The organism is Chelativorans sp. AA-79 (assembly GCF_029457495.1).
Lineage (GTDB): Bacteria > Pseudomonadota > Alphaproteobacteria > Rhizobiales > Rhizobiaceae > Chelativorans.
Genome location: NZ_CP120361.1, coordinates 2,065,377 through 2,120,750, shown reverse-complemented (window position 1 = coordinate 2,120,750; position 55,374 = coordinate 2,065,377). Strand labels below are relative to the sequence as shown.

Below are 55,374 nucleotides of genomic sequence, written 5' to 3'. Positions count from 1 at the left end.
AGCTCGGGGTCGGCGGCTGGACGCCCACGCCTAAGAAACTGAAGGCGCTCTCGAGCACCATGGCGCTTCCCAGGCCGGCGCTGACCGCCACGATCAGCGGCCCGACGGAATTGGGTATGAGGTAACGTAGAATGATATGCCTGTTGGGCAGGCCGAGGGCGCGCGCGGCCAGCACGTAAGGCTGGTTGCGCACGCTCAGGATCTGCGCCCGAACCGTGCGGGCGTAGGGCGGCCACATCACCAGTGAGATGGTGCCGAACACCATGACGAAGTCGAAGAGCACGGTGTTGCGGAAGAGCGTGTTGCCGCTCCAAAGATACATGGAGTCCATCCAGCGCCCGAGCGGGGGCTTGAGTGACGTGTTGATGACGATGACGAGCAGCAGGTTGGGCACCGACATGAAGATGTCGGTAAACCACATGATGACCGCATCCACCCGCCCGCCGAAATAGCCGGCGATCGCGCCGAGCGCTGCACCGATGGCGACGGAGATGACCGTGACGACGATGGCCACCAGGAAGGCCGTGCGCGTGCCGTAGATCACGCGGCTCGCAACATCGCGGCCGAGCTCATCCGTGCCCAGCCAGTGGCTCGCCGATGGCGGCAGATTGCGCGCGTCGAGATTCTGGGTAAGGAAATCGTAAGGCGTCAGCCAAGGGCCGAAAATGGCGACAAACGCCATCAGGAGGATGAGCAGGAGACCCACCATGGCGATGCGGTTGGCCTTGAGCCGCGCCCAGGCATCGACCCACAGGCCGGCATGTTCGTGGGTCTGGGAGGTTTCTGCAGCAGTGGTCACGGCCTACCTCCTCTCTGCGGCGCGGGGATCGAGCAGCGGATAGGCGAGATCGACCAGGAGATTGGAGACCATCACCAGCATCGACGCGATGAGCGTTACTGCAAGGATGATGGGGTAGTCGGAGTTGAGGAGTGCCTGTATGGCAAGCCGTCCCAGGCCGGGCAGGCCGAAGACCAGTTCGACGAACACCGCGCCGTTCACCAGCGTGATCATGATCAGCCCGAGTTGGGTGAGGACCGGCGTGAGGATCGGGCGCAGGATGTGCCGCGTCACGATCTTCCGGGCCGGCAGGCCTTTGGCCCTGGCCGTCCGTACGAAATCCTCGCTCAGCACCTCGATCACCGCCGAGCGCGTCTGGCGCACGATGAGCGCTATTGGATGGAACGACAGAACGATCAGCGGGAGGATCACCCGGGCGTCGAACAGTCCGCCCCAGCCATAGGAGATGGTGCCGCCGGGCATGACGAGGATCAAAAGCACCATGAGGATCGGGCCGGCCACATAGGCGGGAATTGCCCAGAGGAACAGCGCCGAGCCAAGAATGGTGTAGTCGATCGCGGTGTTCTGGCGCAGGCCGGCAACGAGACCCAGTGGAATGGCGACGAGCGCCGTCAACAGGATGGCCATTGTACCGAGCTGAATCGACACCGGAGCGGCCGCGGCAATGGTGCGCCCGACCGAGCGGCCGGAGGTCAGCGAATTGCCGAAGTCGCCGTGAAGCACATTCCAGATATAGTTGCCGAATTGCACGAGGAACGGCCGGTCGAGCCCCGCCGCCTCCCGGATCGCCTCCAACCGCACCGGATCGAAGGCAACTCCGCCCGGCTCGCGCAGGAAGATGAGCTTGATCGGGTCTCCTGCCCCATAAAATGCCAGTGCGTAGACCGCCAGCAGGACCAGCAGGACCGAAGGTATCCAAAGAAGCAGCCGCTTGAGGGCATATGCGAGCATGGCTGGGCCTCGTCACCGGGGCCGCGCCAACGGCGCGGCCCCTACGCGATCGTGGGAGGAGACGTCAGGTGATCTCGATGTTCCAGGGAGCGAACACCTGCCAATCGAGGTTCTTTTCCATGCCCTTGATGTTGGGCAGCGCCCAACGGGACATGGCTTCGATGTACCAGGGGATCAATTGATAGTCCTCGCGGAACACACGCTGGGCCTGCTGCGCCAGCTCGTTCCGGCGCGGATCGTCCAAGGGCAGCGGTGCCGCCTCGTCCAGCAGGCGATCGACCTCGGGATTGTTGTAGCCGTTCATCTTCTCCCTCGCCACGCGCGAGCTCGAATGAATGATCGTGCGCAGGAACTCGGTCGCGTCGGGCACGCGCGACCCGGCGTCATCGCGGATGACATGGACGTCGGCCGGCGAGAAATTGTCGAGCGTCGGCTTCAGCTCGACAGCGGTGATGCCGAGATTCTGGCGCCACTGCTCGACGGCGAACTGCGCCGCCGCCTGCTCGGCAGGGGCAATGACGCCGGCAAAGATGATGCGCGGCAGGCGTTCCGGTCCGCCATAGGAGGAAGCGGCGAGCAGGCGCTTCGCCTCTTCCGGATCATAGGGATAGGGGTCCCAATTGGGGTCCACGCCATCGACACCCACCAGGATCTGCTCGGCCTGCTTGTGCGGGCCATTCGGGAACGAGGCCCGCATCATCTGGGCGCGATCGACCGCCAGGATCAGAGCCTTGCGAACATTGATGTCATCGAACGGCGGTGTCTTGGCGTTGAAATAGAAGTGCTGCCCGTTCGGAATCTCTGTCCCCATGCTGAACTCGGGGCCAAGGTCCTGGACGATGGTGGGCGTCACCAGCGCCGTATGTGCATGATACTCGCCCTGCTTCAGGAGCGTGGTGGCCGTCACCGAGTCCTCGATGACGCGCAGCTCGATGCGCGTGAGCTTGGGCTCGGGGCCGAAGAAGTTTTCGTTGGGCTCCCACGCGACGAAGCCATCGTCGAGATTCATTTCGACGAGCTTGAACGGGCCGGAGCTCACCACGCCCATTTCCGGCAGGTACCAATCTTCGATCTGGTTGCCGTCCTCGCCGCGCGCCTGCGAAGCCTTGACGATCGGAACCAGGTGGTTGGCGATGCGCATGTGGAAGATCGGGTCCGGCTGCTTGAGCGTCACCCGGACCGTCTGGTCGTCGACGATCTCGACACCGGGCAGATCCTTGGCCTTGCCGGTCGCAATCTCGTCGTAGCCGACGACGCCCGCGAGCACGAGCGGAACGCGCTGGCTGGCCGTGAGCGGCATCGAGGCCACTTCCCACGACCCTTTCACATCAGCCGCCGTTATCGGCGAGGCATCGGAGAACACCGCCTTGGGGTCGAGCTTGAACGTCCAGACCGTCCGATCCGCGTTTGGCTGCCAGCTTGTGAAGACGTAGGGCTGAATCTCGCCCTTGTCGTTGAAATACATCGGCGACGCCCACCACAGAGAGTGCCAGCGCAGCGCCGCTCCGCCGCCGCGCATGGGCGACCAGTTCATGTCGAACGACGGATGTATGATTTTGAACGTCTGTTCCTGGGCGGCGGCTTTGCCCGAACCCAGCCCGAACGCCGTCATGCTGACGAGCACGCCAGCGCTCCCCCGCAACACGTCACGGCGGGAAATGCCGCCGCGCTCAGTCAATCGATCCACCATTGGAAACCCTCCCGATCTCTTTCCGCCGTCCCTGAGCCAAGCCGCAGCGGTGACGGCGCAGGATCATGTCACACCAAGACGGCATGTCAACATGTATCTTAAATCCGTCTTTCAATTATAGGGAATTCTACACAACATTTTGATTTTCCAAGAAAATTTTTGTGTTTGCCGCAACAGTGAGAGCATGATAATGACTTTACAAGTTAATCAGGAGGGGCTGTGATGTCGTCGATAGCAATAAATCCGGATGGCATAATCCGTCGAAGCGAGGCGGACGACGCGCGCGAGGAGGCCTTTCTGCCCACCCATGTCGCTCAGGCTCATGCGTCTTTCCTCCTGGCGCTCGGCAATGGCGACATCGCCTGCACCTGGTTTGCTGGCACCGAGGAAGGCAAGCCGGACGTGTCCATCTATTTCAGCCGCCTGCCGGCGGGATCGCGGCAATGGACGCCGGAGACGAAAGTCTCCGACGATCCGGAACGTTCCGAGCAGAACCCTGTCCTGTTCGAGACGCCGGAGGGAGCCCTGTGGCTCCTCTACACCGCCCAGGAGTTCGGCAATCAGGATACGGCAATCGTCCGCCGCCGCATCTCCCAGGATGGCGGCAGGAGCTGGGGACCCATCGAGACGCTTTTCGACGAACCCGGCACATTCATCCGCCAGCCCATGCTCGTCCTTTCAAGCGGAGAGTGGATCCTGCCGATCTTCCATTGCCTGCCGGTGCCCGGGGAAACATGGCATGGCCAGAACGACGTCAGCGCGGTGAAAATTTCGGCCGATCAGGGCAGGACCTGGTCGGAATATCCCGTTCCCGAGAGCAGGGGCGCCGTGCACATGAACATCGTCGAGCGGCGCGACGGGACGCTGCTCGCCCTCTTCCGCAGCCGCTATGCCGACAGCATCATGAGCGCGACCTCTGGCGACAAGGGGAGAACTTGGACGACGCCGGTGCCGACCCCGCTGCCGAACAACAATTCGTCCATCCAGTGCCGCGCGCTGGCAGACGGGACGCTCGCCCTGGTTTTCAACAACGTCTCGGCCACGCCCGCCGTGCGCGCCCAGGCGCAGGGGCGGCCGACATGGGGCGTGCCGCGCACTCCTCTCTCCATTGCCCTTTCGTCGGATGAGGGTGAGACTTGGCCGGTCATCCGCGATATCGAGGTTGCGCCAAGCCCGCCGCCGGAGCTTAATGTGGACAAGCAGGATCGGCGCATGCGCGAACTCTCCTACCCCACCGTCACCGGCGACGCGCAAGGCAGGATAAACGTGGCCTTCACCTATTTCCGCAAGGCGATAAAATTCGTCCGCTTCAATCCAGGCTGGGTCGCCGGCGCATGACGCTCGGACGAGAGGAGAACTAATGGCTCGCGCAGCCGAAAAGCCGATCGCCATCACCATGGGAGACCCGGCCGGGGTCGGCCCCGAGGTGATCGTCAAGGCGGCGGGGGAGTTGCCGGAAGAGGTGCGCGAGCAGCTATTGGTGGTTGGTTCGGCCGAGACGCTCGAGCGTGCCATCGCCATCACCGGCGTTTCCCTGAAGCTCGGCGCCCCCGATGCGGCTCCCGCAGCGAACCTGCTGCGCCTCGAACATGTCCCGATGGAAGGCATGCCGGTCCCCTTCGGCAAGCTCAACCCGATCGGCGGCGAGGCGAGCTATCGCTATATCGTGCGGGCGGTCGAACTTGCCCGGTCGGGCGCTGCCGCCGGCATCGTCACGGCGCCCATCAACAAGGAGGCGCTCAATCTCGCCGGCCACCATTTTGATGGCCATACCGGCCTGCTTGCACACCTGACGAACTCGCGCTCGTCCTTCATGCTGCTTGCCTCGGAGCGGCTGAACGTCATCCATGTCTCGACACATGTTTCGCTGCGCGATGCGATCGGCCGCGCGGCGCCGGAACGCATCCTGCAAACAGTGAGAACCGGCCATGCGCACCTGAAGCGGATCGGCATTGCCAGCCCGCGCATTGCGGTCGCCGGCATCAACCCCCATTGCGGGGAGAACGGCCTGTTCGGCCGCGAGGACGATCTCCAGGTTGCGCCGGGAGTGGAAATGGCCCGCGCAGAAGGTATCGACGTCGTCGGCCCGATCTCCGCGGACACGCTCTATTATCGGGCCTATTCAGGGCATTTCGATCTCGTGGTCGCCCAGTATCACGACCAGGGCCACATTCCGATCAAGCTCGTGGCCTTCGATACCGCGGTGAATGTCTCGCTGGGCCTGCCGATCGACCGCACGTCGGTGGATCACGGCACGGCATTCGATCTGGCCGGCACCGGGCGGGCCAAACATGTCAACATGTTGTCTGCCATCGCCTATGCGCGCAAGCTGGCGGCTTCGGCCGCCTGACGACTCTCCACATTCAGATTGAGGTAAAAGGTGTCTACTGTTCGCGGGGTTTTCAGCGCAGCCGCCACGCCGCTCAACGCCAAGCTCGAGCCGGATCATGCGGCGCTGGTCGCGCATTGCCGGCAACTGCTCGTGGACGGCTGCCACGGGATCGCACTTTTGGGATCGACCGGCGAGGCCAACTCCTTCTCGGTTGCCGAGCGCATGGACATGCTTGAAGCCGTGGTTGCCGGCGGCATCCCCGCCGAAGCGCTTCTGCCGGGAACCGGCCTCTGCGCGGCCCCCGAAACCATCGCGCTCACCCGCCATGCGCTCGGGCTCGGGGTGACGAAGGTCGTGATGCTGCCGCCCTTCTACTACAAGGGCGTGAGCGATGCGGGCCTGTTCGATGCCTATAGCCGGATTGTCGAAGACGTGGCGGACGACCGGCTGCGCATCATCCTCTACCATATCCCGCCGATTTCGCAGGTCCCGCTCGGCCATGACCTCATCGCGCGGCTCTGCGAGAAGTTTCCCGGCACGATCGCGGGTGTGAAGGACTCGGGTGGCAAACTCGACAACATGGTGAGCCTGGCCAAATCCTTCCCGCAGCTCTCGATTCTCGCCGGGGCCGATCCGCTGTTGTTACCGCTGCTGCAAGAAGAAGGCGGGGGATGCATCACCGCCACCTCGAACCTGGCGGCCCGGCAGTTGCGCATCGTGTTCGACAAGCACGCCGATCCTGAGGCGAGCGCGGAAGTCAACGCGGCGCAGGCCCGTATCGTGGCGCTGCGCGAGGCAAGCAACCGCTTCGTCCAGATTCCGACCATCAAGGCCATGCTCGCGCGCCGGTATGGCGCGCCCGCCTGGGCAAACGTGCGGCCGCCGCTGGTGCGGCTGACCGAGGAGCAGACCGGCGAGCTCGGCGCGATCCTCGACCAGGTCGATGCGGAGCATCCTGCATGAGCATCGACGAGATGCTCAGGACCGGCCGCCGCGGCCTGCGCACGCGGCCCGGCACGCTGCTGCTCGGCCCGACCGGCGCGCGGCTGTGGGCGGATTTCCTCGAGGACAAGCCCGGTTTCTGCGGCGCGATCGACTTCATCCACAAGATCAATATGCCGCTGCTTTTCACCGTCGAGCACGGTATGTCCCATCCGCCGCTGCCCTCGCGGGTCGAGTGGCGCCCCAGCCATTTGACGGTTCATAGCACCCTCGGCAGGCTGGAGCTGGAGGAAAGAAAGTTCATCACCTGGGAAGACGAAGCGGTCTCCCTGCAGCGCTGGCACAATGCGGGCCGCACGGCCGCAACGTTGCGTCTTCAGGTGGATTCCGAATGGGTTCGTCATGACCGTGGCCGGGCGCGCGGTGAGCGCCGGATCGAGGCGCATGGGTTTTCCTTACGTGTGGAGATCGGGACCGATCGCCCCGAACTCTGGACGGGCTTGACAGTCTTGCCCGGAGAGACCCTCGAGTTCGCCGTCGTCGCAGCGCTGGGTGCCGCTGAAAGCGACGATTGGAACGCCTTGTCCGCACGTGTCGCCGCCCACGCGGCTAAGCCGGCAGCCGAACTGCTCACCGGCCAGACCCATGCTTATCAGAGCTGGTTCGATGCCACGCCGCAGTTTTCGAGCAGCAATCCGGTTCTCGACAGAATCTATGCCTACCGCTGGTTCCTGATGCGCCACAATCTGGCGCGGCCGGGGCTTGCGCCGCTTGACGGCACCATCTTCTACGAGGGTCGCTCGCACAAGATGAGCAAGACCCCTTGGGACCCGGCGGGTTGGGAATTCAGCAAGCTCATTCCGCTCTCGAGCCCGATGCATCTCCTCGAAGCCCGCTGGCATCACGAGGCCGGGCTGGGCGCCGATCTCTTCGAGATCCTTGCGCAAGCCCAGGGCGAGGACGGCCAGCTCCACAGCCGCACGCTCACCAAGCTGATGCACCCCTACGCCAACTTCATGGGCTGGGCGGCCTATCAATATGCACTCGTCAAAGGTCTTGGCGAGCCGGTCGGGGCGGCGCTGCCCATGCTGAAGCGCCAGGTTCTGGGCGAGGCCGAATTCCTGGCGACCGGCGGCGACAACCTGCCGATCCAGCAGCGCCACCAGCTTACGGGCAAGGAATACCAGCCGAGCTACTGGTATTTCCACCAATACCCGGACGATCCCTTCGATCCGGCCACCTACACGCCGCTGAAGCGGGTAGACCGCGCCATCTATCAGTATCTCAACGCGCGCGGTGTCGCGGCCCTGTGCAGGCTGGCGGGGGATCCGGAAGCCCGGAGGTTCGAAGATCTGGCCGGCGCCATTGCCGGCGATGTCCTTGCCAAGCAGTGGGATGAAGAGACCGGCTTCTTCTACGACCTGCACCACCAGACCGACGAGAAAGCCATGGTGCGCAACGTGGTTGGCTTCTATCCCTATTGGGCTCAAATCACCGGCGCGGAGCATCTTGCCGGCATGCTCGCGGCCTTGGGCCCCGATCATTTCGATACGCCCAACCCTCTGCCGTCCGTCTCGCAGGAATGCCCGGTGTTCCAGTCGGGCGGAAGCTGGAAGGGGCAGTTCTTCAAGGGGCGCAACGGCTGCATGTGGGACGGACCCACCTGGCCCTACACCAACAGCGTCGTCATCGATGCGATCGGCAAGGTGAGCCGGGCCAACGGACATGCGCAGGACGGACTCTTCGCCCATTTCTTCTGCAAATATATCCTGTTGCATTTCCAGCAGCGCGACGGCCAAACACCGTATCTCGTTGAGCACTACGACAGCCTCTCCGGCGAGCCGATCAGCGACGAGCCTGACTACAACCATTCCTATCTCATCGACCTGATCATCCGCCATGTGGCGGGACTCGATGTGCATGACGATGGAGCGATTGTCGTGGAGCCCCTCGATATCGGCCTGGCGCATTTTTCGCTCGAGCAGGTTTATGTTCGTGGCCGCGAAATTTCTATCCATTTCAGCAAGGACACGGGACTTAGCTTCTGCGTGGATCGGAAGCAGGTGGCGCATCGGCCAAGCTTGGGCCGCATCGAGTACAAAGCTTGATGGAGGAGCGGCACAAAGTCCGCTCATGGTGCAACTCGACTTGCAGCCTCGCCATTGTGATGCCCGCTCCTGGCGGCCCTGAGCGGAACTGCCGTCGACTGGATCGGAGGCAGCGCGGGCGCGACAAAGCCCACTCGAGGCAGTTTGCATTCAGGCCTTTTCCAGCCTTATCCCCGTATCCGCGTCAAAGCACAGGGTCTGCGCCGGATCATATCCAATCCAGACCGTCGATGGATCGCTCGGCATGTCGTGCCGGCTGACCGTGGCGGTCATTCGACCCAGATCGGTGTCGCAATGCAGGACGACCGTCGCGCCGGTCATTTCAGACAGCGCGATGCGCCCTTCGATAGCGGCTCCCTTTGCCGGTTCCGTCCCGATCGACAGCGCCTCGGGCCGCAGCCCCACCACGCAGCCCTGCGGACCCGTCCAGCCCGGCAGCCGAGCGGCCGGCACGAAATTTGCCGGCGGATGACCGAGGAACCCGGCAACGAAGCGGTTTGCGGGTCGATCGTATATCGCTTCGGGCGCATCGAACTGCAGCAGAACGCCGTCCTTCATCACTGCAATCCGGTCGGCGAGCGTCAATGCTTCGGTCTGGTCATGCGTGACATAGACGATCGTCGCGCCCAACTGCCGATGCAGTTCCTTGATCTCGGTCCGCATCTCGATCCGCAACGCATTGTCGAGATTCGAGAGCGGCTCGTCCATCAGGAAGGTGGAGCTGTCACGCGCCATCGCCCGGCCCATCGCCACCCGCTGCCGCTGCCCGCCCGAAAGCGCGCCGGGCTTGCGGTCGAGATAGGGGTCGAGGCGCAGGTTCTTGGCCACCGCCTCCGCGCGGGCATTGCGTTCGGCTCTGGGCATGCCGCGCAGCTCCAGCCCGAAAGCGATGTTCTCGCGCACCGTCATGTGCGGATAAAGCGCATAGTTCTGGAAGATCATGGCGATGTCGCGGTCCTGTGGCGCCAGCTCGTTGGCGCGCCGGCCGGCGATACGGATCTCGCCCTCTTCGCAGGCCTCGAGCCCGGCGATCAGCCGCAGAAGCGTAGACTTGCCGCAGCCAGAGGGCCCGACGACGACGATGAATTCGCCGTCGCGGATGTTCATCGACACGCCATGCAGCACTTGGGGGCCGCCGGCATAGGACTTCCGGATATCGATCAGCTCGATGGCACTCATGCTGCCGTCTCCACCAGAAGCCGCCTCCGGACGATGGCAAGGCTCGGGCGGTCGGTGGTGAAGACCTTCACCCCCAGATGCAGCGCCTTGTCGATCTGGATCATGCTGTGCGCCCCCCAGACCCCGAAGTCGATCCCGGCGCGCTGTACCATCTCCATCAGCGCCGCATCGGCCATGTCCACATCCACCCCGATCTCGGGGATGGCATGGGAGCGGGCAAGCTCGATCACCGCTGCCGGCCCCAATTGCCGCAAGACCGCCGGGCTCACCAGCCACAGGCGCGGCCGGTCACTGGCCACGGCCAGTTCGTCCAGCGTGGCGATCAGGAAGGAGGAAAAACCCGTCCGGCGCAGCATGTCTTCGCGCTCGAGGGTCTCCACGACACGGGGAACGAAACCGGCATAGGGCAGCCCGTCCGCCCCAGGCTTGATCTCGCAGCGAAGATCAACGCTGCTGTTGCGGAAGATGGCGCACAGGTCGGAGAGGGAAATCGGATGCTCGCCTGCCGCGTAGTCGATTGCAGCGGAGCGGATTTCCGCCTCTGTCAGGGCAGCCAAGGCGCCCGTCCGATCAGTGGTGCGGTCGAGCGTCGCATCGTGATGCACCATGATTGCGCCGTCGGCTGTCGGATGGACGTCGAACTCGACTTCGTCCAGAGGCATGGCGGCGGTGGCGGCAAAGCCCCGCGGCGTCGAATCCCCGAATTCGAGGGTCCCGCCACGGTGCGAAGCGATGCGTGTCATTGGGAGTCTCCTCACTTCACCGCGCCCATGGTAATACCGCGCACGAGATGCCGTTCAATCAGCGCGAAACCCAGAAGCACCGGCAGTATCGTCAGGGTGGAGGCCGCCATGACAAGCGGCCAGTCGATGGCGCCTTCGCCGGGATTGATCTTGTAGAGGCGCGCGAGCCCCACCTGCAGCGTATACAGATCCTGCTTGCCGACGGCGACCAGGGGCCAGATGTAGTTGTTCCACTCGCCGATGAAGATGAAGAGTCCCATCGACAGGATCGCCGGCCGCGCGACCGGCACGATCACCCGCCACAACACCTGCAGGGGCGTGGCACCGTCCATATAGGCCGCTTCGTCCAGCGCGCGCGGAATGCCGCGGATATACTGGCGGAGGAAGAAGGCGGCAAAGCCGTTTGACACGGCGGGTAGGATCAGGCCCGCATAGGTGTCGAGCAGCCCGACCCGCGCGAGGTTCAGGTAATTCGGGATCAGCGTGATATGGCTGGGGATCATCAGCGTCGCCACCGTGGCGCCGAACATCAGGTTGCCGCCCGCGAAGCGGTAACGGGCGAAGGCGAAGGCGGCCATGACCGCGAATGCGAGCCCAGCCGTCGTTACCAGCCCCGAGACGATCAGGCTGTTGAGCAGATAGCGGGCGAAATTGTATTGCCCGATGGCCCGCGCGTAGTTGTCCAGGGTGAAGTCGAACTCGCCCCGGTAGTAGGATTCGGCGGTCTGGAAGGACATCCAGATCGAATAAAGAGCCGGCGAAAGGAACAGCAGCCCCCCTGCAAGCGCCAGCGCGACCAGCAGGCGGTTCCTAAGATCCATAGTGGACCCTCCGCCCGATGACCCTGGCCTTGATCAGCGCCAGAGCGATCAGGAAGACGAAAAGCAGCACCGCAAGCGCCGAGCCGGTGCCGATGTCGAACAGCGTGAAGCCGATGCGGTACAGCATGTTGACCAGCATGTCCGTCGCTCCGGCGGGACCACCGCGCGTCATCACGTCCACGACGGTGAAAACCTGGAACGCTTCGATGACGGAGACCACCAGCAGGAAATAGGTGGTCGGCATCACCAGCGGCACGGTCACCCGGCGGAACACGTGCCGGCGCCGCCCCCCATCCACGGCGGCCGCATCGTAGAGTTCCTGGGGTATCGCCTGAAGGCCGGCGATATAGATGATGACGTCATAGCCCAACTGCTTCCAGGTATTGACGAGGATCAGCACCCACAGCGCCAGCTGCGGATCCTGCATCCACATGACCTTCTGCAGGCCGAGAAGCCCGAATCCGGCATTCACCAGCCCGTAATCGGTGGCGAAGACCCAGGAAAAGACGACGGCGATCACGACGGTCGACGTGACGGAGGGCAGGAACAGCGCACCGCGCAGGAGCCGCGAGGGCAACGTCTCGCGCACCAGATAGCTCGCGATGGCCAACGCCAGGGTCAGCCGTAGCGGCACCGAGATGAGCGTGAACACCGCGGTGACTTTCAGCGAGTTCCAGAAATCATAGGAGCTCAGCAGGATGCGGTAGTTTTCGAAACCGACAAAGGGCTTGGTGGGCGACAGGAAGTCCCATTCCCTGAAGCTGAGATCCAGGCTGACGGCGATAGGAATATAGGTAAAAACCGCTATGAAGCCCATCAGCGGCAGAATGAAGAGATAGGGCGTCGCTTTCCGCGCAAAGGACGCACGGGCAATCTGACGGCGGACCTCGACTGGGCCCGCCGCCACTGTGTCGGTCGGCGCGCTCAATTCAGGCGCATCTCTTCCTGGCGGGTACGCTCGGCGAACTCGGCCAGCGCTTCGCTGACATCGCGCTGCCCCAGCGCCATCGCCTGCCAGGTGGGATATTCGGTCGAGCGCATCCAGGTCACGACCGGAGGACGCGGACGCCCCTTGGCGAAGGGCAGCTGGTCGATGGCGACGCGGATACCGGGCTGGGTTTCCAGCGCCTCGGCCGCGACGGGCTGCTCGGTCGTCTTCTTGTTGATCGGCATATAGCCGGTGGCGGCGAACCACAGGGCGTTCGATTCCGGCGAGGCTGCAAAGCTGATGAACTTGTAGGCTGCGTCCTGAACCTCCTTCTCCGCGGAGGAGAGGATGCCGATGCCGGCTCCGCCGATCGGCACGCGGCAGACCTTGTTGCACGGCATCGGCCGCACTTCGAGGTCGTCGCCCACGGCCGACTTGGTGCTGCCGTAGTCGCCGGTCGAGTTCATCAGGATGGCGGCCTTGCCGGCGTAGAAAGCGTCGCGGCCATTGGACTCTTCGGTCACGCCGTCAGGCGAAGCGACCTTTTGCTCATGAACCAGGGAGGACATCCATTCGTATGCCTCCACGGTGTTCGGCGCGTCGATCAGTATCTCGCCGGAGACCGAGTCGATCAGGTCGCTGTCATTCGACATGACCAGACCCCAGCGGGCGAACTGGCCTGGCGCGGCGATGCCGTAGATGCCCTCGCTGCCCAGCTTCTCGGTCACGGTTTTGGAAACTTCGAGGATATCGTCGAAGGTCTTCAGCGACGGCTCCTCGGTATAGCCGGCGCGCTCCAGGATCGCCTTGTTGAAGTAGAGCACCGGGGTCGAGTTGTTGAACGGGATGATGTAGTTCTTGCCTTTGTACACCCCGACTTCACGGGCGTAGTCGAACAGGTCGTCCTTGAGCGGATCCGCATCGAGATAGGGGGTGAGGTCGATGAGCACTCCGCGTTCGGCGAACAGGCCGTAGCGAGTGACCTCCATGATCACGGCGTCGGGCGCCTGGCCGGCCGGAATGGCGGCCTGCAGCTTGGCGACGATATCGTTGTAGTTGCCGATATGTTCGGCCTGGATGTCGATATCCTGGTTCGCAGCTTCGAACTTTTCGATGATCTGATCCAGCGCCTCTCCAGAAGCACCACTGAAGCTGTGCCAGAATTCGACCGTCGTATCAGCCAACGCCGGCGCGGCGGCGAAGGCCATAATTCCCACCGAAAGGGTGAGCTTACGCAGGGTTCTCATGTGTCATCCCGTTTGTGAGGTTCGGCGCTGAAGCTGCCATCGATGGATGACATCTCCGCAACAGTTTTTCGAAAGTTCGATGACGAGACGACAGCGCCGTCGAACCAGGCGGTGGTCTGCTGCTGCCCAGGGCGGGTTTGGTCGCAAAAATCGGAGCTGAAGAGGCTGAAATCCGCTTCATGGCTCACTCGAGCCGCTGCCATAGGATGCGGTGAGAGGAGCCCGGACGCCGACTTCAAGAGCCGCGCTTCGGTGAGGGCCGGCCAGGCCACGATCGCGAACAGCTCGCATTCCGGTACGATTCGGCAGGATCCGCGCAACAGTTGCGCAATTTGCATCAAAACGTCCGATCTTTGCAATTTTATTCACCTGCACACCTGTCCCATACTGGCCACGCCCACAAGGGAGGAAAACATGCAGCAACTTCGTATGCGCGATCTTTGCGCCGCGAGCGCCATTGTGCTGGCCGTCGCGATCGGTCCGGCCCAGGCCGGCAAGAATGACGACACGCTTCGGGTGGCCATGGCCGAGGAGATCTTGAACCTCGACTACAACTACACGACCAAGCGCGAATACATCATCCTTGCCCAGCTCACGGACGCGACGCTGTTCAACATCGATCCTGATACGGCCGAGATCGAGCCGTCCGTGGCGACGAGCTATGAATTCATCGACGACACCACGCTCGACGTGACGCTGCGCGACGACGTCAGGTTTCACGACGGTTCGAAGCTCACCCCTGAGGACGTCGCCTACACCTACAACTGGATCAACAATCCGCAGAGCGAATCGAACGCCTCGGGCGTCGTGGAGCGCTGGCTGGACCACGCGGAAGTCACCGGCCCGAACACGGTGCGCTTTCACCTGACCTCGGTCTATCCGCTGGTGCTGCGCGACATGGGCGCCCGCATCATGCTGCGCAAGGCCGGCACCTATGATGCAGGCGGCACCGTCGACCGCGATGCGATGGCCAATCGCCTGATCGGCACGGGCCCATACAAGGTCGTGTCGTTCGAGCCTGGCACGGAACTCGTTCTCGAGCGCTTCGACGGGTATTTCGGCGAGAAGCCCGCGATCTCCAAGATCGTCGTGCGCAACATTCCCGACATCGGCACCCAGCAGGCAGAACTGATGTCGGGCGGTGTCGACTGGATGTTCAAGGTTCCCCTCGATCTCGCCGAGAGCCTTGGGGCGACACCGATGGCCGAGCATCTGAGCGGCCCCGACCTGCGCATCGGCTTCCTGGTTCTGGATGCCGCCGGCTATACCGACAAGGATGGGCCGCTGACCAACGTGCTCGTCCGCCGTGCGATCAATCATGCGCTCAACACTCCGGAGATGGCGAAGTTTCTTGTCGGCGGCTCCGCCGAGGCCATCCACACGGCCTGCCACCCGGCCCAGTTCGGCTGCGACCAGTCGGTCACCGCCTATCAGTACGACCCGGAAAAGGCGCGCGCACTGCTGGCCGAAGCCGGTTACGAAGAGGGCTTCCCGCTCGAACTTTGGGCCTATCGCGACAAAGCCGCAGCCGAGGCGATCGCCGCGGACCTCGAAGCGGTGGGGATTGATGTCGACCTGCGCTACGTCAAGCTCGAAAGCCTGAATCAGGCGCGCGCCAAGCATGAGATCCCGGCCTATTTCGGCACATGGGGCTCCGGCGGCACGGCGGACACCGCCGCGATTGCACGCATCCACTTCGCCGATACCGACCGCAACCTGTCGGGTGATGCGGAGCTCGAGGAGATGGTGCTCGCGGCCGAACGGACCAACGATCCGGAAGAGCGCAAGAAGCTCTACAGTGAGGCGCTCGGGCGCATTGCCGACCAGGCCTATTGGGCGCCGCTCTTTTCCTACTCGGCGAACTACCTCGTCTCGCCGGACCTGAACTTCCCGCTCGACCCGGACGGCCTGCCCCGGCTTCAGAATTCGAGCTGGAAATGAGCCGGGCAAGGCGGCGGGAGACCTTCCGTCGCCCTTCCGGCAGGATTGGACCATGCTGAGATATATCGCAATGCGGGGGCTGCTCGCCCTTCTCGTCGCCTTTACCGTGTCGCTCGCCACGTTCTTCCTGCTGAACGTGGCGACCGATCCGGCACAGGCCATCGCAGGCGAGGATGCGCCGCCCGAGGTTGTCGAATCCATCCGCGCGCGCTATGGCCTCGACCGTCCCCTTCCCGTCCGCTACGCCGACTGGCTCGGCGGCGTCGTCACCGGTGATTTCGGTGAAAGCTACTATTGGCACAAACCGGTGGCCGCACTGGTCGCCGACCGCGCCGACGAGACGATAACGCTGGCCCTTTCGGCGCTCGCGGTCACGATCCTGATCGCCATTCCGCTGGGCGCGCTCGCAGCGCTCAACCCGAACAGCTGGATCGACCGTTTCGCGCTCGGCGTGGCCGTCTCGGCGCAGGCGGTGCCGAATTTCTGGCTCGGGCTGATCGTGATCATCCTGTTCGCCGTGACCATCCCGATATTCCCCGTCTCGGGCGACGACAGCTGGCGGCACTACGTCCTGCCCGCCTTCGTTCTCGGCGCCTCCTCCGTTCCCGCCGTGATGCGGCTCACCCGCACCGGCCTGATCGAGGTGATGGGCGCGGACTATATCCGCACCGCCCGCGCCAAGGGCTTCCGCGGCTGGCAACTCCTGCACCGCCACGCGCTGCGCAATGCGCTGCTGCCCGTCATCTCCGTTCTCGCCGTTCAGCTGGGCCAGAAATTCGGCGGCTCGGTCATCACGGAGAGCATCTTCGCGATCAACGGGCTCGGCCGGCTGGCGCTGGAATCGATCCTCGGCGCCGATATCCCGACCGTGCAGATGCTGATCTTCGTCTTCGCGATCGTGTTCGTTGCCATGAACCTGCTTGCCGACATTCTGAATGCGGCGCTCGACCCGAGGATCCGCATCGGATGAGCGACACCGACATCACCTTCGCCGCCGTCGAGGCCGACAGCGAACCCGAGGCGCTCACGCCCGGCGAGATCATCCGCCGGCGCATGGCCGGGCATACCGGTTTTCTGATCGGTGCCGGGCTGATCGCGCTGATCGTCTTCGTTGCGATTTTCGCGCCGATGCTCGCGCCTCACGATCCCTTCCAGCAATCGCTCTCGACACGCATGCTGCCACCCGTCTGGTCCGAAGGCGGCACCTGGGACCACCTGCTCGGCACGGACCAGAATGGGCGCGACTATCTGAGCCGCCTGATCTACGGCACGCGCGTGTCGATCACGATCGGCCTTGGTGCCGCGACCATCGGCCTTCTGATCGGCGTCACGCTGGGCGTGCTTGCGGGCTATTTCGGCGGCTGGGTCGACCACGTCGTCAGCTTCCTTTTGACCGCTCAGCTTGCTCTGCCCGGCCTGTTGCTGGCGATGGCGCTGGTCTTCATCATCGGCCCGTCTATCTGGGTGGTGATCGGCATCGTCGGCGTTCTGCACTGGACCTATTATCTGGTTGTCACACGATCGGCGACACAGCGGATACGCAGCCTCGATTTCGTTGCGGCGGCAGCCGCCTCGGGCGCCGGGTCACGCCAGATCATCTGGCACGAGATCCTGCCGAACCTGGCCTCGCAGATCATCGTGATCTTCACCTTCGAGCTCGGCATCGCCATCCTCGCGGAAGCGAGCCTGTCCTTCCTCGGTGTGGGCATCCAGCCGCCGACCCCGTCCTGGGGATTGATGATCGCCGAAGGCAAGCAGGCGATGTTCTACCGCCCCTGGCTCGTCGTCCTGCCCGGCATCTGCCTGTTCCTGCTGGTGATCGGCGCCAATCTGATGGGTGACGGGCTGCGCGACATCACCTCGCCGGAGGGCCGCAACGGATGACTCGTCTTCTTGAAATCCGCGGCCTCTCGGTCGCGCTGCCGCTGCCGTCGGGAACCCTGCACGCCGTGCGCGAGGTCGACCTTGCGCTCGACCGCGGCCAGTCCATCGGCATCGTCGGTGAAAGCGGCTCGGGCAAGTCGATGACCGCGCTTGCCCTGATGCGGCTCCTGCCGCGCGGCGCCCGCTCCACCGCCGGCCGGCTTGAATTCGACGGCATCGCCCTGGGGTCACTTGAGGAGTCCGCCTTCACGCGGGAGATCGCCGGTCCGCGCATCGGCATGATCTTTCAGGAGCCGATGACCTCGCTCAACCCGGTCTACACCATCGGCCGGCAGATGACCGAAGCGGCCGTCTCCCGCGGGCTTCTCTCCACGTCGGAGGCGCGCAACAAGGCGCTCGACCTGCTCGACCGTGTGGGCATTCCCGATCCGCAGATGCGCCTTGGCCAGTTTCCGCACCAGATGTCGGGCGGGCAGCGCCAGCGCGTGATGATCGCCATGGCGCTGATGCTCGATCCGGAGCTCCTGATCGCCGACGAGCCGACCACCGCACTCGACGTGACGGTGCAGGCGCAAATCCTCGATCTGCTCGACGGTCTTCGGCGCGAACGCGAGATGGCGATGATCCTGATCTCGCACGACCTCGCGGTGGTTGCCGAGCGCACCGACACGGTGGCCGTCATGTATGGCGGCGAGATGGTCGAACAGGGCTTGGCCGGCGACGTCCTGCAAGCACCGGCGCATCCCTATACGCAGGCACTGCTGCACGCCATCCCGCAGCTTGGCGGCACGCCTTCGCGCCTTGCTTCCATTCCGGGAACCGTGCCCTCGCTGATGCGTTTGCCGAGAGCCTGCGTTTTCGCGCCGCGCTGCGAGCACCGCCGGGAGGAGTGCACCGTGGCACCGCCGCCGTCACGCACGGGCTCGCGCGACCACACATGGCGATGCGTCCTGAAGGCACCACCGAAGACGAGCCGCGGCACGGACCCGTTGCATGGATCTGGCGCGGCAGAAGACGCCGACATCGTCATCGCCGCAAAGGATGTGACCCAGGTCTTCACCGTCCGCAAGGCGCTGTTCGCGCCGAAGCGCTACATTACGGCGCTCGACCGCGTGTCGCTGGAGCTGCGCCGCGGCGAGACGCTCGCCCTGATCGGCGAGAGCGGATCGGGCAAGTCCACCCTCGCCCGTATCCTGCTCGGCCTTGCACAACCGGCTTCCGGCGGGGTCATGATGCTCGGCCGCCCGGTGGCCGAACTGTCGCCGACCGAGAGGGCGAGCTTCGTCCAGCCGGTCTTCCAGGACCCCTATTCCTCGCTCAATCCGCGCCGCCGCCTGTCGGAGATCATCGCCCGTCCGCTCCGGCTGCGCGGCGAGCGGGACGCCGCGGCGCGCGATGAGGCCGTTGCGGAAGCCATGGACCTCGTCCGCCTGCCGAAGCGGCTCCTCCACGCCTATCCCTCGCAGCTTTCCGGCGGGCAGCGCCAGAGGGTCGCGATCGCCCGTGCGCTCGTCACCCGGCCCGAAGCACTGATCTGCGACGAGCCGACATCGGCGCTGGACGTTTCCGTCCAGGCCCAGATCCTGAATCTGATCGACGATCTGCGCGCCCAAATGGGCCTGACCTGCCTCATCATCACCCACGATATGGCTGTCGTGCATCAGGTAGCCGACCGTGTGGCGGTCATGTTGCAAGGCCGCATCGTTGAGGAGGGGCCGGCATTGCGCGTACTCACCGCACCGGAAAACGACTACACTCGACGGCTTTTGGCCGCCGCGCCGCGGTTCGAGGCAAATCCCCTTCAGTTGGAGGTCGCGCAATGAATGTGCTCGCCCCGGGCCTGACGCCCCTGACACTCTTCTCGCGCGAGACGCTCTGGCAGTCGTGGCTCGACATCGAGGCTGCCCTTGCGGAAACGCAGGCCGAGCTTGGCATCATCCCCGACTGGGCGGCGAAAGACATTCGCGCCGCCGCCGTCCTCGAGCAGATCGGCGTCGAGGCTCTGGAAGCCGACATTCGCCGTACCATGGCGCCGATCCTGTCGCTCACGCGTCTTCTCGGCAAGGCTGCCGGCGAGGCTGGCAGCTACGTCCACTGGGGCGCGACGACGCAAAACGTGATGCAGACAGGGCGCATCCTGCTGATCCGCGAGGCCGACCGCGCCATAAGACAGGCGCTGTCGACCTCGCTCGACATGCTGGCGGGACTCGCCTCCGAGAACGCGGACACGCTGACGGTCGGTCGGACCAATCGGCAGCATGCGGTTCCCATCACCTTCGGCTTCAAGGTGGCGGGCTGGATCGAGGAAATGGCCCGCGCGGCCGAACGCCTTGACGGCGGCGGGGAACGGCTCTTCGCACTGCCTTTCGGCGGCGCCGTCGGCGCGATGCACGCTTTCGGTGCCCAGGGCCGCGAGATCAATCGCAGGCTCGCCGCCCGCTTGGGCTTGCGCGAATTGCTGGTGCCGGGCCGTGCCGTCAACGACCTCTTCGCCGATTATGTCGTGCAGCTTTCCCTGTTGGCCATGACGATCGAGCGGATCGCCTCCGAACTTTATCTTCTGATGACGCAGGAAATCGGCGAAGTCTTCGAGAAGCTCGATTCCGGAACGGTAGGTTCGTCGACCATGCCGCACAAGGTCAATCCGAAATTCGTGATGAAGGTCCTTGCCGAGGCCGCCGAACTGCGAGGGCTTGCGGGCACGGCACTGGAGACCGGACGGTCGAGCCATGAAGGCGACGCGGCGGTCAACCAGCTCCTGAGCTCGGTGCTCGACCGCGCCATACCGCTCGCCTGGACACTGGCCGAGAATCTCGACCGGCTTCTGTCGCGCATCGCGGTCGACGCCGAGCGCATGGCGGAAAACGCGCGGATAAGTGGCGGCGCCATCGCCACCGAGAAGTTAATGATGCTGTTGGCACCGAAGACCGGCCGCGCGGCCGCGCACGACCTGATCCATCACGCGCTCGACGGCCGCCTGCAGGATCCACACGACATCGCCGGAGCGCTGGCTGCCGACGAGGCGATCGGCGCGTACATGCAACCCGGTGAGATTCGCGCGACCCTCGACCCCGCCGGCTACTGCGGAGACAGCGCGCGCATCGCCTGCGAGGCAGCGGAGATGGCGAGGCGGCTCGCGCGCGTGCTTGCCGCGGCCTAAATCAGGTAGAGCGTCTCCGCGATCTCGGGATGCGCGGCGCGCTGATCGTCCAGATGGGCGCTCAGCGCGTCGAGGAAAACCTCCGACAATTCCGCCCGCGGCCCTTTTGCGTGGACGCTTGCATAGGTCGTCCAGTGGTCGCCTTCGAGCGGTCGCACGACCATTCCGTCCCTGGCAGCGAAGGGCATGCAGACCGGGTCGATCAGCGTGAGCCCGAGGCCCTGTCGGACCATCTCGACGGTCACGAGGGTCGAACCGGTCTCGAAGGCGATGCGCGGCTTGAGCCCCGCCCCGCCCATCACCTCGTCGAGCCGCGTGCGCCAGCGCTGGCCGAGCGCCAGCGTCACCAGGTTCTCCTTTGCGAGCTCGGAAAGGGTGATTTCCGGCCTGGCCGCCAGCCGGTGCGCACCCGGCATCAGCACGGAGAGCCGCGCGCGCAGCAGCGGCATGATGTCCAGCGGAATGATCTCGTTTTCGACCGGAAGCGAGATGAAGCCGAGATTGTAGCCGCGCGCCGCCACCTTGCTCTCGATCTCGAACCGGCTCTCGATGTGCAGGGTGCATTGAAAATCGAGGCCCGACCGGCGCAGCCGCGCGATTGCCGGAACGACCAGCGCGCTGGCGAGCGGTGCCGCCGTCACGACGGACAGCCAGTCGCGTGCCCTGCGCCGAATGTCCTGCGCAATGAGTGGGATCTCGTCGAGCCCGTTCAGCGTGTTGGATATCTGCCGGTAGAAGAGTGCGCCGTCCTCGGTGAGCTTGAGGTTGCGGCGTGAACGCGAAAATAGCGCGAGCGAAAGCTGTCCTTCGAGTTGAGCGAGAAGCCTGCTCGCCGCCGATGGAGAGAGATTCAGCCGGTTCGCCGCCTCCGAAAGCGATCCCGTCACGACAATGTGCCGAAACAGGATGAGGCTGCGAAGGTTCATGAGGCACTCTTCAATTGCAGAAAGCGCAACAGTCTTGGCTAGAAGTGTATTTTTGTCAATTAACGGGGTTGCGAATTCAGGGGCCGAAGGCACCGGTGAAAGCGGCTAACTCTCGCCAAGCACGGCGACCGGCCAATCGGCCACGAGCGCAGGCTTGTCTGCGCATTCGACAACGCCGTGAAGAAGGAGCCTCCATTGACCCGCCCTCCGCTCGGTGCACTCCGGGCGGGCTGACATTGACCGATCCCGCCGCCGGCTCCCCTGTCCATTGCACCACGCCTTGCGTTCAGACCAGCCCTTTCTTCTCCATCATGGCGTCGGGACTGGGCAGCCGGCCACGAAACGCCTTGTACAGCTCTTCCGGATCGGCCGAGCCGCCGCTGGAATAGATGAATCGGCGCAGCTTCTCCGCGGTCTCGGGATCGAACGGATCGCCTGCTTCCTCGAAGGCGCGGAAAGCATCGGCGTCGAGCACCTCCGACCAGAGATAGGAATAATAGCCCGCCGAATAGCCGTCTCCCGAGAAGACGTGGAGGAAATGCGGCGTGGCGTGGCGCATCGGGATGGCCGCGGGTTTGCTCAGTTTCTCCAGCACCTCGGCCTCGAAGCGCAGCGGCTCTTCCGGCGCTTCTCCGCTCGCATGGAAGGCCATGTCGACGAGCGCTGACGCGGTGAACTCGACCGTTGCGAAGCCGGCGCCGAAATTGCGCGCGGCCCTGATCTTCTCCAGGAGCTCCGCCGGCATCGGCTCGCCGGTTTCCACATGGCGTGCGTGCTCGGCAAGCACCTGCGGCACGCCGAACCAGTGCTCGAAGAGCTGCGATGGAAGCTCCACGAAATCGCGTGCCACGGCCGTTCCGGCGATGGAGGGCCAGGTGACATCGGAAAGGAGGCCGTGCAGCGCGTGGCCGAATTCGTGGAAGAGCGTGCGCGCATCGTCGGCCGAGAGCAGCGCCGGCTTGCCCCTGGGCGGCTTGGCGAAGTTCATCACATTGTAGATGATCGGCTTCTGCCCTTCGCCGAGCCTATATCCCGACCGTAACGAACTCATCCATGCGCCGGAGCGCTTCGACGAGCGGTTGAAATAATCCGCGAGGAAGACGCCGCGCTCCGACCCGTCGTGATTCCTCACCTTGAAGACGCGCACATCCTCGTGCCAAGCGGGCACGCCCTTCTGCTCCTCGAAGGTGAGGCCGAAGAGGCGTCCCGCCACGTCGAAGGCAGCGGCGATCACGTTCTCCAGGGCGAGATAGGGTTCGAGCGCGCCGTCCTCCAGCGCGAAGCGCTCGGCGCGCAGCTTTTCGGAATAATACCGCCAGTCCCAGGCGGCGATTGCATGGTTGTGCCCCTCGGCCGTGGCGAGGCGCTGCAACTCCTTCTCGTCGGCCGCCGCCTTTTCCCGCGCCTTCTCCCACACGGGCTCGAGTAGCTTCATCACCGCGTCCGGCGTTTTCGCCATCGTGTCGTCGAGCTTATAGGCGGCATAGCTGTCATAGCCGAGCAGCTTCGCCTTCTCCGCACGCAGCTTCAGTGTCTCGCGCACAATTCCCGTGTTGTTCGCGTCGTTCGGGTTTCCGCCGCGGCGCACGAAAGCCTCCAGCACCGTTTCGCGCAGGTCGCGGCGGGAAGAGAAGGAGAGGAAAGGCTCGGCGATCGAGCGCGAGAGGGTGACGGCGTAGCGCCCCGGCTGTCCGCGCGTTTCGGCCGCTTCCGCCATGGCGCTTCTGAGGGACGCGGGCAGCCCGCCGAGATCGCCCTCATCGAGGAAGAGCGCCCATTTGCTCTCGTCGGAAAGCACGTTCTGGCCGAAGCGGGCGCCAAGCTCGGCGAGCCGCTCGTTGATCTCAGCCAGCCGCGCCTTGCCCGCCGCATCGAGCTTGGCGCCGCCATGAACGAAGCGCTTCCACGTCTTTTCCAGAACCCGCGCCGTTTCCTTGTCGAGGCCCAGCGCGCCCCGTTTCGCATGGAGCGCGTCGATGCGCCCGAAAAGCGCCTCGTTCATGAAGAGGCGCGAATAGTGGCGGGCCATGCGCGGCGAGATCTCGCGCTCCAGCCTCTGGATCTCCTCGTTCGTGTGCGCGCCCGCGCGGCACCAGAAGATGGCCGAAACCCGAGACAGCGGTTTGCCGGAAAGTTCCAGCGCGGCCAACGTGTTGGCGATGGTCGGCTCCTCTCCGTTGCCTGCGATGGCCACGATCTCGGCCTCGTGCGCGGCAAGTGCGGCGTCGAAGGCCGGTGCAAAGGCCGAATCCTCGATGCGGTCGAATTCCGGCAGGCCCAGAGGGCCGGACCAGGCGCTGAGTGGGCCGGTCGAAAGATCGACCGCCGATGAGGATGAAGCCATGGAAACCTCGCGATGCGGAAGGACGGGGAGAAATGAAGCAACACCCGATTTAGGCGCGACCGCGCGGCCGCGCAACCACTCGAACCCGTCTTGATGTCACCTCGTCGGCATGCGAGATGCTAAAGCTGTCCCCATACGGTCAGCCGCACATGCCCGCAGTCACATCCTTCCGGACGGTCCGATGAACACGGTGATCGAAACGACGGCCGAGCCCGATCCGCGGGAACTCGCCTTTCTGGGAGAGCGCCTCGCGGCCTTCAACGACGGCGATGTGGGACCGTCGCAAAAGAAGCCGCTCGCCGTCTTCGTGCGCGGCGAGGACGGCACGATCCTGGCCGGCATTTCGGGCTACACGGCCTGGGGCTGGCTCTACGTGCAGTGGCTCTGGGTCGATGAAAAACTGCGCGGTCAAGGCATGGCCGGCAGGATGCTGCAGGCGGCGGAAAAGGAGTCCGTTGCAAGAGGTTGCCACGGTGCCTTCATCGACACCTTCAACCCGAAAGCCGCGAAAACCTATCGGCGCCAGGGCTACGAACCCTTCGGCGAGCTTCAGGACTTCCCGATGGGCCGGAGCCGCATCTTTCTTCAGAAGAAGTTGACGGGCTGATCTATCCCGCGATTCGCCCACCGCGCATCGGCTCGGGGACGCCGGTCGTGCCGGGGAAGCTGATCGGTAGGCCACGCAGCACGCGCACGGCGAGAAACGCGAAGCACTGCGCCTCCACCGCGTCGCCGCTCCACCCCAGCGCTTCCGCCGGCACGGCCTCCACGCCGGTCCGGCTTGCAAGCATCGCCATGATGGTCGGGTTGTGCCGGCCGCCGCCGCTCACCACCAGCCGCTTCGGCCGGCGCGGCAGGAGATCAAGCCCCTTGCCCACGGCGGAAGCCGTGAAGGCCGCGAGCGTCGCCGCGCCATCCTCGGCGCCGAGCCCCTCCGCCATCTCCGCCCCGAAATCGAAACGGTCGAGCGACTTGGGATAGGGTGCTGAAAGGTAGGGATGTTCGAGCAGCTTGGCGAGCCGCGCCTCGTCCACCTTTCCCGCCGCCGAGATCGCGCCGTCGCGGTCCATCTCGCCGAGACCCTTCGTCTTGATGAAGTCGTTGAGCGGCGCATTGGCCGGCCCGGTATCAAAGGCCACGAAATCGTCGCCCCCGCCCCACCAGGTGACATTCGCGACGCCGCCCAGATTGAGGATCGCGGTGTCACCGTCGCCGCCGACATCCGAGCTCCGCAGCATCGCCACGTGGTAGGAAGCCGAAAGCGGTGCCCCCTGCCCGCCTGCCTGCATGTCGGCGGTGCGGAAGTCGTAGACCACCTTCGTGCCGAGCAGCGAATGCATGAGCTCGCCGTCACCGAGCTGCCGCGTCTGGCCGAGCCTGCCCTTCTGCGGAGCGCGGTGCAGCACTGTCTGGCCATGGAAGCCCACCACGCCGATCTCGCTCATGCGCATGCCGTAACTCTCGACCAGCTCCTTCACCGCCGCGGACTGGGCACGGGTCAGCGCCTCCTCTGCCTCGCGGAAGATCGCGGGCTCGGGGCCTTCGAAATTCCACACCCGCGCCTGCCGCAGCGTCTCCTCCAGGAGAGACCGGATCGCCTGCGGATAGGGCGCCAGCGTGTAGGTTCCGTAATCCTGGATCCGCTCGCCATCGGTCTTGATCAGCGCCACATCGATGTTGCCGTCGAGCACCGTGCCGGTCATCAGGCCCACGGCCCAGATTGGTTCCATGATCAGAATCCTGCGTTGATGAGGTCGCCCACCGCCTGGCGGAGCGAGAGGATGCCGCTGTCGAAATGTCGCGTCGGATGGACCCGGTTGGTAAGCAGCGTCCAGGCCCTGCCCTTGTCGAAGTCGATCCAGAGCCCGGTACCGGTGAAGCCGGTATGCCCGATCGTCTCCGGGCCGCAGAGATTACCACCGGACCAGCCTTCGTAGGGCCGCTCCCAGCCGTGGGTGCGGGTCTGGGACAGGGGCGTGCGCATCAGTTCTACCGCGCGCTTTGAGGCACCGCCGCCATCGAGCAAGCCTTGCGCGAAATCGAGAACCGCTGCCGCCGGCCCGAAGAGGCCCGCATGGCCGGAGCCTTGCAAGGCAAAGCAGTTCTCGTCATGCACCTCGCCGGAAAGCACACGCCCGCGCCAGGTGCAGTGCTCGGTCGCCGCCGCCTTGTCGGGATCGGCGGAAAAGGCGAAGCCCGGGCCCGGTTCCATCTGCCGGATCGTCTTCCCCGAAATCCGCTCCAGCGCGATGCCGAGCAGGATGAAATTGATATCGGAATAGACGGGAGGCCCGGCCCGCCATTCCCGCTGCAGGACGAAGGCGCGCAACAGGTTCGGATCCTGCCCATAGGTATAGATCGGCTCGACCGCGGGAAACGGCGTCTGATGCCCCAGGCACTGGCGGAAGGTAACCTTCCGCTCCCATGCGTTCTGATCGTATTGCCGCAGGTCCGGCATCACCGAGATGAGCGGAGCGTCGAGATCGATCTCCCCTTCATCCGCAAGCGCCAGGATGCGCGGCGCCGTGAAGACGACCTTCGTCAGCGAGGCGAGGTCGAAAATCGTGTCCGCCTGCATCGGCCGCACCTTCGGCACGCGCTGCGCGAGACCCGCCGCGCGCACGGCCCGCCCGCGGTTGCGCTCCACGATACCGAGCACGCCTCCGGGAATGCGGCGGGTTGCGACCGCCTCTTCCAGCGGCTGGAACGCATGGTCGATGAGCCGGGCGAGTTCCGGTGAGGAAGCCTGCTGCTCGCCGCCTTTGCTCATTCCGGTCTCCTAGGCATCCGCCCGGACCCGGTGATCGGGCCCGCATTCCTTCCAGGCGGCAAGTTCGGGCTCGAAGCCCAATGGGCGCATGAGCGACGGCACCTGGCGCGTATCCAGTTCAAAGTGTTCGCGGCGGCGGTCGATGGTGGGAACCGCCGAGATCAGCTTCTTCGTATAAGGATGCTGCGGCTCGGACAATACCGACGCCGCATCGCCGATCTCGACGATCTGGCCGTCATAGATGACGGCGACGCGATGCGCGATCCGCTCCACCACGGCCATGTCGTGCGAGATGAAGAGATAGGCAAGCCGATATTCACGCTGTAAGTCGACGAGCAGTTCCAGCACCTTCGCCTGCACCGAGACGTCGAGCGCGGAGACCGCCTCGTCCAGGACGACGACGGAGGGATTGACCATCAGCGCCCGTGCGATGCAGAGCCTCTGCCGCTGACCGCCCGAGAACTGGTGCGGATAGCGCTCGAGGCTGTTCTCCGGCAGGCCCACGCGCTTGAGCAGCATGGCCATACGTTCCCGCGTCTTCCCATCCGCACGCCCGCCCGCCGCGATCACCGGCTCCGCGAGGATGCTCTCCACCGCGAGCCGGGGATTGAGCGAGGCATAGGGGTTCTGGAACACCATCTGGACCGGCCGCCGGCTTTGCCCCGCGGATGCCTCCCGTGCGCCCGCGGCAAACGTGCCCCGCGTCGGATGCACCAGCCCGAGAATGGCGCGCGCGGTGGTGGACTTGCCGGACCCGCTCTCGCCCACGATCGCCAGCGTCTCGCCCGGCATCAGATCGAAATCCACGCCGTCGACCGCGTGGACCGCACCAGTCGCCCGGCCGAAGAATCCGCCCTTCACCGGAAAGCGCACGACGAGGCCATCCACCTCCAGCGCCGGCTCCGCCGCCTTTTCACGCGTACCATCCGAACGCACCGCCTGCCCGCGCGAGAAATGCGGCACCGCGTGCAGCAGGTGCTTCGTATAGGGGTGATGCGGTCGGTCGAGGATCTGGTCCAAATGCCCCTGCTCCACCGCCTGGCCGTCCTGCATCACCATCACTTTGTCGGCGATGCCGGCGACGAGGCCGATATCGTGCGTGATGAAGATCATCGACATGCCCGTCTCCTGCTTCAACTCGGCAAGGAGGGCCATGATCTGCGCCTGCACCGTCACGTCGAGCGCCGTGGTCGGCTCGTCGGCGATCAGAAGGCGCGGGTTGCAGGCAAGGGCGGTGGCGATCATCACGCGCTGCAGCATCCCGCCCGAAAGCTGGTTCGGGCAGTATTTCATTCGTCGCTCCGCATCGGGGATGCGCACGCGGTCGAGCGCGTCCTTGGCCGCGGCCTTCGCCTGCCGCCCGGTGAGGCCGTGATGCAGGCGGAAGGATTCCTCGATCTGCGTGCCGATGGTCAGCACCGGGTTGAGCGAGGTCATCGGCTCCTGGAAGATCATGCCGATCTCCGCACCCCGGATCTTCGTGAGTTCCGGTTCCGCCGCGGTCGCGAGGTCGATCGCGTTGCCATCCGCCCGCTTGAAGTCGATCGAGCCGCCGAGGATGCGCCCGCCGCCGAAATCGACCAGCCGGTTGATCGAGAGTGCGGTGACGGACTTGCCCGAACCGCTCTCGCCCACGATGGCGAGCGTCTCTCCGGGCGCGACGTCGAAGCTCACTCCGTGAACGACCTCGTTCTCCTCCGGCTTGCGGCCAAAGCCCACACGCAGGTTTGATACCGAAAGAAGCGGCGTCATGCCATCGCCCTCCGCGTCTTCGGGTCGAGAATGTCGCGCAGCGCATCGCCCAGAAGATTGAAGCCAAGGATGCTGATCATGATGGCAAGGCCCGGAAAGATCATCAGCCAGGGCGCGGTCTCCATGAGGTTGCGGCTGTCGCTCAGCATGAGGCCGAGCGAAGAGGCCGGCGGCTGAGTACCGAGCCCGAGGAAGCTCAGGCCCGCCTCGGTGAGCAGCGCCCATGCGAGCGCGAGCGTCACCTGCACCGTCAGCGGCGCGACGAGATTGAGGAGCAGGTGGTGTGTGAGGATGTAGCTCCGGCTGCTCCCGAAGGTGCGCGCCGCATCCACGAAGTCGCGCGCCTTGAGCGAAAGCGCGGGCCCGCGCACCACGCGCGTGAAGATCGGGGTGTAGACGATGCCGATGGCCGCAACGCTGGTCCAGGTGCCCGGCCCGACGATGGCGACGATGAGCAGCGCAAGCAGGATCGCCGGAAAGGCGAGCAACACGTCCATGATGCGCATCACGAGGCCGTCCCACCGGCCGCCGAGCCAGGCCGCAAAGAGTCCGAGCACGGTACCGGCGAGCGCGGCGACAGCGACCGAGAGGAATCCCACGGTGAAGGACTGTGCAATTCCCTCCATGAGCCGGCTCGCTACGTCCCGGCCGAAGAGGTCCGTGCCCATCCAGTAGACGGCGCTCGGCGGATGCAGCCGGTCGATCCGGTACTGCATCAGCGGGTCGTGGGGCGTGATCCCCAGCATGGCGAGCACGGCGACAGCCAAATAGACGAGCACGATGGCCCCGCCGATCCTGCCGCTGGTGTGAGAAAAAATCGCCTTAAGCATACGCATCAGCGTTCACCCAGCCGGATGCGCGGATCGAGCGCCACATAGGCGAGGTCGACCAGGAGATTGACGATCATGAAGTTGAAGGCGATGAACAGCACGCACCCCTGCACCAGCGCATAGTCGCGCTGCAGGATCGCATCGAGCACCACGCGCCCGAGGCCAGGCAGCGCATAGATCTGCTCGACGATGACGGCGCCGCCGAGCAGATAGCCGAACTCGATGCCGCTCAGCGTCACCACCGGGATCAGCGCATTGGGAAAGGCGTGCCGCCAGATGACCCCGCGAGCGGAAACGCCCCTGCTGCGTGCGGTCCGGACATAGTCTTCGTTGAGCACGTCGAGCATGGCCGAACGCGATACGCGCGTCACGGAAGCGGCAAAGGCGAAGCCGAGCGTGATCGCCGGGAGGATGAGCTGGCTCAGGTTGCGCAGCGGGTCCTCCCAGAGAGGTGCGAACTCCCCCATGGCGGGCAGGATGCCGAAGCCGGCGGAAAGCATGTAGATCAGCAGCAGGCCGAACACGAAATTCGGCGTCGACTGCCCGACCATGGCGATGATGCGCACGCCGAGATCGGACGGCCTCTCGTTGCGCGTCGCCGCGAATATGCCGGCCGGGATTCCCATGAGCAGAGCAATGAACATCGAAAGCAGCGCGAGTTCCAGCGTCAGTGGGAAACGCTGCAGGATCACGTCCAGCACCGGCTTGCCATAGGTGACCGAGATGCCCATGTCGCCCTGGAGCAGGCCGGTTACCCAGCGCCAGTATTGCACGAGCCAGGGCTGGTCGATGCCGAAATAGGCCGCCAGCGCATCGCGCTGCGCCGGCGTCAGCAGCCCCGCCTCCGTGCCCAGCATCGCCGTGATGGAATCGCCCGGCACCAGCCGGATGGCGACGAAGACGAGCACGGACACGCCAATGAGCACGAGGGGGAACGCCGCCAGGCGGCGTGCCAGATAGTTCATGCGATGCACCTCATGCGCATGCTGGAGTTTCCGAAACTGCCCCGGTTACTGCCCGATCGTCACCTTGCTGAGGCCGAACAGGGTGCCCGTCGGGCTCGGCTCGAAGCCTTGCACGGTCTTCTGCTGCGCGGTGTAGCCGTAGGAGGTGTAGAGCCAGATCCACGGCGAGACCTCCGCCAGGTGCTTCTCGAAGTCGGCGAAGATCGCCTTGCGCTTCTCCGGATCGGTCTCTTCGCGCCCCTGCTGCATAAGGCTGTCCAGCGTGTCGTCGATATAGTTGGCGACGTGCTGCAGGTTGCCGGATTTCGTCCAGTAGCGGTTATACATGGTGTAGGGGTCCGCCCGGCCGCCATTGAGCGCCACCGCCATGTCGAAATCGCCCTTCAGCCATGTGTCAACATACACGTTGAGCTCCATCATCCTGATGTCCAGGTCGATGCCGATCTCGGCGAGCTGCGACTGGATGACCTGCGCCTCCGCCGCCGCCGTGGGCGGCTCGCCGGTGGCCGCGATCACGGTGGCCGAGAAGCCGTCCGCATGGCCGGCGTCTGCCATCAGCTTCTTCGCCTTCTCGATGTCGCGTTCGTAGCAGAAAAGCTCTTTCGGATCGGTTGCATAGGCCGGGATCGTCAGCGGCCCCGTGACCTTGCCCTCGCCCAGCGAGGCCGTGTCGAGCACCTCCTGCCGGTCGATGGCGCAGGAGATCGCCTGCCGCACGCCGAGCTCCGTCATCGGCGAGCGCGAGGGGTTGAGCTGCAGCACGTGATAGGCCAGCACCGGCGCGCGGTTGAGCTGCAGGCTCGCCTCGCGCGGCACCAGCGTGGCCACCAGCGGATCGTTCAACAGCGCGAAATCGATCTGGCCGGCGCGCATCGCGGCCAGGATCGCCGTCTCGTCGGGAAGCACGCTGATATTGATCCCGTCGATGCCGACCGTACCGCCCGCCCATTCCTCGTTGGCGTCGAGCACCGCCTTGGAATTCGGGTCCCATTCATCGAGCTTGAACGGACCGGACCCGACGGTCTCCGTGCCGATCGAGCCCGCTTCGACTTCGCTGGCAGGGACGATGGCCGCGTTGATGTCGCTCATCGCCGTCAGGATCGGCGCGTCCGGCTGCGACAGCTTGAAGACGACCGTGCCTTCGTCCGGCGTCTCGATGCCCTCTATCGAAAGGAAGTTCGCGCGCGCCACCGCGCCCGTCGCTTCGTCCAGGATGCGCTCGAACGAGACTTTCACGTCGGCGGCGGTCACCGCCGCGCCGTTGTGGAACTTGGCGTCGGGGTCGAGCTTGAAGGTCAATTCCCTGCCGTCGGCCGAGAACTCCCATGATTCCGCGATCGCCGGGCCGATCTGGAGATCGGCGTCAAGCCGCACCAACGGCTCATAGACGAGTTCCAGGAGCCGCAGCGAGGGGAAGGCCGTCTGCTTGTGCGGGTCGAGGCCGGTCGCATCCTGCGCCCAGGCCATGCGCAGCGTCGCGGCATTGGCGGTCGCCGAAACCGCCGCCGTGCCGAGCATCGCCGCAACGGCGATGCCGCGAATGAACTTTGTCATAAGGTGGCGTGTCATTTCTGTCTCTCTCCCCTTCTGGATCGAACTTTTCGTCTACGTTCCGCCGGGCCGGCCTCGGCCCTCTTATCAATGATTGGGCGGCGTCACACCGCCTTTGTCGCCGATCGCCCTGCGGAGAAAGCCTCCCGCATTCCTGAGCGTCTCCTGCGCTTCGTCAGGCCCCATGCCGGTCATGACCACCAGGATGGCCAGCTTCACGTCGTTGCCGGTCCGGGCGAGCGCCTGCCTTGCCTCTTCCGCCGTGCAGCCGGCCGCCTGCATGACGATGCGGATGGCCCGAGCAACCAGCTTCCGGTTGCTCGGATTCACGTCCACCATCAGGTTCTGGTAGCTCTTGCCGATGCGGATCATGCTCGCCGTCGACAGCATGTTGAGCACAAGTTTCTGCGCCGTGCCCGACTTCAGCCGCGTCGAGCCCGTCAGGGCCTCCGGCCCCACCACCGGCGAGATGGCGATGTCGGCAATGCCGGCGATGATCGAGGCTGGATTGCAGGAAAGGGCAACCGTGGTCGCCCCGATCTGCTTGGCATAGCCCAGCCCGCCGATCACATAGGGCGTGCGTCCGCTCACCGCGATGCCGACCACCACGTCGTCCGCCCTCAGCCCGATCTGCCGCAGCGCCTCGGCCCCCTCTTCCGTGTCGTCCTCGGCGCCTTCTATGGAACGGACCAGTGCCTCGGGACCGCCCGCGATCAGGCCGACGACCATCTCCTCCGGCACGCCGAAAGTGGGCGGACATTCCGACGCGTCGAGAACCCCCAGCCGGCCGCTCGTGCCGGCGCCCATATAGATGAGCCGCGCCCCCTTCTGGAACGCTCCGACGATCCGATCGACCGCAGCGGCAACGTCCGGAATCACTTTCTCAACGGCCTCGGCGACAGCCTTGTCTTCATTGTTGATTTTGCGCAGGACCTCGACGGTCGGCAACAGGTCGATATCCATCGTCCTGGGGTTCCGGCCCTCCGAAACAAGCCGTTCCAGCTCGGATATCAATCCCTGTTCGGTCATCTGCTCGCTCTCAGGAAACTGCCGCTGTTTGGACGGCTCCCGCAGGCCGGCCCCGCGGTCTCTTTCCATTTTGTTAAGATTCTAGAATTTTCCATTCACAACGTCAACCGAAATTAGGAATATAATATTCCTATTTTCTCGCCATCTGCGCTTTCCGACCGTACTCCGGAGTCAGGCTGCGGAACTGCTCGAAGGCGCCGTAGATCTCCTCGCGAGGATGATCGCTCCAGAAACGGCATCGCCGTCGGCCGGTTTCAAGCGCCGGCGCACGTCGGGTGCGAGCCAGGGCTCGATCGGGCTTGCCAGGCCGCCCAGCAAGGTCAAGCGCGGCGCCCCCTTCTCGAAGAGCACGCGCACCAGCGTATCGATCTGTTCGGCGGCAGCTTGCACGATCCGCCGCCCTGCCGGATCGCCCTGGTCCGCATGGCGCAGCACCATGGGAGCAAGGGACGCATAATCAGTGGCCGTGGCGCGGTCCATCCAAGCCACCGCTTCCATCGGGTCGTTCCGGAACCGCTGCATGACCTCCGCCAGCAGCGGCGTCTTCTCGTGGCGGCCGTCATGGGCGCGCAGCGCAAGCTGCACGGCTTTCAGCCCCAGATCCGCCCCGCTCCCCTCGTCCGAGATCGGGAAACCGTAGCCGCCCACCCTCAATTCCCGCCCGTCGACGACGCCGAGGCCGATGGAGCCTGTCCCTGCGATGACGATAGCGCCGTCCTCGCCCGAATGTGCGCCGAGGCAGGCGGCCATGCCGTCGCTGACGAAATCCATTTTTGCAAAGGGGTGGGCGATCGCGCGCAGCGCCTCCAGCGCACTCTTCCGCCCGGTCCCGGCAAGGCCGATCCCCGCATGGATCCGGCCGGTCTCGGCGGGTCCGAGCCCCGCCTCCTCGATCGCCGCGCCGAAGGCGCGTGAGACCGACGCCCACGCTTCCTCGATACCGAGGCGTGTCGTGGCCGGTCCCGAAAGCCCCTGTCCCAGCACCGCGCCTGCCTCGTCTTCGATGCGCGCCCGGCAACCGGTCCCGCCGCCGTCGACGCCGAGGAAGTAGCGCGGTTTTCGGCCGGTGCTCATGCGCTGATCCGCTCGATCTCCGCCCCGCACATGCGCAGCTTGCGGTCCAGCTGCTCATAGCCGCGGTCGAGGTGGTAGACCCGGTTGACGATCGTCTCGCCCTCCGACACGAGGCCCGCCAGCACCAGCGACACGGAAGCCCGCAGATCCGTCGCCATCACCTGCGCCCCTTTCAGTGAGGCACCTCCGCGCACCAGCGCGGTCGTGCCCTGCAGCGTGATGTTGGCGCCGAGCCGCATCAGTTCGGGCACATGCATGAAGCGGTTCTCGAACACCGTCTCCCGCAGGAGCGCGGCGCCCTCCGCGCAGCACATCAGCGCCATGAACTGCGCCTGCAGGTCGGTCGGGAAACCCGGATAAGGCTCGGTCGTAAGGTCCGCGGCCCTGAGCGGCCCGTCCCGCGACACCATCAGCCCACGGTCGCCAGGCCAGACGCTGACGCCGGCCACCTCCAGAAGTTGCACCACGGAGGCCATGTGCTCCAGCCGGGCGCCGATCAGTTCGAGCTGCCCGCCGGTGATGGCCGCCGCCACAGCATAGGTGCCGGCTTCGATCCGGTCCGGGATGATGGTGTGGGTCGCGGCGCGCCAGCTCCGGCCGCCATTGATGAGGATGCGGTGTGTCCCCGCGCCCTCGATCTCCGCGCCCATCGCGTTGAGACAGGCGGCAAGGTCCGCCACCTCCGGCTCCCGCGCCGCGTTTAGGATCTCCGTCTCGCCCTTGGCACATGTCGCCGCCATCATCGCGGTCTCGGTCGCGCCGACGGATGGCGAACTGAGCACGATGCGCGTGCCGGTCAGCCCCTGCGGAGCAGACGCCACGATGTGCCCGCTCTCGATCGCGATATCGGCCCCGAGCGCCGCCAGCGCCTTCACATGCATGTCGACGGGCCGGGCCCCGATCGCGCAGCCGCCTGGCATCGAGACCCGCGCATGGCCGAAACGGGCAAGCAGCGGCGCAAGCACCAGCAGCGTCGCCCGCATGCGCCGCACCGTGTCATAGGACGTCTCCTTGGAAACGGCCTCGCCGGCATCGATGGTCGCGGCATGCGGCGAACGCTCGACCTTGGCGCCGTGCAGTTCCACCACGCCCAGCATGTTCTCGACGTCGGTCACGGCGGGCAGGTTCGCAATCGCCAGCGGATAGGGGCTGAGCAGCGCGGCCGCAATCTGCGGCAACGCGGCGTTCTTCGCCCCCGCGATCGTCACTGCGCCCTGGAGCCTTTGTCCGCCGACGATCCGCAATCTGTCCATGGCCCGGAACCCGATATTCGTGAAGATCCGAAAGTCGATCATTCATTCTTCACTGTCAACAAGGATTGGAATAATCTATTCCTCCACCGCCGGCCCATCAAGCAAGGGAAACGCATGTCCGTTCTGAGAAAGATCAGCGCCAAGCTGGACGACATGACGCCCGCCGATCGGCAGATCGGACAGTTCATCCTCGACAATCCCGACCAGATGCTGCGTCTCTCTTCGACTGCGCTTGCCGCCGTGACCGGCCGCAGCCAGTCGAGCGTCGTGAAGTTCAGCCAGAAGCTCGGCTATGGCAGCTACCAGGCGCTGAAGCTCGCCGTCAGCGAGGCCAAGGCCCAGGAATGGCAGGTGCCCGCCGGCATGATCCACGGCACGATCGAGATCGGCGACAGCTACGTGACCATCCTGCAGAAACTGGTCGGCTCCAAGCTCCAGTCCATGCAGCAGACGGTGGCGGCCAACAACGAGCGGGATATCGGCCGCGTGCTGGAACGGCTGGACAAGGCGCGCCGCATCCATCTGGCGGGCGTCGGCGCGTCCTCACTGGTCGCCCGCGATTTCACCTACAAGCTTGCGAAGCTCGGCCGCAACGTGCTGCACGACAGCGACAGCCATGTGCAGATGGCGAACGCCTCGGCGCTGGGCGCGGAGGACGTGCTGTTCGCGCTCTCCCATTCGGGCACGAGCACCGAGACCCTGCGCATCGCCGAGCTCGCGCGGCGACGCGGCACGACCGTGATCGCCGTCACGGGGCTGCAGGACAATCCCTTGAGCCGCATCGCCGACATCTGCCTCCACACGGTGGCCGATGAAGAGCGCGTCCGCTCCTCTTCCATCACGGCCCGCGACGCGCAGCTCACCCTGACGGACCTCCTCTTCATCCTGCTGGTGCAGCGCCAGCCCGACGCCAACGACTACATCCACTACAGTGAAGCGGCGGTGTCCGTCCTGAAGGCGGAGTGACCGCGCAGGGCTGCCGCAGCCGCTCAAATCGGCAGGGCGCTGTTTTCCTTCAGCGTCTGGAGCGCGATGGCGGTCTTCACATGCTGGACCGATTCGTGCGGCAGCAGGACCTCGTTCACGAAATCCGATAGCGACTTCAGATCAGGCGTGACGACCTTCAGGATGTAATCCATCTCGCCCGTCAGCGCATACGCCTCCTGGATTTCGGGCAGCCGCGAGACAAGCTCCGCGAACCGGCGCGCATTGTCGCGGTTGTGCGTGGCGAGCGTCACCGAGATGATGTTGACCAGCGAGAGACCGAGCCTGTCCCTGTCCAGGATCGCCCGATAGCCTTTGATGATCCCCTCCTCCTCGAGCTTCTGCCGGCGCCTGGAGCATTGGGACGCCGAAAGGTTCACGCGCTCGGAAAGATCGTTGTTGGTGAGCCGCGCATCCTCCTGCAGCAGCGATAGCATCTTGCGATCATACCCGTCGAGTTGCGCCATATCCGCCATTTTCCATCTCATTATGCAAAAACCGTGCGCCAGAAAGCCATTCTCCGCCGGCAAACGCAAGCACGCTGTATGCCCCGCCGGCTATAATGTCTTCCGAGCCAGGAACCAGGGAGAAACAGAATGGGACCGTTCCCGCATGACGCGCCGCCCGCCACCATAAGCCCGGAAAACCCGGCGGGAACCGACGGCTTCGAATTCGTGGAATTCGCGCATTCCGAACCCGGCGAGCTGGCGGATCTCTTCGCCCGGATGGGGTATACGCCCGTGGCACGCCACCGCAGCAAGGACATCACCGTCTGGCGCCAGGGCGACATCAATTACATCGTGAATGCCGAGCCGGGCTCTCACGCCGCCCGTTTCTTGGAGGAGCACGGCCCTTGCGCACCGTCCATGGCCTGGCGCGTCGTGGATGCGAAACACGCCTTCGACCACGCGGTGTCCAAAGGCGCCGAGCCCTACAGCGGTGACGACAAGACGCTCGACGTGCCCGCCATTGTCGGCATCGGCGGCTCGCTCATCTACTTCGTCGGGACATATGGCGCCAAAGGCTCGGCCTACGATGCCGAGTTCGAATGGCTCGGTGAACGCAATCCGAGGCCGGAGGGCGTCGGCTTCTACTTTCTCGACCACCTCACCCACAACGTCTATCGCGGCAATATGGACAAGTGGTGGGCCTTCTACCGCGAGCTCTTCGGCTTCAGGCAGATCCATTATTTCGACATCGACGGGCGCATCACCGGCCTCGTGAGCCGCGCCATCACCTCGCCCTGCGGGAAGATCCGCATCCCCCTCAACGAATCCAAGGACGAGACCAGCCAGATCGTCGAATACCTGAAGAAGTACAAGGGCGAAGGCATCCAGCACATCGCGGTCGGCACCGAGGGGATCTACGATGCCACAGACCGGCTGGCGGACAACGGGCTCAAATTCATGCCGGGCCCGCCGGACATCTATTACGAAAAATCGTTCGATCGCGTGAACGGCCACCAGGAGCCGATCGAGCGCATGAAGAAGCACGGGATTCTGATCGACGGCGAAGGCGTGGTGAACGGCGGCATGACGAAGATCCTGCTGCAGATCTTCTCCAAGACCGTGATCGGCCCCATCTTCTTCGAGTTCATCCAGCGAAAGGGCGACGAAGGTTTCGGCGAAGGCAATTTCCGCGCACTCTTCGAATCCATCGAGGAAGACCAGATCCGGCGCGGCGTGCTCAAAGCCGCCGGATAGCTGCGTCCTCCACCCAAAACACGCCTGCACCTTCTCCAGCGCCCGGGGCGGCGGATCGCCCCGGGCGATTGCGTGCCTGCATCGCGGCGCGATTGCCGGCGTGGTGATTTTTTTCGAAACGCATTTGCCGGTGCGGCAACGAAATGGCACATGCTACGTTGCTGATGGCCTCATCAACGAAGCTCCTGATGTTCACCCTGCCGCAAATCCTCTCTTTCACCGTGATTGCCCTGGCCATGGCTGCCTTCGTCTGGGGCCGGTTCCGTTACGATCTCATCGGCGCGCTCGCCCTTCTCGCGGCTATGGCCGTCGGGGTCGTCCCCTTGGACCAGGCGTTCAGGGGCTTCAGCGACGATATCGTCATCATCGTCGGCAGCGCGCTTCTGGTCAGCGCAGGCGTCGCCCGCAGCGGCATCCTGGAACTGACGATTCATCGCTATGCGCCCAAGGTCACCACGGTGCGTGCGCAGGTGGCCCTGCTCGTCCTCACCGTCGCCTTCATGTCCGCCTTCGTGAAGAATATCGGCGCCGTGGCGATCATGATCCCGGTGGCGTTCCAGTTCGCGCGCCGCTCCCGCGTCTCCGCCTCCACCTTCCTCATGCCCATGGCCTTCGCCTCGCTCCTGGGCGGGCTGATGACGCAGATCGGCACCTCGCCCAACATCCTGGTGTCGCGCCTGCGCGGGGACCTCACGGGTGAGCCCTTCACCATGTTCGATTTCACGCCCGTGGGCCTCACGCTCACCCTTGCGGGCTCCGTCTTCCTCATCCTCTTCTACTGGCTCCTGCCGCATCGCGAACGCAAGGACACCTCCCTGCAGCAGGCCATCGTCATCAAGAATTACGTGGCCGAGGCCCGGGTGGCGAAGGACTCCACGGTGATGAACAGGACCCTGGGGGATCTTCTGAAGATATCGGCGGGCGACGTCGCGATCACGAATGTGCTGCGTGCCGACGGCGTGCGGATCGCACCCTTGCCGGATGCGACATTGCGCGAGGGCGACATCCTGCTGATGGAAGGCGAGCACGAGGCGCTCGACCGCCTCGTCGCCCAGGCGAAGCTCAGGCTGTCCAGCGACAGGGGGGTGGCGGATGGCGGCGAGCCCGGCTTCGAAATCACCGCCATCGAGGCCGTGGTGGGCGAGAATTCGAGCCTCATCGGCTGGTCGGCGCAGGCCCTCCTGCTTCACGACCGCTTCAATGTGAACCTGTTGGCGGTGAGCCGCCAGGGCGAGCGGCTCAACCAGCGCGTGGGCACCGTCACGCTGCGCCTGGGCGACGTGGTCGTGCTTCAGGGCAGCCAGAAATCCCTGCCGGAATTCCTGCGTGATTTCGGCCTGCTGCCGCTTGCCGAGCGGCCCCTGCTCCTGGGCAGCGTGCGGCGCGGCGTGGTGCCGATCATCATCCTCGCGGCGGCGATGGCGGCCACGGCCATGGGTGCTGTCCCCGTTACCGTCGCCTTCTTTGCCGCCGCCGTCATGATGATTCTGTTCCGGGTCATCCCCGCGCGCAACGTCTATTCGGCAATGGACGGTCCGATTCTCGTGATGCTGGCCACGCTCATCCCCGTCAGCGAATCGTTGCGCACCACGGGCGCCACCGACGTCATCGCCGCCTACCTCGCCCAGCTCGGTACGCTCCTGCCGAGCTATGGCGCGCTGGCGCTCATCATGGTGGCCGCCATGGCGGTCACGCCCTTCCTCAACAATGCCGCCGCGGTGCTCGTCATGGCGCCCATCGCAGCCGGCTTCGCCACCACGCTCGGCTACAAGCCGGAAGCCTTCCTGATGGCCGTGGCCATCGGCGCGGGCTGCGATTTCCTCACGCCGATCGGGCACCAGTGCAACACGCTGGTGATGGGTCCCGGCGGCTATCAGTTCTCCGATTACCCCCGCCTCGGCCTGCCCCTTTCCCTGCTCGTGATCCTCGTGGCCGTGCCGACACTGATGATCGTCTGGCCGCTGCACTGATCCGCCGCCGCCTTGGCGGATTTCATCTGCGCTTCACATGCGCGTCACCCGCATGTCACGGCTCGCCGGTAGAAGCCGGCATCCCATTCTGACGAGGAGAATCGGAGATGCCCACGCGCCGCACCCTCATCAAGGCCGCCGCGGCGGCTGGCCTTTTCACCCCGTTCGGCGGCTTCGCCGCGTCACCCGCGAAGGCGGAAGGCGCTCCCGCCTTCCGGTTCGGGATCATCGCAGACCCGCAATATGCCCCCTTCCCGCCCAAGCCGGGCGGATCGCGCTACTACGCGAACAGCCTCTGGAAGCTGAGCGAGGCGATCGGCACCTTCAATGGTCAGGACCTCCAGTTCGTCGCCACGCTGGGCGATATCATCGACCGGAACTGGGACAGCTTCGGCGACATCCTGCCGATCTACGACACGCTCCGGCACGACCACTTCTTCGTGCTCGGCAACCACGACTATGAGGTCGGCCAGGACTATCTGCGTTCCGTGGTCCGCACCGTCGGCATGCCCCGGGCCTATTACGACTTCTCCGGCGGCGGGTACCGCTTCATCGTGATCGATGGCAATGATGTGAGCCTCTTTGCGCCGCCTGCGGGCGATCCGCGCCTCGAGATCGCCGCAGAGCGCCTGGCGAAGCTCAAGGAAACAGGCGCGGAGAATGCCCATAGCTGGAACGGCTCGCTGAGCGACGAACAGTTCGCCTGGCTCGGGCGGACAATAGAAGAGGCGAAAAACGCGGGCGAAAAGGTGATCGTGCTCAGCCACTATCCGGTCTACCCGGACAACATGCACAATCTCTGGGACTCCGAGCGCATCGTCGAGCTCCTGACCGGCCATGACCACGTGGTGGCTTTCTTCAACGGCCACAACCATGCCGGAAACTACGGCGAGGTGGCTGGAACCCACTTCGTCAATTTTCAGGGAATGGTCGAGACGCCCGCCCACAATGCCTATGCGGTCCTCGAGGTCTACGAAGACAGGCTGGAGATCAGCGGCTTCGGCCGGGAACCGAGCCGCAGCCTGAGGATCGGCGCCACGCGCGACGCCTGACACGCATGGGACCGGCGGGCGTCCCCGCCCGCCGGCGCATTCTTTCGCTCAGTGGCGCTGAGCCAGCGCCTCATCCTCACCGAAGGACTTGAACAGCGGTATCAGCTGCCAGACGGCGGAGAGGCCGACCAGGATGTAGATCACCCTGGAGACCACCGCCTCCTGGCCGCCGAAGATCGCTGCCACCAGGTCGAACTGGAACAGGCCGACGAGCAGCCAGTTCAGTCCGCCGACGATGATGAGAATGAGCGTAATGATGTTCAGTGCGTGCATGGAGAGCACTCCCACTTGGTCTCCCAAGCAATGCGAACGCAGATCTAACGAAATTGTTCCCAAGTGTAACGAATGTGAACAATGCAGATCGCGCGTCTACCACAAGGGCCTGACCTTCGTCGGAGTTTTCCCGAAGACCTCGTCCGGCACGAAGAAGTCGGCCGCGAGTGCCGCATTCGGGCCGGGCGCATATTTGCCGAAGTCGGTCACGCCCGCCTCCCGCAGCACGAGTTCGTCGATGAAGAAGTTGCCGGTGCAATCGCGCGCCGGCCGGGTCACGATCTCATGGGCCGCATCGGCGACGATCTCCGGCGAGCGGCTCAGGCCCGCCACCGCCTCCCCGCCCAGGAGGTTGCGCACCGCGGCCGTGTCGATCGCCGTCAGCGGCCATAGGGAATTGACCGCGATCCCCTCCTCCGCGAACTCCGCGCTCATGCCCAGCGTGCACATGGACATTCCGAACTTCGCCATCGTGTAGGCCACGTGTTTCTTGAACCATTTCGGGTTCATGTCGAGCGGCGGGGCGAGGTTCAGGATATGCGGGTTCTCGGCCTGTCTCAGATGCGGGATGCAGGTTTTCGACACGAGAAAGGTGCCCCGCGTGTTCACCTGATGCATCAGGTCGAAGCGCTTCATCTCGGTCTGGAGCGTGCCCGTGAGCTGGATGGCGCTGGCATTGTTGACGCAGATATCGATGCCGCCGAAGGCCTCCGCCGTCGCCGCCACCGCGGCCTCCACGCTGGCCTCGTCGCGGATGTCGCAGACCACAGCGAGCGCCTTGCCGCCCGCCGCCTCGATCTGTTCGGCCGCCGTGTGAATCGTCCCCGGCAGCTTGGGATGCGGCGTGTCGGTCTTGGCGGCGATGGTGACGTTCGCGCCGTCGCGCGCCGCTCTCAGCGCGATTGCAAGCCCGATGCCCCGGCTCCCGCCGGAGATGAATAGCGTCTTGCCCGCAAGCGACATGTCCGTTCCTCCAGGCCGTAAAGGCGACCGGAAGAACCTAGTCCGCCTCTTACGTGAACGTCAACTCTCCGCGCGCGGCAACGCGGAGATGCCCCCATGGTCGGCCGACCACTTGAGCGGCTCCTTGAGAAACGCTTCCGCCTGGTCGAGCGCTTCCGCCCCGAAGCGGTTCTCCTTGCGGCAGACGGCCAGGATGTCCCACCAGGTGGTGAGATAGTGAAGCCGCATGCCGGCGGCCGCAAGCCGGTCCGGCGTATCGGGGAAGATATCGTAATAGAACACCGCGAAGGTGTCGCTCACCGTCGCGCCCGCGTTGCGGATCGCCTCCGCGAACTTGATCTTGCTGCCGCCGTCGGTGGTGAGATCCTCCACCAGGAGCACGCGCGCGCCTTCGGCGAGGTCGCCCTCGATCTGCGCATTGCGCCCGAAGCCCTTGGGCTTCTTGCGCACATAGAGCATCGGCAGGCCGAGCCGCTCCGAAAGCCACGCCGCAAACGGGATGCCCGCCGTCTCGCCGCCGGCCACTGCATCGAACTGCTCGAAGCCTGCCTGCCGCAGGACCACGGAGGCCCCGAAATCGATGACCGCCGATCGGATGCGCGGATACGAGATGAGCTTGCGGCAGTCTATATAGACCGGGCTCTTGATGCCTGAGGTGAAGGTGAAGGGCTGGTCGGCGCGGATATGCACCGCCTCGATCTCGAGCAGCATCTTGGCCGCCGTCTCGGCGATCAGGGTCTTGTCGGGAAAACTGTTGGCGAACATGGGCGGGCTTGGTTCCTTCGGACCGTCTTCAACAGGTCAATATACCCCTCACTTGCGCTGCGGCCCCCGTCCCAACAATCACCCGCGCCGGTGATTGGCGCAACGGCGACGCCGCGTTATCTCTCCCCTTGTGGGAGAGAAAGCGATTTCAACATCTTAGCTGGAGCGAAGCGGAAGCTAAGTGTTAGAAATCGCAAGTGAGGGGTGATCTCACCATTCTTGTGGCTTCTTCGCTCCTAAAAAGTTTAATCCTCCACTTTCCATTGGATGGGGAACATCGGATCGAAGACGGTGACGGCCTCCTCGCCCACACTCACCTTCCGCTCCATCTCCACCGGCTTGTCATACCGCCTCAGCGTGATGCGCTTCTCGTTGGGCGGTAGGCGGTAGAAGGCAGGGCCGTTGAGCGAGGTGAAAGCCTCCAGCCGGTCGAGCGCGCCTTCCTCCTCGAACACATGCGCCAGGCAGGCCATTGTATTCGGCGCGTTGAAGATGCCGGCGCAGCCGCAGGCGCATTCCTTGAGCGGATCGAGATGCGGCGCCGAATCGGTGCCGAGGAAGAAACGCCCCTCGCCCGACGTCGCGGCGGCGCGCAGCGCCAGCCGGTGCGTCTCGCGCTTGGCCACCGGCAGGCAGTAATAATGCGGGCGGATGCCGCCGGCGAGAATCGCATTGCGGTTGATGATGAGATGATGCGTGGTGATCGTCGCACCAACATTCTCGTCCTGCGACCGCGCGAAATCGATACCGTCCTTCGTGGTCACATGTTCCATGACGATACGGAGTTCCGGCAGCCGCTTGCGCAGCGGCGCGAGCACCCGTTCGATGAACACCGCCTCCCGGTCGAAAATATCGATCGCCGGATCGGTCACCTCGCCATGCACGCAGAGCGGCATGCCGATCGCCGCCATGCGCTCCAGCACGGGATAGACCGTCTCGATATTGCGCACGCCGCTCTGGGAATTGGTGGTCGCTCCCGCCGGATAGAGCTTCACCGCCGTCACGAGCCCGTTGCGGAAACCTGATTCCACATCATCGGCTTGCGTCGATTCGGTGAGGTAAAGCGTCATCAGCGGCTCGAACCCGCTTCCCTGCGGCAGCGCCGCCAGAATGCGCTCGCGATAGTCTGCCGCGTCCCGGGTCGTGACGACCGGCGGCACGAGGTTCGGCATGATGATCGCGCGGGAAAAATGACCGGCCGAATGCGGCGCCACGGCCGCAAGCACCGCCCCGTCGCGCAGATGGAGATGCCAGTCGTCTGGCTGCCTGATGGTGAGCGTTTTCATGACGAGGCCGAGACATAGCCGGTTTCACACCGCGCGCAAGGGAGAAAGCACCCTCCCCACGTCTTTGCGAAAATCCTCGCCGCCTCTGTCGGATTGAGGCATGCTCGGCCGTCTTCCAACCGAACGAGGTGAACCCGCATGCTTTATGCCATTCTCTGCTACCACGACGAGGATGTGGTGATGTCCTGGAGCAAGGCCGAGGACGAAGCCGTCCTCGCCAAGCGCAAGCGCGTCCAGAAGGAATTCATCGAGCGCGGCAAGATGGGCCCCGCCATTCGGCTCGTGCCCACGACAGGCGCCACCACGCTGCGCGCCTCCGGCAACGAGCAGCTGGTGCTCGACGGTCCCTTCGCCGAGACCAAGGAGCAGTTGCTGGGCTTCTATCTCGTCGACTGCGAGAATCTGGACGAGGTGGTCGACTTCGCCAAGCGCATGAAGGAGGGCGAAAGCTGCACCTTCGAGATCCGCCCCGTCCAGATCTTTGAAAAAGGCGTGCTCCCCGAGGAGGTGAAAGTAGCATCATGACCGACCTAGCCTGGATAGAGACCGCATTGACGGGCGCCCGCCCGCAGGCGATGGGCGCGCTCCTGCGCTATTTCCGCGATCTCGACCGGGCCGAGGAAGCCTTTCAGGAAGCCTGCCTGCGCGCCATGAAGACCTGGCCGGTGAAGGGGCCGCCGCGCGACCCCGCCGCCTGGCTCATCTTCGTCGGCCGCAATGCGGCGCTGGACAGCGTGCGCCGCGACAGCCGCAACACCGCGCTTCCCCCCGATGAGCTCATCTCCGACCTCGGCGATGCCGAGGCGGACATGGCCGAAAGGCTCGACGATTCCCATTACCGTGACGACATCCTGCGGTTGATGTTCATCTGCTGCCATCCGGACCTGCCCGCCACCCAGCAGGTGGCGCTCGCCCTGCGCATCGTCTCTGGCCTTTCCGTACGCGAGATCGCCAACGCCTTCCTCGTCAACGAAAAGGCGATGGAGCAGCGCATCACCCGCGCCAAGCGCCGCGTGTCGGAGGCTGACGTGCCCTTCGCGGCACCCGACGCGGTCGATCGTGCGGAGCGGCTGGCGGCGGTGGCGGCCATGATCTACCTGATCTTCAACGAGGGCTATTCGGCAAGCGGGGGCGAAGTGCATGTTCGCGAGCCGCTCTGTGAGGAGGCGATCAGGCTCGCGCGCCTGCTCCTCCGTCTCTTCCCGGCGGAGCCCGAGATCATGGGTCTGTTGGCCCTCATGCTCCTCCAGCACGCCCGCACGGCAGCCCGTCTCGATGCCGAGGGCAATATCGTTCTCCTCGAAGACCAGGACCGCGGTCTCTGGAACCGCGACAAGATCACGGAAGGCCTGGCGCTCGTCGACAAGGCGATGCGCCACCGCAAGCCCGGCCCGTATCAGGTCCAGGCCGCGATCGCCGCGCTTCACGCACGCGCGGCGAAGCCGGAGGACACGGATTGGCAGGAGATCAACCTTCTCTACCAGATGCTGGAGCGCCTCCAGCCCTCCCCCATCGTCCGGCTGAACCGCGCCGTCGCCGTCTTCAAGCTGCAGGGAGCCGAAGCCGCCCTCCTGCTTGTCGATCCGCTGAAGGACCGGCTGTCGGGCTATTTCTATTTCCACGGCGTGCGCGGCGCCCTTCTGATGGAGCTCGGCCGCGACCGGGAGGCCCACATCGCCTTCGACAAGGCGATCTCCCTCGCACGCACCCCCGCGGAGGCCGCCCACATCCGCCAGCACATCGACCGCCTGATCGCGGAGGGGAAGGCGAAGGCGAAATCCGCCTGAGATTTTTCCTCGTCCGGATCGGGAAAAATGTCGGCGGGGCCCATGGACCGGCGTCCTTGGGGCGTATCGTTCCAGGAGAAGGGAGGCGAATATGCGCTATATATGCCTGGTCTATGCCGATGAAGCCGCGCTGCGGGCATTGCCCAAGGAGGATTTCGATCGGCTCGTTCAGGACTCCATCGACTATGACGACCTGCTCGAACGGCAGGGACATCTGATTGTCGCCCATGCATTGGAATCGCCCTCCCTCGCCACCAATGTCGTCACGCGCAGCGGAAAGACAGTCACGACGGACGGGCCTTTTTCCGAGTCCAAGGAGCAGTTGCTGGGCTTCCTTTTGGTCGAGGCGCGGGATCGGGAGGAGGCCATCGCGCTCGCCTCCAGGGTACCACCCGGCGCCTATGGCCGCATCGAAGTTCGGGCCGCGGGAAAACCCGGCGACCACTGACGATCTCGTTTTTGTCGGATCGCGGCTTTGGCGTTCGTCCTCGGGGCGCCGGATCCGAGCAAGGAGGAAAAATCCGATGCGGTTTCTGTTTCTGATCCACGCCGACGAGGTGGAGATGAAGGCCCGCCCCATGGAGGATGCGCTGCAATGCGTCCGCGAGGGAATGGAATATGACGAGTTCCTGAAGCAGCACGGCCATTTCGTCGCCTCCCACGGGCTCGAATGGGCCTCGCAGGCCACCGTCCTGCGCTCGCAGGGTGGCAAGGTGGTCAGCACCGACGGCCCGTTCGCGGAAACCAAGGAACAGTTGCTCGGCTTCTTCCTCGTTCAGGCGAAGGACCGGGAGGAAGCGCTGTCGCTCGCCTCCCGCCTGCCGATGCTCGCTTCCGGCAGCACGGTGGAGGTCCGCGCCATCGACGATCTGGCCGAAGAGCTCCTTTGAAAAGGCACTGAGCTTCTCCCGGACAAAATGTCGGAAAGCCGTTCCCGCATCCGTCCTCCGGGGGATCGCCAGCGATCGTATCAACGAGAGGAGAAGGAAAATGCAGCACCGGACCGTATCGCGCGCAGAATGGATCGAGGCCCGCAAGACGCTTCTCGCCAAGGAGAAACAGGCCTCCCGGCTGCGTGACGAAATCGGGGAGGCGCGTCGCGCCCTCCCCTGGGTGAAAATCGAGAAGAACTACGTTTTCGATGCGCCGGACGGCGAAAGAACCCTCGCCGAGCTGTTCGAAGGCCGCAGCCAGCTCATTGTCCAGCATTTCATGTTCCCGCCCGAATGGGAGGCGGGCTGCGCCGGCTGCTCTTTCGAGGCGGACCACGTCGACGGCGCGCGCCAACATTTCCTGCACAAGGATGTGACCTACGTTGCCATCTCCCGCGCGCCCATCGACAAGATCGAGGCCTATCGCAAGCGTATGGGCTGGGCCTTCCCCTGGGTCTCCTCGGGCAGGACGGATTTCAACTACGACTTCAACGTCTCCTTCACCAGGGAGCAGTTGGAGAAGGGCGAGGCCGTCTACAACTACGAGGTCATCGATCCCGGCATTTCGGACCTGCCGGGTCTCAGCGTCTTCTACAGGGATGCGGACGGCACGGTCTTCCATACCTATTCCACCTTCGCCCGCGGCGGCGAGGAAGTGCTGGGCGCGCTCATGTATCTCGATATGACGCCGGTAGGCCGCAACGAGAAGACACCGCTCGACTGGATTCACCGGCACGACGAATACCCCGCCTGACGGGCTTCCGCTCTCCTGACACGAGGTTGGCAGGAAGCGTGTGCGAATGTCTGGGAAAGGCCGTCCCTGCCTCTTGTCTCCGGGCGGCCGTTCCGCTGAACCGACGATCCGACCGGCGCCCTCGCAGGGCTGCCAGAGAGTAGAGGATTTTTGCGATGGCTCCTGAAACGCCGCCCCGTGCCGGACGACGCGAATGGATCGGCCTTGCCGTTCTTGCGCTCCCCTGCCTGCTCTATTCCATGGACATGACGGTGCTCAATCTGGCGGTGCCCGCCTTGAGCGCCGATCTGAAGCCCACCAGTTCGCAACTCCTTTGGATCGTCGATATCTACGGCTTCCTGGTTGCGGGCTCCCTCATCACGATGGGCACGCTCGGCGATCGCATCGGCCGCCGCAAGCTGCTCCTGATCGGAGCCACGCTTTTCGGCCTCGCCTCCGTCTTCGCGGCCTTCGCCACCACGGCCGAGATGCTGATCCTCGCGCGCGCCGTGCTGGGCGTCTCGGCGGCCACGCTCGCGCCCTCTACGCTCTCGCTGCTCAGGAACATGTTCCATGATCCCGCCGAGCGGACCTTCGCGATCGGGGTCTGGATCTCCGCCTTCTCCGCCGGCGGCGCGATCGGTCCGGTCGTCGGCGGCGTGCTGCTCGCCTATTTCTGGTGGGGCTCGGTCTTCCTCATCGCCGTGCCGGTGATGATCCTGCTCCTGGCCGTCGCCCCCTTCCTCCTGCCCGAGTTCCGCGACCCGGAAGCGGGCCGGCTCGATATCCCGAGTGCCGCCCTCTCGCTGGCCGCCGTGCTCGCCGTCATCTACGGCATCAAAGGGCTGGCGGAGCATGGTGTGGGCGTCGAACCCTTCCTGTTCATCCTCGCGGGTTTCGTCATCGGCACGGTCTTCTTCCGCCGCCAGAAGAAGCTCGACGATCCCTTGATCGATGTCCGTCTCTTCCGCCGCGCCGCCTTCAGCGCCGCCCTCGCCACCAATCTGCTCACGGTCTTCGTCGCCTTCGGCTCCTTCTTCTTCGTGGCGCAGTATCTGCAGCTCGTCCTCGGCTTGACCCCGTTTCAGGCCGGACTGGTCTCGCTTCCCTCCAGCCTCGCCTTCATCGTCGGCTCCATGCTGACGCAGAAGATGACGACCCGCGCCCGTCCGCCGGTGATCATGGCCGGCGGCCTCCTGGTCGCGGCCATGGGCTTCGTCGCCCAGAGCTGGTCGGCCCAGGCCGAAAGCGTGGCGGCGATGGCTTTCACCTTCACTCTTTTCTCTCTCGGGCTGGCCCCGGTCTTCACGCTCACCACCGACCTCATCGTCGGCTCCGTCCCGCCGGAAAAGGCGGGCGCGGCCGCCGCCATGTCCGAGACGGGCGCTGAGCTCGGCGGCGCGCTGGGCGTGGCCGTCCTGGGGAGCGTCGTCACCGCGCTCTACCGCCGCACCATGGAAGCCGATGCACTCACCGGCGTTCCCGCTCCCATGGCCGAGGCGGCGCGCGATACGCTGGGCGGCGCGCTTGCGGTGGCCACGGAACTGCCCGCCACCCTTGGCGGAACATTCTTGTCGACCGCCCGCGATGCCTTCACCGGCGGCCTGGTGCTCACCTCGCTGGCCAGCGCCCTGATCGCCTTTCTCACGGCGGTCCTGATCCTCGGGATCTTCCGCGGCTCCGGCACGCCCGACACCGAGGACCGCACGGAAAAGCCCGTTCCGGCCCCCGCGGAATGAGGCTGGCGGCCGCGCTTCCTTCCCCCCCGAGCGCGGCCGCCCACAAAATTTACCGCTCCTGTCGGTTTAGCCACGGCCCGCCCGTCCTTTGGTCGAGCCCGGCGAGAGGGCTTCTGAAAAACCAAAGGAGAAGGAAAATGTCAGCGATCCAGCTTGCTCCCGGGGAAACGGGCGAACCGCGCGGCGGCGTCATCGCCTATCTTCAGATCCAGGGCACCACCAAGGCCGCCGCTTATTACGAAAAGGCCTTCGGCGCCAAGGAAGTCGCCCGCCACCCGGTCGACGAGCAGGGCCGCACCATGCATCTGCACCTCTACATCAACGGCGGCTCGCTGATGATGAGCGATCCCTATCCCGAATACGGCCATGCCTTCAACAAGCCTGCCGGCGTCACCCTCACGCTGTGCGTGGACGATGTCGACTTCTGGTGGGACCGCGCCTCCAAGGCCGAGGGCATGGAGATCGTCACGCCGCTCGAGAAGATGTTCTGGGGTGATCGTTTCGGCGCGCTGCGCGATCCCTTCGGTTTCGAATGGGCCATCGTCGGGAAATAGCACCAGGACCCGCCATCCGCCCGCTGTCGGCCGCTGCCGGCAGCGGTTTTTTGATGGCGGTTCTCCGCGCCGTCTGTCTCCTCCCAGCGTAAATTCCCGCAAAAAAGCACCCCGCAGGGGGTTTACGCATACTGAAGTTGCTCTACCCTTGGCGTTGATGGGCCGGCATGATGGCTTGTGCGGCCTTTTTGGCGTCTGCCGTTGTAGTGCGCCTCTGGAACGAAATCGGCAAAGGAGATAGCCATGCAACAGGCCAAGACGGGCGATGTCGTGCGCGTTCACTACCGCGGACGGCTCACGGACGGCACCGAGTTCGATACCTCGGAAGGCCGCGAGCCCCTGGAGTTCCAGGTCGGCGGCGGCCAGGTCATACCGGGCTTCGAAAAGCAGGTGGAAGGCATGGAGGTCGGCGAGAAATCAACCGTCACGGTGCCGGCGGACCAGGCCTATGGCCCTCGGGATGATCGCCAGGTGCAGTCGGTGCCGCGCGAGTCCCTGCCCGACGGCCTCGACCTGAGCGTCGGCGCGCGCCTCACGGCCACCACCCGCGAGGGCAAGCAGATCCCGCTTACCGTGATCGATCTCGACGACAGCCAGGTGACGGTGGACGCAAATCACCCGCTCGCCGGTCAGGATCTCGTCTTCGACGTGGAACTGGTCGAGATCGTCGGCTCCGAGCCCGGCACCGCCTACGGAAGCTGAGAGCAGCGAGGGCGGGTCTCGCGCCCGCCCTCACTGTGGCAGCACGTCGGCAGTGTACTGCGCGGCGAAGTCGGTCGAGGGCGGGATGGGCTTGATCACGTCGATCAGCACGCCGTTCGGGTCGGCCGTGATGAAATGGCGTTGCCCGAATTCCTCGTCCCGCAATTCCTGCAGGACCGGCAGGCCCGCCTCGCGGGCCCGTTGATACTCCCCGTCGACATCCTCCACCTCGAAATTGAGGATCAGCCCCGAAACGCGGCCCCGGCCCGCCTCCGGAATGGTCGTGTGATCGCCGTCGAGCACGGCGAGATTGACGCTTTCGTCCTCGCGCGACTGCAGGTGCACGTACCAATCGCTTTCGAACTTCGCCTCGAAGCGGAAATGCGCCCGGTAGAACGCGGCGGTGCCGGCCACGTCGCCGGTCAGGATCACGGGATAGTAGCTGGTGGCCTTCATGGCGGCTTTCCTCCTTGCACGAAATAATATACAATCTGCATGTAGGTTTTTATTAACATACAGGCTGTATGTATGCAAGAGAGAGCACGCCGCTCCAACCGCGAGCGCTCGGAAGAAACCCGTGAGAAGTTGATCGACGCCGCCAGGCGCCTCTTCGTGGAAAAATCCTATGCGGAGACCGGCACGCCGGAGATCGTGGAAGCGGCAGGGCTCACGCGCGGTGCGCTCTACCACCACTTCGCGGACAAGCAGGCGCTCTTCCGCGCGGTCGTCGAGCGTGAAGCGGAATGCGTGGCGGAGGAAATAGAAGCGGAGACCGGCCCGGACCTGGCGCCGGTTGAGGCGCTCATCGCGGGCGGGGATGCGTTCCTGGCGGCAATGAAGGCACCCGGTCGCACCCGCCTTCTCCTGCTCGACGGGCCGGCCGTGCTCGGTCGTGCCGTCATGGACGAGATCGACGGCCGCCACGGCAACCGGACCTTGCGTGAGGGATTGCAGGCGGCCATGCAATCGGGCGCGGTCCGCCCGCTGCCGCTCGACGCGCTCACCGCCCTTCTCGGGGCCGCCTTTGATCGCGCCGCTTTAGCCGTCGAAGCGGGCGAGGAGCCCGCAGCCCTCCGGCTCGTGTTGGCGGCGCTGATCCGCGGTCTCGCCGCCGGCGGCAGACCAAGGCCGGCCGGCTCTTATACCGCACCCGAACTGCCGCTTTGAAGGCGCTGGTTCCTCCTCGGAACAGAGAGGCGTCAGCGGAAAATCCCGTCGCCTTGCTCGTCGATGATCTGGCGGGCCTTGCGCAGCGCATGCTCGGCGGCGAGATCGGCGCTCGGGAAGCGGTCGGCGCGAACGAATTTGTGCTCCTTCACCTCGCCGCCGACCTCCTTCGAGATGATGCCGCAGGTCTGGTACTGGCCTTCCTGCGGAAACGGTGTGGCGCGGATGGTGAAGCCCTTGTGCTCCTCCGGCTTGCCGACCGTTTCCGTTCCGCCCGCATTGTCCCCGCCGCCACCGAACAGCCGTTTCAGAAATGACATGTCGATCTCCCTTTCAGTCGCGGAACCTAGAGCATTTCGCAGGCAAGTGGAATCACTTGCCGCCGCACAAATGCGGCTGGGCAAGGAAATCGCGCGGAACGTGCGAGCCGGAGAAGGCGCCCGCTCAACACGGCTGCGCCTTCCGCCGGACCGGGACGCGGCGGGATCATCCTCGGCTCAGATGCAGCACCACTTCCCGCCCATGTGGGCGGTCCCGGTGCTCGAACAGATAGAGGCCCTGCCAGGTGCCGAGCACCATGCGACCGCCGGAGACCGGAATGCCGATCGAGGTCTGCGTCAGCGCCGTCTTGATATGCGCGGGCATGTCATCCGGCCCTTCGAGCCGATGCACGATCCAGTGCATGGACGGATCGTCGGACGGCGGCACGAGGCGCCGGAAGAAGGCCGCCAGGTCCCGCTTCACGTCGGGATCGGCGTTCTCCTGGATGATCAGCGAGCATGAGGTATGCCGGACGAAGACGGTGAGGAGCCCTTCGTCCGCATTCTGCCGGCGCACGAATTCCGCGGCCTCGGCGGTGAACTCGTAGAGGCCTTGGCCGGAGGTGGCTATTGTAAGGCGCGTTTGGGCCATAGCAGGGTGGTGCTATGGCCCGGTGCGCCTGTCAAGATGCCGCGCTCAGCCCAGCGATCGTATGATCTCCCTGTAGGCGTCTTCTGGAAACGCCTTCAGCGTGCGCGTGTGCACATTGCCTTGCGCCGCCAGCGTGAGGGCGAAACGCGCGGCAACGGCATCGTCCGGCGCCTCGCAGATGGAGACCATGTCGTATTCGCCCATCGTCAGATAGAAGCCCCGGAACGAGCCTCCCATTTCCTGGAGCAGCGCCTTGGCCGCGTCGAGCCGCCGTGGCGATTCGCGCACGTTCTTCATGCCCTGCTCCGTCCATCTCAGAAGTACGATGTAAGTGGTCACATGACACCTCCCCCGGCGCCGTGACATGCGGGCGAGCCCGCCGGCGCCGGACCTGTTGCCCCATCGCCTTCGCAGACTATGCGCCTGCCCCTCTTCGCCCGCAAGCGGCGGTGGCCCGTAGCCTCCTCCACCCTTGGCCCGATCCCCTACCCAAGATGGATAGCACCGGTGATCGTCAGCCCATCATCCGTCGCCGCTGATGACCTTCGTCGTCTTGCTTGTCTTTACGGTGGAGAGCATCGGCTTCAGCGCCGGTTTTCCGACCACGAGGATGAGCACCTGTCGTGCTGCCGGCGGTCCGCCGTATATATCACCGGGCGGCTGTGCGCGCGGGCGGCAAGCAGGTGAAAAAAACCCGGCTGATGCCGGGCTTTTCGCTTAACTGTCGAGGAAGCTTCTGAGCTTCCGGCTGCGGCTCGGATGCTTGAGCTTCCGGAGCGCCTTCGCCTCGATCTGGCGGATGCGTTCGCGAGTCACCGAGAACTGCTGGCCGACTTCCTCCAGCGTGTGGTCGGTGTTCATGCCGATGCCGAAGCGCATCCTGAGCACGCGCTCCTCGCGCGGGGTGAGCGAGGCGAGCACGCGCGTGGTCGTCTCGCGCAGATTCGCCTGGATCGCCGCATCGATCGGCAGCACCGCCATCTTGTCCTCGATGAAGTCGCCGAGATGCGAATCCTCCTCGTCACCCACGGGCGTCTCGAGGGAGATCGGCTCCTTGGCGATCTTCAGCACCTTGCGCACCTTCTCGAGCGGCATGGCGAGCTTCTCGGCCAGTTCCTCCGGCGTCGGCTCGCGGCCGATCTCGTGCAGCATCTGGCGGGAGGTCCGCACGATCTTGTTGATCGTCTCGATCATGTGCACGGGGATGCGGATGGTGCGCGCCTGGTCGGCGATCGACCGCGTGATCGCCTGCCGGATCCACCACGTGGCGTAGGTGGAGAACTTATAGCCGCGCCGATACTCGAACTTGTCGACCGCCTTCATCAGGCCGATATTGCCTTCCTGAATGAGATCAAGGAATTGCAGGCCGCGGTTCGTGTACTTCTTGGCGATGGAGATCACGAGGCGCAGATTGGCCTCCACCATCTCCTTCTTGGCGATGGCTGCCTCGCGTTCGCCCTTCTGCACCTGGTTGACGATGCGGCGGAACTCGCCGATGGAGATGCCCGTCTCGGTGGCGAGGTTCTGGATTTCCGAGCGCAGCGCGTCGATCGTGTCCGTCTCGCTCCTGACGAATTCCTTCCAGCCCGGTTGCGGCAGGGCCGAAACCGTCCCTCCCCAGTTCGGGTTGAGCTCGGAGCCCTGATAGGCCTTCAGGAAGTCCTCGCGCCTGACGCCGTAGCTCTCGGCGAGCCGGTAGAGCCGCAATTCGTTCTGCACCAGCCGCTTGTTGATGTCGTAGAGTTGCTCGACGAGCGTCTCGATACGCGCATTGTTGAGCGACAGCGACTTCACCGACTTGATCAGCTCGTCCTTGAGCTGCTTGGAGCGGCGTTCCTGCCCGGCCGACAGCTTGTCCGCGTCGGCCAGGCGGCTCTCCACCTCCTGGTCCTGCAGCTTGCGCAGCTTGGCATAGGTGTCGGCGATGAAGTCGAGCGTTTCCATGACGCCGGGCTTCAGCTCGGCCTCCATGGCGGCCAGCGAAAGATTGGCCTCGTCCTCTTCCTCGTCGTCTTCTTCCGGGGCCGCCTCGCCGCCCACATTGGTGATGTCGTCGTCCTCGCGGGTGCGCCTCACGCGCTCCTTTTCCTCGGCCGCGGGCTTGGTCTCCTCGTCCGGCCGCGCGATCACGGGCGCCTGCTTGCCCTCGGGGCCGGCATAGGTCGCCTCGAGATCGATGATCTCGCGCAGGAGTATCTTTCCATCGTTGAGTTCGTCGCGCCAGATGATGAGCGCCTGGAAGGTGAGCGGGCTCTCGCAAAGGCCGGCGATCATGGTCTCGCGGCCGGCCTCGATGCGCTTGGCGATGGCGATCTCGCCCTCGCGCGACAGAAGTTCCACCGAGCCCATCTCGCGCAGATACATGCGCACGGGGTCGTCGGTGCGGTCCGTCGGCTCCTTCTTGGCGACGGTGGCCACGGGCCCGCTGGAGGCTTCGGTCAACTCGGTGCTTTCCTCGTCGCCCGAACCGTCTGACTCGGCTTCCTCGCCCGCCTCGTCGTCCTCGACCACATTGATGCCCATGTCGGAGAGCATGGCCATGGTGTCCTCGATCTGCTCGGAGCTCACTTCGCCGGAAGGCAGCACCGCGTTCAGCTCGTCCATGGTCACATAGCCGCGCTTCTTCGCGAGCT

General features: G+C 64.8%; 53 protein-coding genes (2 of these 53 running past the window's edge). 23 read left to right on the top strand and 30 right to left on the bottom strand.

Going from position 1 to position 55,374, the window contains the following annotated elements; all coding sequences use genetic code 11:
- The 3 genes from PVE73_RS10235 to PVE73_RS10225 form a co-directional block, all read right to left on the bottom strand.
- Positions 1 to 799: the 5' portion of an ABC transporter permease gene (locus PVE73_RS10235; protein WP_277366837.1), read on the bottom strand. The gene continues 152 nt to the left of window position 1, outside the view; 799 of the gene's 951 nt are visible here — the first part of the coding sequence; its start codon is at positions 797 to 799; the stop codon falls past the left edge of the window.
- 3 nt (positions 800 to 802) lie between these two features.
- On the bottom strand, positions 803 to 1,750 hold the full coding sequence (locus tag PVE73_RS10230) for an ABC transporter permease (protein ID WP_277366836.1): 948 nt from the start codon (positions 1,748 to 1,750) through the stop codon (positions 803 to 805).
- Positions 1,751 to 1,814: 64 nt separating this feature from the next.
- Positions 1,815 to 3,440, bottom strand: coding sequence for an ABC transporter substrate-binding protein (locus tag PVE73_RS10225; RefSeq protein WP_277366835.1), 1,626 nt, complete (start codon positions 3,438 to 3,440; stop codon positions 1,815 to 1,817).
- A 222-nt stretch (positions 3,441 to 3,662) separates the two neighbouring features.
- Here PVE73_RS10225 and PVE73_RS10220 point away from each other — a divergent pair, with 222 nt between their 5' ends.
- Genes PVE73_RS10220 through PVE73_RS10205 form a run of 4 tightly spaced genes read left to right on the top strand, consistent with a single transcriptional unit; the run spans position 3,663 to position 8,822 of the window.
- A complete protein-coding gene (locus tag PVE73_RS10220) occupies positions 3,663 to 4,778 on the top strand; it encodes a sialidase family protein (protein ID WP_277366834.1) in 1,116 nt (371 codons plus the stop codon).
- Positions 4,779 to 4,800: 22 nt separating this feature from the next.
- Positions 4,801 to 5,790: a 4-hydroxythreonine-4-phosphate dehydrogenase PdxA gene (gene pdxA / locus PVE73_RS10215; protein WP_277366833.1), complete on the top strand. Its 990-nt coding sequence runs from the start codon at positions 4,801 to 4,803 to the stop codon at positions 5,788 to 5,790.
- 30 nt (positions 5,791 to 5,820) lie between these two features.
- Positions 5,821 to 6,735 (top strand): dihydrodipicolinate synthase family protein, encoded by a 915-nt coding sequence (locus PVE73_RS10210; protein WP_277366832.1) that lies wholly within the window; start codon positions 5,821 to 5,823, stop codon positions 6,733 to 6,735.
- The gene (locus PVE73_RS10205) at positions 6,732 to 8,822 is read left to right on the top strand and encodes a hypothetical protein (RefSeq protein ID WP_277366831.1); all 2,091 of its coding nucleotides are present in this window, start codon (positions 6,732 to 6,734) and stop codon (positions 8,820 to 8,822) included. Before PVE73_RS10210 ends, PVE73_RS10205 begins: the two co-directional genes overlap by 4 nt.
- Before the next feature lie 150 nt (positions 8,823 to 8,972).
- Here the strand turns inward: PVE73_RS10205 and PVE73_RS10200 are convergent, their stop codons facing one another.
- From PVE73_RS10200 to PVE73_RS10175, 6 genes are all read right to left on the bottom strand, one after another.
- Positions 8,973 to 10,001, bottom strand: coding sequence for an ATP-binding cassette domain-containing protein (locus tag PVE73_RS10200; RefSeq protein WP_277366830.1), 1,029 nt, complete (start codon positions 9,999 to 10,001; stop codon positions 8,973 to 8,975).
- Positions 9,998 to 10,744: a glycerophosphodiester phosphodiesterase family protein gene (locus tag PVE73_RS10195; protein WP_277366829.1), complete on the bottom strand. Its 747-nt coding sequence runs from the start codon at positions 10,742 to 10,744 to the stop codon at positions 9,998 to 10,000. The genes PVE73_RS10200 and PVE73_RS10195 overlap by 4 nt, the downstream gene beginning before the upstream one ends.
- Positions 10,745 to 10,755: 11 nt before the next feature.
- Complete coding sequence (locus tag PVE73_RS10190) at positions 10,756 to 11,565, bottom strand: carbohydrate ABC transporter permease (RefSeq protein ID WP_277366828.1); 810 nt, start codon at positions 11,563 to 11,565, stop codon at positions 10,756 to 10,758.
- Positions 11,555 to 12,382 (bottom strand): sugar ABC transporter permease, encoded by an 828-nt coding sequence (locus PVE73_RS10185; RefSeq protein WP_277367408.1) that lies wholly within the window; start codon positions 12,380 to 12,382, stop codon positions 11,555 to 11,557. The genes PVE73_RS10190 and PVE73_RS10185 overlap by 11 nt, the downstream gene beginning before the upstream one ends.
- A 107-nt stretch (positions 12,383 to 12,489) precedes the next feature.
- Entirely contained in the window at positions 12,490 to 13,701 is a 1,212-nt protein-coding gene (locus PVE73_RS10180; RefSeq protein ID WP_277366827.1) for an ABC transporter substrate-binding protein, read from the bottom strand.
- A 35-nt stretch (positions 13,702 to 13,736) separates the two neighbouring features.
- Positions 13,737 to 14,078 carry a hypothetical protein gene (locus PVE73_RS10175; RefSeq protein WP_277366826.1) on the bottom strand — a complete coding sequence of 114 codons (342 nt, stop codon included), beginning with the start codon at positions 14,076 to 14,078 and terminating at the stop codon, positions 13,737 to 13,739.
- Between the two features lie 76 nt (positions 14,079 to 14,154).
- Between PVE73_RS10175 and PVE73_RS10170 the strand changes: the two genes are divergently transcribed.
- Genes PVE73_RS10170 through PVE73_RS10150 form a run of 5 tightly spaced genes read left to right on the top strand, consistent with a single transcriptional unit; the run spans position 14,155 to position 20,725 of the window.
- Positions 14,155 to 15,681 carry an ABC transporter substrate-binding protein gene (locus PVE73_RS10170; RefSeq protein WP_277366825.1) on the top strand — a complete coding sequence of 509 codons (1,527 nt, stop codon included), beginning with the start codon at positions 14,155 to 14,157 and terminating at the stop codon, positions 15,679 to 15,681.
- Between the two features lie 52 nt (positions 15,682 to 15,733).
- Positions 15,734 to 16,651, top strand: a complete 918-nt coding sequence (locus tag PVE73_RS10165) for an ABC transporter permease (protein ID WP_277366824.1) — start codon at positions 15,734 to 15,736, stop codon at positions 16,649 to 16,651.
- Positions 16,648 to 17,565, top strand: coding sequence for an ABC transporter permease (locus PVE73_RS10160; RefSeq protein WP_277366823.1), 918 nt, complete (start codon positions 16,648 to 16,650; stop codon positions 17,563 to 17,565). Before PVE73_RS10165 ends, PVE73_RS10160 begins: the two co-directional genes overlap by 4 nt.
- Positions 17,562 to 19,388 carry an ABC transporter ATP-binding protein gene (locus PVE73_RS10155; RefSeq protein ID WP_277366822.1) on the top strand — a complete coding sequence of 609 codons (1,827 nt, stop codon included), beginning with the start codon at positions 17,562 to 17,564 and terminating at the stop codon, positions 19,386 to 19,388. The genes PVE73_RS10160 and PVE73_RS10155 overlap by 4 nt, the downstream gene beginning before the upstream one ends.
- Positions 19,385 to 20,725 carry a lyase family protein gene (locus PVE73_RS10150; protein WP_277366821.1) on the top strand — a complete coding sequence of 447 codons (1,341 nt, stop codon included), beginning with the start codon at positions 19,385 to 19,387 and terminating at the stop codon, positions 20,723 to 20,725. The genes PVE73_RS10155 and PVE73_RS10150 overlap by 4 nt, the downstream gene beginning before the upstream one ends.
- Here the strand turns inward: PVE73_RS10150 and PVE73_RS10145 are convergent.
- Positions 20,722 to 21,651: a LysR family transcriptional regulator gene (locus PVE73_RS10145; RefSeq protein ID WP_277366820.1), complete on the bottom strand. Its 930-nt coding sequence runs from the start codon at positions 21,649 to 21,651 to the stop codon at positions 20,722 to 20,724. The two genes, PVE73_RS10150 and PVE73_RS10145, sit on opposite strands and share 4 nt — an antisense overlap.
- A gap of 286 nt (positions 21,652 to 21,937) precedes the next feature.
- Entirely contained in the window at positions 21,938 to 23,995 is a 2,058-nt protein-coding gene (locus tag PVE73_RS10140; RefSeq protein ID WP_277366819.1) for a M3 family metallopeptidase, read from the bottom strand.
- Between the two features lie 181 nt (positions 23,996 to 24,176).
- Here PVE73_RS10140 and PVE73_RS10135 point away from each other — a divergent pair, with 181 nt between their 5' ends.
- Positions 24,177 to 24,602 carry a GNAT family N-acetyltransferase gene (locus PVE73_RS10135; protein ID WP_277366818.1) on the top strand — a complete coding sequence of 142 codons (426 nt, stop codon included), beginning with the start codon at positions 24,177 to 24,179 and terminating at the stop codon, positions 24,600 to 24,602.
- Between the two features lies 1 nt (position 24,603).
- On the opposite strand, the gene PVE73_RS10130 is transcribed toward PVE73_RS10135, so the two are convergent.
- The 9 genes from PVE73_RS10130 to murA form a co-directional block, all read right to left on the bottom strand.
- Positions 24,604 to 25,725, bottom strand: a complete 1,122-nt coding sequence (locus PVE73_RS10130) for an anhydro-N-acetylmuramic acid kinase (protein WP_277366817.1) — start codon at positions 25,723 to 25,725, stop codon at positions 24,604 to 24,606.
- Positions 25,726 to 25,727: 2 nt separating this feature from the next.
- Positions 25,728 to 26,765 carry a serine hydrolase gene (locus PVE73_RS10125; RefSeq protein ID WP_277366816.1) on the bottom strand — a complete coding sequence of 346 codons (1,038 nt, stop codon included), beginning with the start codon at positions 26,763 to 26,765 and terminating at the stop codon, positions 25,728 to 25,730.
- Between the two features lie 9 nt (positions 26,766 to 26,774).
- A complete protein-coding gene (locus PVE73_RS10120; protein ID WP_277366815.1) occupies positions 26,775 to 28,517 on the bottom strand; it encodes an ABC transporter ATP-binding protein in 1,743 nt (580 codons plus the stop codon).
- Positions 28,514 to 29,353, bottom strand: coding sequence for an ABC transporter permease (locus PVE73_RS10115; RefSeq protein WP_277366814.1), 840 nt, complete (start codon positions 29,351 to 29,353; stop codon positions 28,514 to 28,516). Before PVE73_RS10115 ends, PVE73_RS10120 begins: the two co-directional genes overlap by 4 nt.
- The gene (locus PVE73_RS10110; RefSeq protein ID WP_277366813.1) at positions 29,353 to 30,312 is read right to left on the bottom strand and encodes an ABC transporter permease; all 960 of its coding nucleotides are present in this window, start codon (positions 30,310 to 30,312) and stop codon (positions 29,353 to 29,355) included. Before PVE73_RS10110 ends, PVE73_RS10115 begins: the two co-directional genes overlap by 1 nt.
- A 45-nt stretch (positions 30,313 to 30,357) precedes the next feature.
- A complete protein-coding gene (locus tag PVE73_RS10105) occupies positions 30,358 to 31,881 on the bottom strand; it encodes an ABC transporter substrate-binding protein (protein WP_277366812.1) in 1,524 nt (507 codons plus the stop codon).
- Between the two features lie 69 nt (positions 31,882 to 31,950).
- A complete protein-coding gene (gene murQ / locus PVE73_RS10100; protein WP_277366811.1) occupies positions 31,951 to 32,892 on the bottom strand; it encodes an N-acetylmuramic acid 6-phosphate etherase in 942 nt (313 codons plus the stop codon).
- Positions 32,893 to 33,063: 171 nt separating this feature from the next.
- Entirely contained in the window at positions 33,064 to 33,966 is a 903-nt protein-coding gene (locus PVE73_RS10095) for an N-acetylglucosamine kinase (protein WP_277366810.1), read from the bottom strand.
- The gene (gene murA, locus PVE73_RS10090) at positions 33,963 to 35,219 is read right to left on the bottom strand and encodes a UDP-N-acetylglucosamine 1-carboxyvinyltransferase (RefSeq protein WP_277367407.1); all 1,257 of its coding nucleotides are present in this window, start codon (positions 35,217 to 35,219) and stop codon (positions 33,963 to 33,965) included. Before murA ends, PVE73_RS10095 begins: the two co-directional genes overlap by 4 nt.
- Positions 35,220 to 35,333: 114 nt before the next feature.
- On the opposite strand from murA, the gene PVE73_RS10085 reads away from it, so the two are divergent.
- Positions 35,334 to 36,185 (top strand): MurR/RpiR family transcriptional regulator, encoded by an 852-nt coding sequence (locus PVE73_RS10085; RefSeq protein WP_277366809.1) that lies wholly within the window; start codon positions 35,334 to 35,336, stop codon positions 36,183 to 36,185.
- A gap of 23 nt (positions 36,186 to 36,208) precedes the next feature.
- Here the strand turns inward: PVE73_RS10085 and PVE73_RS10080 are convergent, their stop codons facing one another.
- Positions 36,209 to 36,679 (bottom strand): Lrp/AsnC family transcriptional regulator, encoded by a 471-nt coding sequence (locus tag PVE73_RS10080; RefSeq protein WP_277366808.1) that lies wholly within the window; start codon positions 36,677 to 36,679, stop codon positions 36,209 to 36,211.
- 120 nt (positions 36,680 to 36,799) lie between these two features.
- Here PVE73_RS10080 and hppD point away from each other — a divergent pair, with 120 nt between their 5' ends.
- The 3 genes from hppD (at position 36,800) to PVE73_RS10065 (ending at position 40,928) form a co-directional block, all read left to right on the top strand.
- The gene (hppD, locus tag PVE73_RS10075) at positions 36,800 to 37,906 is read left to right on the top strand and encodes a 4-hydroxyphenylpyruvate dioxygenase (RefSeq protein ID WP_277366807.1); all 1,107 of its coding nucleotides are present in this window, start codon (positions 36,800 to 36,802) and stop codon (positions 37,904 to 37,906) included.
- 188 nt (positions 37,907 to 38,094) lie between these two features.
- Positions 38,095 to 39,876 carry an SLC13 family permease gene (locus tag PVE73_RS10070; protein ID WP_277367406.1) on the top strand — a complete coding sequence of 594 codons (1,782 nt, stop codon included), beginning with the start codon at positions 38,095 to 38,097 and terminating at the stop codon, positions 39,874 to 39,876.
- Between the two features lie 107 nt (positions 39,877 to 39,983).
- Positions 39,984 to 40,928, top strand: a complete 945-nt coding sequence (locus PVE73_RS10065; RefSeq protein WP_277366806.1) for a metallophosphoesterase — start codon at positions 39,984 to 39,986, stop codon at positions 40,926 to 40,928.
- 48 nt (positions 40,929 to 40,976) lie between these two features.
- Here PVE73_RS10065 and PVE73_RS10060 read toward each other — a convergent pair whose 3' ends face one another.
- The 4 genes from PVE73_RS10060 to pyrC form a co-directional block, all read right to left on the bottom strand.
- Entirely contained in the window at positions 40,977 to 41,201 is a 225-nt protein-coding gene (locus PVE73_RS10060; RefSeq protein ID WP_277366805.1) for a DUF378 domain-containing protein, read from the bottom strand.
- Positions 41,202 to 41,297: 96 nt separating this feature from the next.
- Entirely contained in the window at positions 41,298 to 42,164 is an 867-nt protein-coding gene (locus PVE73_RS10055; RefSeq protein ID WP_277366804.1) for an NAD(P)-dependent oxidoreductase, read from the bottom strand.
- A gap of 60 nt (positions 42,165 to 42,224) precedes the next feature.
- The gene (locus PVE73_RS10050) at positions 42,225 to 42,929 is read right to left on the bottom strand and encodes an orotate phosphoribosyltransferase (RefSeq protein WP_277366803.1); all 705 of its coding nucleotides are present in this window, start codon (positions 42,927 to 42,929) and stop codon (positions 42,225 to 42,227) included.
- Between the two features lie 245 nt (positions 42,930 to 43,174).
- Positions 43,175 to 44,215 (bottom strand): dihydroorotase, encoded by a 1,041-nt coding sequence (pyrC, locus tag PVE73_RS10045; RefSeq protein WP_277366802.1) that lies wholly within the window; start codon positions 44,213 to 44,215, stop codon positions 43,175 to 43,177.
- Between the two features lie 138 nt (positions 44,216 to 44,353).
- Here pyrC and PVE73_RS10040 point away from each other — a divergent pair, with 138 nt between their 5' ends.
- The 8 genes from PVE73_RS10040 to PVE73_RS10005 all read left to right on the top strand — a co-directional run bounded on the left by PVE73_RS10040 (position 44,354) and on the right by PVE73_RS10005 (position 50,662).
- Positions 44,354 to 44,740: a YciI family protein gene (locus PVE73_RS10040; RefSeq protein WP_277366801.1), complete on the top strand. Its 387-nt coding sequence runs from the start codon at positions 44,354 to 44,356 to the stop codon at positions 44,738 to 44,740.
- Positions 44,737 to 46,002 carry an RNA polymerase sigma factor gene (locus PVE73_RS10035; RefSeq protein WP_277366800.1) on the top strand — a complete coding sequence of 422 codons (1,266 nt, stop codon included), beginning with the start codon at positions 44,737 to 44,739 and terminating at the stop codon, positions 46,000 to 46,002. Before PVE73_RS10040 ends, PVE73_RS10035 begins: the two co-directional genes overlap by 4 nt.
- A gap of 91 nt (positions 46,003 to 46,093) precedes the next feature.
- Positions 46,094 to 46,450 carry a YciI family protein gene (locus tag PVE73_RS10030; RefSeq protein ID WP_277366799.1) on the top strand — a complete coding sequence of 119 codons (357 nt, stop codon included), beginning with the start codon at positions 46,094 to 46,096 and terminating at the stop codon, positions 46,448 to 46,450.
- 76 nt (positions 46,451 to 46,526) lie between these two features.
- Positions 46,527 to 46,892, top strand: a complete 366-nt coding sequence (locus PVE73_RS10025; protein ID WP_277366798.1) for a YciI family protein — start codon at positions 46,527 to 46,529, stop codon at positions 46,890 to 46,892.
- A 100-nt stretch (positions 46,893 to 46,992) separates the two neighbouring features.
- The gene (locus tag PVE73_RS10020) at positions 46,993 to 47,688 is read left to right on the top strand and encodes a thioredoxin family protein (RefSeq protein WP_277366797.1); all 696 of its coding nucleotides are present in this window, start codon (positions 46,993 to 46,995) and stop codon (positions 47,686 to 47,688) included.
- Between the two features lie 155 nt (positions 47,689 to 47,843).
- A complete protein-coding gene (locus tag PVE73_RS10015; protein WP_277366796.1) occupies positions 47,844 to 49,406 on the top strand; it encodes an MFS transporter in 1,563 nt (520 codons plus the stop codon).
- Positions 49,407 to 49,543: 137 nt separating this feature from the next.
- On the top strand, positions 49,544 to 49,960 hold the full coding sequence (locus tag PVE73_RS10010; protein ID WP_277366795.1) for a glyoxalase/bleomycin resistance/extradiol dioxygenase family protein: 417 nt from the start codon (positions 49,544 to 49,546) through the stop codon (positions 49,958 to 49,960).
- Between the two features lie 243 nt (positions 49,961 to 50,203).
- Positions 50,204 to 50,662: a peptidylprolyl isomerase gene (locus PVE73_RS10005; protein ID WP_277366794.1), complete on the top strand. Its 459-nt coding sequence runs from the start codon at positions 50,204 to 50,206 to the stop codon at positions 50,660 to 50,662.
- Between the two features lie 30 nt (positions 50,663 to 50,692).
- Here the strand turns inward: PVE73_RS10005 and PVE73_RS10000 are convergent, their stop codons facing one another.
- Positions 50,693 to 51,118 (bottom strand): VOC family protein, encoded by a 426-nt coding sequence (locus PVE73_RS10000; RefSeq protein WP_277366793.1) that lies wholly within the window; start codon positions 51,116 to 51,118, stop codon positions 50,693 to 50,695.
- A 72-nt stretch (positions 51,119 to 51,190) separates the two neighbouring features.
- Between PVE73_RS10000 and PVE73_RS09995 the strand changes: the two genes are divergently transcribed.
- On the top strand, positions 51,191 to 51,829 hold the full coding sequence (locus tag PVE73_RS09995; RefSeq protein ID WP_277366792.1) for a TetR/AcrR family transcriptional regulator: 639 nt from the start codon (positions 51,191 to 51,193) through the stop codon (positions 51,827 to 51,829).
- A 32-nt stretch (positions 51,830 to 51,861) separates the two neighbouring features.
- Here PVE73_RS09995 and PVE73_RS09990 read toward each other — a convergent pair whose 3' ends face one another.
- The 4 genes from PVE73_RS09990 to rpoD all read right to left on the bottom strand — a co-directional run.
- Positions 51,862 to 52,149: an HlyU family transcriptional regulator gene (locus tag PVE73_RS09990; RefSeq protein ID WP_277366791.1), complete on the bottom strand. Its 288-nt coding sequence runs from the start codon at positions 52,147 to 52,149 to the stop codon at positions 51,862 to 51,864.
- Between the two features lie 166 nt (positions 52,150 to 52,315).
- Entirely contained in the window at positions 52,316 to 52,741 is a 426-nt protein-coding gene (locus PVE73_RS09985; protein WP_277366790.1) for a secondary thiamine-phosphate synthase enzyme YjbQ, read from the bottom strand.
- 45 nt (positions 52,742 to 52,786) lie between these two features.
- A complete protein-coding gene (locus PVE73_RS09980; protein ID WP_277366789.1) occupies positions 52,787 to 53,080 on the bottom strand; it encodes a GYD domain-containing protein in 294 nt (97 codons plus the stop codon).
- A 378-nt stretch (positions 53,081 to 53,458) separates the two neighbouring features.
- Positions 53,459 to 55,374: the 3' portion of an RNA polymerase sigma factor RpoD gene (rpoD, locus tag PVE73_RS09975; RefSeq protein ID WP_277366788.1), read on the bottom strand. 97 nt of this gene lie beyond the right edge of the window; only the last 1,916 of its 2,013 coding nucleotides appear in the window; its start codon lies beyond the right edge, outside the window; it ends in the stop codon at positions 53,459 to 53,461.

Excerpts from the sequence above, each read along its gene's own strand:
- PVE73_RS10015 (WP_277366796.1), top strand. The coding sequence starts at position 47,844 with ATGGCTCCTGAAACGCCGCCCCGTGCCGGACGACGCGAATGGATCGGC.
- PVE73_RS10080 (WP_277366808.1), bottom strand. The coding sequence starts at position 36,679 with ATGGCGGATATGGCGCAACTCGACGGGTATGATCGCAAGATGCTATCG.
- pdxA (WP_277366833.1), top strand. The coding sequence starts at position 4,801 with ATGGCTCGCGCAGCCGAAAAGCCGATCGCCATCACCATGGGAGACCCG.
- PVE73_RS10070 (WP_277367406.1), top strand. The coding sequence starts at position 38,095 with ATGTTCACCCTGCCGCAAATCCTCTCTTTCACCGTGATTGCCCTGGCC.
- PVE73_RS10115 (WP_277366814.1), bottom strand. The coding sequence starts at position 29,353 with ATGCGTATGCTTAAGGCGATTTTTTCTCACACCAGCGGCAGGATCGGC.
- PVE73_RS10085 (WP_277366809.1), top strand. The coding sequence starts at position 35,334 with ATGTCCGTTCTGAGAAAGATCAGCGCCAAGCTGGACGACATGACGCCC.
- PVE73_RS10190 (WP_277366828.1), bottom strand. The coding sequence starts at position 11,565 with ATGGATCTTAGGAACCGCCTGCTGGTCGCGCTGGCGCTTGCAGGGGGG.
- PVE73_RS10050 (WP_277366803.1), bottom strand. The coding sequence starts at position 42,929 with ATGTTCGCCAACAGTTTTCCCGACAAGACCCTGATCGCCGAGACGGCG.
- PVE73_RS09995 (WP_277366792.1), top strand. The coding sequence starts at position 51,191 with ATGCAAGAGAGAGCACGCCGCTCCAACCGCGAGCGCTCGGAAGAAACC.
- PVE73_RS10165 (WP_277366824.1), top strand. The coding sequence starts at position 15,734 with ATGCTGAGATATATCGCAATGCGGGGGCTGCTCGCCCTTCTCGTCGCC.
- murQ (WP_277366811.1), bottom strand. The coding sequence starts at position 32,892 with ATGACCGAACAGGGATTGATATCCGAGCTGGAACGGCTTGTTTCGGAG.
- PVE73_RS10140 (WP_277366819.1), bottom strand. The coding sequence starts at position 23,995 with ATGGCTTCATCCTCATCGGCGGTCGATCTTTCGACCGGCCCACTCAGC.
- PVE73_RS10040 (WP_277366801.1), top strand. The coding sequence starts at position 44,354 with ATGCTTTATGCCATTCTCTGCTACCACGACGAGGATGTGGTGATGTCC.
- PVE73_RS10185 (WP_277367408.1), bottom strand. The coding sequence starts at position 12,382 with ATGGGCTTCATAGCGGTTTTTACCTATATTCCTATCGCCGTCAGCCTG.
- PVE73_RS10155 (WP_277366822.1), top strand. The coding sequence starts at position 17,562 with ATGACTCGTCTTCTTGAAATCCGCGGCCTCTCGGTCGCGCTGCCGCTG.
- PVE73_RS10010 (WP_277366795.1), top strand. The coding sequence starts at position 49,544 with ATGTCAGCGATCCAGCTTGCTCCCGGGGAAACGGGCGAACCGCGCGGC.
- PVE73_RS10135 (WP_277366818.1), top strand. The coding sequence starts at position 24,177 with ATGAACACGGTGATCGAAACGACGGCCGAGCCCGATCCGCGGGAACTC.
- PVE73_RS10150 (WP_277366821.1), top strand. The coding sequence starts at position 19,385 with ATGAATGTGCTCGCCCCGGGCCTGACGCCCCTGACACTCTTCTCGCGC.
- PVE73_RS10180 (WP_277366827.1), bottom strand. The coding sequence starts at position 13,701 with ATGGCCTTCGCCGCCGCGCCGGCGTTGGCTGATACGACGGTCGAATTC.
- PVE73_RS10025 (WP_277366798.1), top strand. The coding sequence starts at position 46,527 with ATGCGGTTTCTGTTTCTGATCCACGCCGACGAGGTGGAGATGAAGGCC.
- PVE73_RS09985 (WP_277366790.1), bottom strand. The coding sequence starts at position 52,741 with ATGGCCCAAACGCGCCTTACAATAGCCACCTCCGGCCAAGGCCTCTAC.
- pyrC (WP_277366802.1), bottom strand. The coding sequence starts at position 44,215 with ATGAAAACGCTCACCATCAGGCAGCCAGACGACTGGCATCTCCATCTG.
- murA (WP_277367407.1), bottom strand. The coding sequence starts at position 35,219 with ATGGACAGATTGCGGATCGTCGGCGGACAAAGGCTCCAGGGCGCAGTG.
- PVE73_RS10220 (WP_277366834.1), top strand. The coding sequence starts at position 3,663 with ATGTCGTCGATAGCAATAAATCCGGATGGCATAATCCGTCGAAGCGAG.
- PVE73_RS10110 (WP_277366813.1), bottom strand. The coding sequence starts at position 30,312 with ATGAACTATCTGGCACGCCGCCTGGCGGCGTTCCCCCTCGTGCTCATT.
- PVE73_RS10225 (WP_277366835.1), bottom strand. The coding sequence starts at position 3,440 with ATGGTGGATCGATTGACTGAGCGCGGCGGCATTTCCCGCCGTGACGTG.
- PVE73_RS10005 (WP_277366794.1), top strand. The coding sequence starts at position 50,204 with ATGCAACAGGCCAAGACGGGCGATGTCGTGCGCGTTCACTACCGCGGA.
- PVE73_RS10095 (WP_277366810.1), bottom strand. The coding sequence starts at position 33,966 with ATGAGCACCGGCCGAAAACCGCGCTACTTCCTCGGCGTCGACGGCGGC.
- PVE73_RS10065 (WP_277366806.1), top strand. The coding sequence starts at position 39,984 with ATGCCCACGCGCCGCACCCTCATCAAGGCCGCCGCGGCGGCTGGCCTT.
- PVE73_RS10130 (WP_277366817.1), bottom strand. The coding sequence starts at position 25,725 with ATGGAACCAATCTGGGCCGTGGGCCTGATGACCGGCACGGTGCTCGAC.
- PVE73_RS10060 (WP_277366805.1), bottom strand. The coding sequence starts at position 41,201 with ATGCACGCACTGAACATCATTACGCTCATTCTCATCATCGTCGGCGGA.
- hppD (WP_277366807.1), top strand. The coding sequence starts at position 36,800 with ATGGGACCGTTCCCGCATGACGCGCCGCCCGCCACCATAAGCCCGGAA.
- PVE73_RS10205 (WP_277366831.1), top strand. The coding sequence starts at position 6,732 with ATGAGCATCGACGAGATGCTCAGGACCGGCCGCCGCGGCCTGCGCACG.
- PVE73_RS10035 (WP_277366800.1), top strand. The coding sequence starts at position 44,737 with ATGACCGACCTAGCCTGGATAGAGACCGCATTGACGGGCGCCCGCCCG.
- PVE73_RS10055 (WP_277366804.1), bottom strand. The coding sequence starts at position 42,164 with ATGTCGCTTGCGGGCAAGACGCTATTCATCTCCGGCGGGAGCCGGGGC.
- PVE73_RS10170 (WP_277366825.1), top strand. The coding sequence starts at position 14,155 with ATGCAGCAACTTCGTATGCGCGATCTTTGCGCCGCGAGCGCCATTGTG.
- PVE73_RS10195 (WP_277366829.1), bottom strand. The coding sequence starts at position 10,744 with ATGACACGCATCGCTTCGCACCGTGGCGGGACCCTCGAATTCGGGGAT.
- PVE73_RS10200 (WP_277366830.1), bottom strand. The coding sequence starts at position 10,001 with ATGAGTGCCATCGAGCTGATCGATATCCGGAAGTCCTATGCCGGCGGC.
- PVE73_RS10020 (WP_277366797.1), top strand. The coding sequence starts at position 46,993 with ATGCAGCACCGGACCGTATCGCGCGCAGAATGGATCGAGGCCCGCAAG.
- PVE73_RS10120 (WP_277366815.1), bottom strand. The coding sequence starts at position 28,517 with ATGACGCCGCTTCTTTCGGTATCAAACCTGCGTGTGGGCTTTGGCCGC.
- PVE73_RS10105 (WP_277366812.1), bottom strand. The coding sequence starts at position 31,881 with ATGACACGCCACCTTATGACAAAGTTCATTCGCGGCATCGCCGTTGCG.
- PVE73_RS10000 (WP_277366793.1), bottom strand. The coding sequence starts at position 51,118 with ATGAAGGCCACCAGCTACTATCCCGTGATCCTGACCGGCGACGTGGCC.
- PVE73_RS09990 (WP_277366791.1), bottom strand. The coding sequence starts at position 52,149 with ATGTCATTTCTGAAACGGCTGTTCGGTGGCGGCGGGGACAATGCGGGC.
- PVE73_RS10230 (WP_277366836.1), bottom strand. The coding sequence starts at position 1,750 with ATGCTCGCATATGCCCTCAAGCGGCTGCTTCTTTGGATACCTTCGGTC.
- PVE73_RS10125 (WP_277366816.1), bottom strand. The coding sequence starts at position 26,765 with ATGAGCAAAGGCGGCGAGCAGCAGGCTTCCTCACCGGAACTCGCCCGG.
- PVE73_RS10175 (WP_277366826.1), bottom strand. The coding sequence starts at position 14,078 with ATGCAAATTGCGCAACTGTTGCGCGGATCCTGCCGAATCGTACCGGAA.
- PVE73_RS10160 (WP_277366823.1), top strand. The coding sequence starts at position 16,648 with ATGAGCGACACCGACATCACCTTCGCCGCCGTCGAGGCCGACAGCGAA.
- PVE73_RS10145 (WP_277366820.1), bottom strand. The coding sequence starts at position 21,651 with ATGAACCTTCGCAGCCTCATCCTGTTTCGGCACATTGTCGTGACGGGA.
- PVE73_RS10030 (WP_277366799.1), top strand. The coding sequence starts at position 46,094 with ATGCGCTATATATGCCTGGTCTATGCCGATGAAGCCGCGCTGCGGGCA.